Raw genomic sequence first — 57,671 nt, forward strand, 5'->3', positions numbered from 1 at the left:
GATTTCTTTCAGGAAGAAGATAACCCTAACAATGACAAGCAATACAAAACGGTTGATGGTTACAAGAATTACACGTATCAACAAAAAATTATCAAAGTAAAAGATAGTGTTGACGTAAAGGTAAACGTAAAAACTTCCCAACACGGACCAGTTGTAAACGGTTTATTAGACGGATTGAAATCGGAAAAATCAGTAGCCATGTCATGGATATACACGCAGCAAAAAAATCAAATACTCGATGCGGTTTATCAATTATCTCATGCAATAAATTTAGAAAGTTTCCATAAAAACATTGAACTTATCAAAGCGCCGGGATTAAACATCATGTATGGTGATTACAGAGGAAACATTGCCTGGATAACTTCGGGGAAATTGTACAAAGTTGATAAATCGGTGAACACTAATTTAATTCTAAACGGTGCGAACGGTATTGATGACAAAAAAGAATTCCTTCCTTTTGCCAAAAATCCGGCAGCTATAAATCCGTCATGGAATTATGTTTATTCCGCAAACAATCAACCAGAGCCAATTGACGGTTATTTGTACCCGGGCTATTATCTTCCAAAAGACAGAGCGATGCGAATCGACGGATTATTGGCGCCAAAAAATAATTGGACAAAAGAAGATGTGAGTAAAATGATTACCGATAATACATCGGCAACAGCCGAAACCATTGTGTTGAATATGATAAAACCATTGAACGTTTCTCAATTTTCTGAAAATGAAAAGAAAGCATTGTCAGTTTTAAAAGAATGGAAAGCAACGCACAATCTGGAAGACATCGCGCCAAGCATCTACAACAAATGGCTTTATTTTTATCTGAAAGCTACTTTTGAAGACGAATTTGGAGCAGATAATTTCAAATTGCTACTAAGCACGCACATCATCAAACAAGTTATCGAAAATCAAACTAAAAACGTGGCTTCGGTTTGGTGGGACAATAGCAATACAAAAAACAAAAAGGAAAACCAATCCGAAATCCTGACACAATCGTTCAAAGAAGCAATCGCTTCATTAGAAAATCAATTGGGTTCAGATGTCAATCAGTGGCAATGGGAGAAAGTGCACAAAGTCGAATTCCAGCATCCAATTGGGAAAGTGAAATTGTTCAGCAAGTTTTTCAACGTGGGAACTTTTGGCATAGCCGGAAGCAATGAAGTAATCAATAACCAATTATTCATCTATACCGATGACGCTCAAATTCCGGTAAAAGGTGGACCATCAACCAGACGAATCATTGATTTTTCTGATATTGAAAACAGCTGGAGTGTATTGCCAACAGGACAATCAGGCAATCCGATGAGCAAGCATTACAGCGATCAAACGGATTTATTCGTGAATGGGAAATTCAGAAAAATGAAACTGAATGAAAAAGAAATTGAGGCAACATCAACAAAACTCATTTTCAAACCCAAAAAGAATTAAATTTGCACTCGAGGCCGCAAGGCCGAACTGTATGGAATAAAAACCGTTTAGTAAAAATAAATGCAAACTCCTCAAAAAATTGCTGTTGTTGGTTCGGGCTTAGTCGGAACTTTATTGGCAATCTACCTCAAGAAACAAGGTCACACGGTTCATGTTTATGACAGAAGTCCGGATATTCGAACTGTTGAATTCTCTGGTCGTTCTATCAATTTAGTAATGTCTACCCGCGGCTGGAAAGCCATGGAAGATGTTGGTTTGGATGATGAAATCCGAAAAATCGGAATTCCGGTTGACAAACGCGCCATTCATTTGAAAGACGGAAAACTCAATTATCAATATTATGGCAAAGATGGCGAAGCAATTTTCTCATTGTCACGTGGCGTTTTAAACCGAAGAATGATTGATTTGGCAGAAGCCGAAGGCGTTGAATTCTTCTTTAACCACAAAATTTGGGATGTCACTTTATCCGATGCTACTTTGCATATTGGCGATAGTGAAAGAGGCGAGTGGACCGAACTGAAATACGACAAATGTTTTGGTGCCGATGGCGCTTTCTCCAGAATCCGCCACAGAATGCAGCGTCAGAGTATGTTCGATTATTCACAGGAGTTCATGAAAATGGGCTACAAAGAATTGCATATTCCTGCCAATGTTGACGGAACGCATAAGATTGATAAAAACTCACTCCACATTTGGCCAAGAGGGAATTTCATGTTGATGGCTTTGCCCAATTTGGACGGAACTTTTACCTGCACTTTGTTTATGCCTTTCGAAGGTGAGAATTCGTTTGAGCTTTTAAAAGACGAAGCAATTCTGGTAGATTTCTTCGCGAATTATTTTCCCGATACCAAGGAAGTAATTCCCGATTTAGTGGAAGATTTTTTCAAAAATCCAACCAGTTATTTGGTGATGATGAAATGTTTTCCGTGGACACACACGGATAAAGTTGCCTTGATTGGCGATTCGGCGCATGCGATTGTTCCGTTCTACGGACACGGAATGAATGCGGGTTTTGAAGATATTACTGTTTTGAGTGAAATGATTTCAAAATATGGCGATGACTGGGAAACCATTTTTAAGGAATACGAAACTTCAAGAAAACCCAATGCGGATGCGATTGCGGAATTATCATTTCGAAATTTTATGGAAATGAGTTCCAAAACAGCCGATGAGAAATTCTTACTCCAAAAGAAAATAGAAAAATGGTTCTCTGACAAACATCCCGATAAATGGATGCCGTTATACAGCAGAGTAACCTTTAGTTTGCAACCTTATTCCGAAGCCTTGGCGATTGGCGATTTGCAAAATAAAATCATGGAAGAAGTGATGCAACTGCCCAACATTGAAGAAAAATGGAATAGTGAAGAAGTCGAAAACAAAATCATAGCATTATTGAAATAAAAAGTCCCGAGGAATCGGGACTTTTTGTTTACTCTTCTCTGTGTACCTTGTTAAAATCAAAAGCAGGTTTGCAAATCGCAATGTATTCACAAGGCTCGTCAAACGGATTGGAATATTGAACCCGCGTATTCTTCTCAATTTTTATGGATTGCCCTGTTTCTAAAACTACAGTTTCCCCATCAATAATAAATTGCTTTTTCCCCGAAATGATATACGTGTATTCGTCAAATTCGGGAGTTTGAAAAGGTTCGCTCCATTTTGGTGGCGCAATCATGTGTGCAATCGAGATTTCTGAATTTCCTGTAGTTGGAATTCCGTGATGTTCTTCAATTACTTTTCCATCGGTTGTGGGAACAACAAATGGTTCTTTCTGTATAAAATACTTTTTCATTGGTTAAGTATTATTAATCCCAAACATATTTCCAGCTTCCATCTTTTTGTCTTTTCCAAACGGTATGAAAGCGGCCTTTAAAATCTTTTTTGTTTCCTACTGAATCGGTTGTTGTCCAAACGAATTTTCCGTAAGTATAGCCCAAAGTTCCATCAGCAGAAACATCCACGAAATCGGGTTTCCAGGTTACCGTAGCTTTTAGAAATTTCGGATTTGAATAGTACTTCTTGATGTTTTCCTTTCCTTGAATTAAGGTATCGTTTTCACGTTTAATAACTGCATTGCTATCTGCGTAAGCGTAAAAAGCTTCGGCAATTCCTTTAGATTGTGAAAGATTTTTGAAATCGTCTTCGGCTTTAGCTACTTCAGCTTTCAGAGCATCAGGACTAACAGTTTCTGTTTTTTTGGAACAACCAATGACCAACATCGTTAATGAGAGTAGAATTAATTTCTTCATAATATTATTTTTTAAATATAAAATAAACTGCCAAAACTAAAAAGCAAAACCCAATGGCATGATTCCATCGGAAGCTTTCGTTTTTAAAGAAAATCATCGAGAAAATGACAAATACGATTAGCGTAATTACTTCCTGAATGACTTTGAGCTGCATTAATGAAAATGGTCCGCCATTTCCTTCGTAACCCATTTTGTTGGCCGGAACCTGAAAGCAATATTCAAACAAAGCCAATCCCCAACTTATTAAAACTATCGTAATCAATCCAGCGTTTTCAAACCATTTGAGTTCCTTAAATTTTAGGTGACCATACCAAGCCAATGTCATAAAAACATTTGAAAGAATTAGCAAGCCAATAGTTAAAAAACTTTTCATATTGTCATTGCGAGGCACGAAGCAATCTCATAATCAACTTCAATGTTTCTCTTTAAATTGTAATTATATCTTTTATTTCTTCAAATAAATCAATCCAGTTTGGATTAATGCTTCTAATCAACTCTATCTTTTTTTCTCTTGAACCTCCTTTTAATTGCTTCTCTCTTGCTATTGCATCTCCTATCATTTGATACTGTTCGTAATAAACCAATTTATTAAGATTATATCTTGCAGAAAATGAATTTTCATAACGCTTTTCTATATGTTCTAATATTCTTTGAGGCAAATTTGAAGTAACTCCAATATAAAATGTATTGTTGTACTTGTTTGTTACTATATAGATAAAACCGGGTTTCATATTGCTCAAGTTTATGAGATTGCTTCGTGCCTCGCAATGACTAACGTTTGAATATTTTACTTAACACTCCAAAAACGCCACGAATAAATGTTGCACTAGTCACTACTTTCACCACCGATTTTCCGATAACAGAAGCGGTGCTTGGCTCGTTGCTTTCCTGCTTGGTTTCTTCCTGAGCTTGCGCTTGTGCTTCTGCCTGTTGAATAGCTCCTTCAATCTTTTTGGACAGAATTTCATAAGCGCTATCACGGTCAATTTCTTCGGCGTATTTTCTAACCAATTTCGATTTGCCATTGATTTCTGTAATTTCAGCTTCAGTCAAAACATCCATTCTGCTCATCGGTGCACGCATCATGGTTGCTGCTAATGGTGTTGGAATTCCCTTTTCGTTCAAGGCTGTTACAAAAGCTTCGCCAATTCCTAGACTGGTCAACACTTCATCGGTTTTATAGTAAATGGAACTCGGATAATTGTCGGCTGTTTGTTTGATGGCTTGTCTGTCATTTGCAGTGAAAGCGCGTAAGGCATGTTGGATTTTCAATCCCAATTGCGCCAAAACACTAGCCGGAACGTCCATCGGATTTTGAGTTACAAAATAAACGCCAATGCCTTTGGAACGAATTAATTTTATAATGGTTTCTATTTGGTCTAACAATGCATCGCTCGCTTCATTAAAAATCAAATGCGCTTCATCAATAAAAATAACCAATTCGGGCTGTTCAGCATCTCCTTTTTCTGGCATTTGCTGATAGATTTCGGCTAATAAACTCAACATAAACGTAGAGAATAATTTTGGTTTATCCTGTATATCCGTCAAGCGGATGATGTTCACGTAACCTTTTCCGTTTTCGTCAATGCGCATCAAATCGTCAATCTCAAATGACTTTTCACCAAAGAAAATATCGCCGCCTTGTTGTTCTAATTCAATAATCTTACGCAGAATGATTCCTGTGGTTGCCGTAGAAATCTTTCCGTAGTTTTCTTCAATTTCCTCTTTTCCTTCTTCTGTTATATAATTCAGTACTTTTTTGATGTCTTTCAAATCCAGAAGCGGCATTTTTTGATCATCACAATATTTGAAAATTACTGAAACAACACCTGTTTGTGTATCATTCAAATCGAGAATTCTGGAAAATAAAACCGGACCAAACTCAGAAACGGTTGCTCTAAGTCGGACGCCATTTTGCTGCGAAAGCGACATCAATTCTACAGGAAAAGAAGCGGTAGCATAAGGAATGCTTATTTTGGCGTGACGTTCAGTGATAAAAGGTTTTTCTTCGCCTTCTTGGGCAATTCCCGAAAAATCACCTTTGATATCCATCATCAAAACCGGAATTCCGAAAGAAGACAACTGTTCCGACAATACCTGAATCGTTTTTGTTTTCCCTGTCCCTGTGGCGCCGGCAATTAATCCATGACGGTTTAATGTTTTTAAAGGTACTTTAACAAGAGTGTCGGCAACCGCTTCTCCATTTAAAATGGCGCCGCCAAGCGTAATACTCTCTCCTTTTGAAGTGTAACCTTCGTTAATATGTTTACTGAAATCGGATGCTGTTGCCATTTGCTTTTTTTTAGATTATAAAGATATTACAAAGTAATGTATTTTTTCAAAAGCAAGGAAATGTTAATTGTTTTCAAATTGGAATAAAAAAGACTTAATTTTAAATGTTGAAAAAAAGTTTGGTTAAAAAATACATTTTCAAAGCTTTTGACGTTATACATAATAAATAAGCAGTAAAACTCTGAAAATCATAACTATTTTTATGTAATATTTAATGATTGTTTGGAATGACGGAATCGGTCATTAATTGCGAATTAAATCGATGTAGTATTAATGTTAAAAAAAGTTTTTTTATTACAAGTAAAAAATTAAATTTGCTCCTAATCAAGTTTATTAACAACTAAAACTTATAAAATTATTTAAAAATTAAAAATTTAAAAAAATGGCAAACGTTAAAAAAGAAGGCGGTTCAAAAGGTGTAGGAATGGTTTCAGGAATCATTATCTTATTATGTATTTTCGTGGGTTGGATTATCTGGCAATTTATTATGGGTAATGGTGCAAACTTTGAAGGTGGAGTAAACACAGGTCACCCACTACCAGGAAATTATTTAGCAATGGTATACAAAGGTGGACCAATTGTACCAGTTTTGATGGGATTATTATTAATGGTGGTTGTGTTTTCATTTGAGCGTTTTTCAGTTATCTCTAAAGCAGCCGGAAAAGGGAATTTGGATGCCTTTATGAAAACGATCCAAGGAGATATTAAACAAGGGAAAATTGATGAAGCTATCAGTGCATGCGACAAACAACAAGGTTCAGTTGCAAATGCAGTAAAATCAGCTTTAGTAAAATATCAAGAAGTTAAAAAAGAAGGATTTACAAGTGAAGAAGCTTCTGAAACTATCCACAAAGAAATCGAAGAAGCAACAGCTCTTGAAATGCCAATGTTAGAGAAAAACTTGACTATCATTTCAACATTGGTTTCTCTTGGAACTCTTGCAGGATTATTAGGAACTGTAACAGGGATGATTAAAGCGTTTGGAGCTTTAGCTTCTACAGGAACTCCAGATCAGGCAGCATTAGCAAATGGTATTTCTGAAGCACTTATCAATACAGCAACTGGTATCTCTACTTCTGCTTTAGCAATTGTAACTTACAACTTCTTTACTTCTAAAATCGATACATTAACTTACTCTATTGATGAGGCAGGTTCTACTATCGTGAACACATACAGAAAATTCAGAGGAAGTTTAAAATCATAATACAATTATAGAGTTTCTATTAATTGTTATAAAACAAATAAATAATGGGTAAAATAAAAATGCATAAAAAGTCAACATCCATCGACATGACTGCGATGTGTGACGTAGCGTTTCTTTTGCTTACATTCTTTATCTTAACGGCAACGGCTAAAGTACCTGAGCCACTACCAGTAGATACGCCTTCCTCAACTGTGCAGACAAAATTGCCGGAAACAGGTTTGGTAACGATTACGGTAGGGAAAAGCGAAGGAAAAGAGCAAGTGTTTTTTGGAATGAAGGATAGAGCAATACGTTCTGGAGCCCTTGAATATATGTCCAGTAAATATAAAGTTGACTTCACAGACAAGGAAAAGACTGAATTCGAACTTATGGATGAGTTTGGTGTTCCTGTTGAGGGACTGAAGCAATTGCTGGCAATGAAAGGTTCAGACAGAGCTAAAAAAGGAGTGCAGCCGGGAATGCCTTGCGACTCTATAAACAATCAATTGCAAGATTGGATACAAGGCGCCAGAAAAGCAAACATTGAAAATGGAGGAACGAAAGAACTTCAATTTGCAATCAAAGGCGATGCTAAAGAAGAATATCCACAGATTAAAAGAGTTATGGATATTTTGCAGGATCAAAAAATCAATAGCTTTAATTTAGTTACTGGTTTAAGAGGAAAAGACTATTAATATATTTAATAATATTATAAAATGGCTGAATTAAATACCGGCGAAGGCGGCGGCAAAAAAGGCAGTGGCAAGGTAAGAAGTAAGAAATCCAACGCAAAGGTAGATTTAACTGCCATGGTGGATTTAGCTTTCTTGCTGATTACTTTCTTTATGCTGACAACATCTTTATCAAAACCACAATCTATGGATTTGGGTTTGCCTGATAAAGAAGATAAAAAAACGCCACCAAAAGACATAAAAGTTGATCAAAAAAGAACCATGACTATCATCATGGGTAAAGACAACAAAATAAAATGGTTTCACGGTCTTATTGAAAATCCTGAACCAGGAGGAAAACCAACAGATGCTGTTTACGGTAAAAATGGTCTTCGTAAAGAAATCTTGAAAAGAGTAGTTTCGGTTGGCGAGTATGCCAAGACGAGACCAAGTTATAAAAAAGGGGATGGTTTGATTGTAATTATCAAGCCAAGTAAAAAATCAACTTATAGAAATTTGGTTGATGTTTTAGATGAAATGGCAATTTGTAAAGTGCCAACGTATGCCATTGTAAATGACATTACTCCGGAAGAACAAAAACTAGTAGACGAAATGAACAATTAATGTTCCAGTGCTAATCAAAAATATACTAAAAAATGAAATTAGACTTATTTAATAGACAGTGGATCGACATCGTTTTTGAAGGACGTAACAAAGCGTATGGTGCGTATGAGTTGCGTAAAGAAAATCCAAAAACGACACTTCGCGCCCTTATTATTGGAGCATTAGTTTTTGGGTTGGCAGTAAGCGCACCGCTTATTATCAGCTTAATCCCGGATATGTCAAATGAAGACGCATCTTTGGATCAAAAAATCGTAACGATTAAGATGCCTCCAAAAGAAGAGAAAAAGGATCTTCCACCGCCACCACCACCACCTCCAAAAGTGGATCAGGTGAAATTTGTTAAGCCTGTTGTGGCTAAAACAGAAGAAGTTGTAGAAGAACCACCAAAAGTGGAAGAAATAAAAGATAAAAAACTGGGAGCAGAAACAATTAAAGGTGATGAAAATGCACCATTAACAGTTGAGCCAGTTGGAACGGGACCAAGTGTGGTTGAAGAAGATAACAACATCTATAACACTGCAGGTATAGAAGTAAAACCGGATTTCCCAGGAGGATTGGATAAATTCTACAAATTCGTTGGTAAGAATTTTCAAGTTCCGGAAGAAGAAGGGTTAAAAGGAAAAGTATTTGTAACGTTTGTTGTTGAAAAAGACGGATCGCTTACAGATATTAAAGTACTTAGAGATATCGGTTACGGAACAGGAAAAGAAGCTATCAGAGTTTTAAAATCTTGTCCAAAATGGAATCCCGGAGAACAAAATGGTAAAAAGGTAAGGGTATTATATTCTTTGCCTATATCAATCCAATCAGCAGAATAGATGATTTCAAAATTCATCGAAAATTTTCAGAAGAAATCGCTTAAAGAGCGGTTTCTTCTCGTTATAGGCATTTTGTTTTTTTTGATTTATTTAACATTAGGCTTACTAATCATATTTTGGAAGTCACTACCTTTAACATTAGAATATAAATACAGAATTGTTTTTGGAATTTTACTGATAGTATATTCTTTTTTACGATTTTTGCGTTTCTTTAATAAAGAAGAATAAATTTAGAAATGAATAAATTAACCAAGACACTCGTTGGCTTTGCTTTATTAACCCTGCTTTTCGTTTTTTCCTGTCAGAAGAAAAATGATAAAGGTGAGGATACAATACTGGAAGGGAAAGCTACGGTATATGTTGATGAGTCAATATTGCCAATCGTGGAAGATGAAGCTGCCGTATTTGAAACAGAATATAATGCCAAATTACAATTGATTTCAAAATCAGAAAATGAAGTAATCAATGATTTGTTTAATGACAAAGCAAAAATTGTAATCTTAACAAGAACACTTACTGCGAAAGAATTAAAAGCTTATAAAAGCAAAAAAATCACACCAAGAATTACACCTTTTGCAACCGATGCTGTTGCTTTTATTAAAAGCAAAACAACCAACGACACTTTAATGGCATTACAGGATGTTGTTGATTTTGTTCACGGGAAAACTGTTCCAAACATTAAAGGATTGGTTTTCGATAATGCGAACTCGAGTACAGCGAGATATATTTCTGAAATTTCAGGAGTTTCAGTTAACAATCAAAAAAACATTTTTTCATTCAAAACCAATGAAGAAGTTTTAAAATATGTTGCCAAAAATAAAGGCATGGTTGGAGTCATAGGAATGAATTGGATTTTTCAACCGCCATTAGATTTACAAGAAACTGTTGATAATGTAAATGTGTTAGGTGTTAAAGGCATAAACGAATCGGAATATTTCTTCCCAACACAAGATAATCTGGCACAAGGGAAATATCCTTTGGCACGCCATTTGTATATCGTCAATTGTCAAGGATATTCTGGACTCGGAATGGGATTTGGTTCCTTCCTAACAGGAGAAAGAGGACAACGCATCATTTTAAAATCAGGGCTAGTTCCTGAGCGAATTCCAACTAGAAAGATCAGAATTAGAAACACAATTTCAAAAGATAAAAATTAAATAGAAGAAGATGAACAAGTTTAAAATTTTCAGCTTAGCGTTAGTAGCAACAACCATTGCGAAAGCACAAGATTTAGAGCCAGCGAAGAAAGCTATTGATGCTGAACAATTTGAAAAAGCAAAATCGTTGTTAAAATCAGTTATACAAGCAAAACCTTCAAATGGTAAAGCGGCATTTCTTTTAGGAACCATTTACCTAAAACAAAATATTTCCGATTCTGCCTCAATCTATTTTCAAAAAGGATTAGCAGCAAGCGAAGGTGCAAGATTGAATAATATTGGTTTAGGTCAATTAGATTTGGATGCAAATAACAAAGCAGCTGCACAAGCTAAATTTGATTTGGTCATCAAAGAATTGAAAAAGAAAGACACCGAAGAATATGTATATATTGCTCGTGCTTTCATGAATGCTGATAAACCGGATTATAAAAGTGCTATTGCCGTTTTGACAAAAGCAGCAACAGCCAATCCAAATGATGCTCAAGTACAATTAGCATTAGGTGATGCCTATTACGGAGATAAAAATCAAAATGATTCTTATGTCGCTTACAGAAATGCGTATCAATTTGATAATAGTTTAATCAGAGCAAAAATGCAGTTGGGTGTTTTGTTAAAAGGAGCCAAAGCGTATACAGAAGCTGTAAAAGCATACAACGAAGTAATTGCAATCAATCCAAATTATGGTCCGGTTTATCGTGAATTAGCGGAAACTTACTATTTATGGGGGAACAATATTCCAAAAACCTATGATGAAAACATTAAAAAAGCCTTAGGGTTTTATGAAAAATACATGAGTTTGACTGACTATTCAATCACTTCACGTATGCGTCATGCTGACTTTTTAATCTTGGCAAAAGATTACAAAGCACTGGAATTGGAAGCTAACAAGATGAAAGAATTAGATGGAGTTAACCCAAGAATTTTGCGTTACTTAGGTTATTCAGCTTATGAAAACGGAAATGTTGATGTAGCTTTAACGTCATTGCAAAATTATACTGCAAATCCAACTAACAAAATTATCCCTCGTGATTATTTGTATTTAGGTCAAGCCAAAATTAAAAAAGGAGCTAGTGCTGATGGGAAATTGATTGATCCAACACAGTTAGCATCCGGAATTGCAGATTTAAAAAAGGCAGTTGAAATGGAGCCATTAGCGGCTAATGAGTTGAATGAAATTGGAAAAAAATTGTACGACCAAAAAGCATTCGGTGCAGCGGCGGCAGTGTTTGAATTGGCGGTTACCAATCCAAATTCTAAAAATTATTTGATTGACAATTTCTATCTTGGAAACTCACTTTACTATGACAACACCAGAAAAGATATTGTAAAGCCAGATCCAATTGCGTTGCAAAAAGCAGATGTTGCTTTTGGAAATGTAATTACAGCATCACCAACAACACAGGATGCTTACCTTTTCAGAGCAAGAACTAACAGACTATTGGAAAATGACAATATGATGGCTACTTACTACCAACAATATATTGATGTAGTAACGGCAAAAGGTGAAGAGGAAGTTACTAAAAACAAAGCTAAGTTTATTGAATCATACAACAATATAGCATCAGCTTTAGCGAATACTGATAAAACAAAAGCAAAGGAAATGCTAAACAAAACCTTAGCACTTGATCCGGCTAATGCGTATGCGCTTGAAGCAATGAAATTATTAAAGTAAAAAAGAATAGCATTTTTAAAAACCGTCTCGATTCAAAATCGGGGCGGTTTTTTGTTTAAAAGGACTTATCTTTGCCGACTAGATTAAACAAAATGTTATCAAAAGAAACACAATTGGCCGTTGAAAAAGGAGAAATGCTTCCGCTTATGGAAGAGTTTTATACGATTCAGGGCGAAGGATTTCATACAGGAACGGCTGCTTATTTTATTCGGATTGGAGGTTGTGATGTAGGCTGTCATTGGTGTGATGTAAAAGAAAGTTGGAATGCCGAATTGCATCCACCAACAGCAACGGATATTATTGTTACCAATGCAAAGAAATATGCCGATACAGTCGTTGTGACTGGTGGTGAGCCTTTGACATGGGACATGACTTTGCTTACCCAAAAATTGAAAGACAAGAATCTAAAAGTGCATATCGAAACTTCCGGAGCTTATCCGGTAACAGGAACCTGGGACTGGTTTTGTCTTTCGCCAAAGAAAAATAAATTGCCGGTTGCCGATGCTTATGCGATTGCCAATGAGTTAAAAGTGATAGTTTACAACAAACACGATTTCATTTTTGCTGAAGAACAAGCTGCCAAAGTAAATAGTAATGCTATTCTTTTCCTGCAACCTGAATGGAGTAAAAAAGAAGAAATGACGCCGCTTATTGTCGATTATGTAATGAACAATCCAAAATGGAGAGTGTCTTTGCAAACCCATAAATATTTGAATATTCCTTAAAATCATTATATGAAACTAATTAAGTTGTTTCTGTTTGTCCTATTGCCAATTTCCGGATTTTCACAAATTGGAGGAGAAGATGAAGTTTATCTAAATGGTGACAGGATTGAAGCTAAATTCAGAGGCGGCGGAATTGACAACTTTACAGCATTTATAAATAGAAATTTCGATTATTCAAAAGTTACCAAAGCCGGAAAGCTCGAAGGAGCATTTACCATTGATGAACAAGGAAACGTAACCAAAATAAGAATCACTCAGGTTTTAGACCTAGAATCGGCAACAGAATTTATTAGGGTTTTGAAGATGTGCCCAAAATGGGAACCAGCAAAACGTGGTGGAAAACCAATCAGCATTGAAATAAAATATCCAATGGTTTTTAATGTTAAACCAAAGCCTTCAGAAAATGATTCTGAAGTAAAAGAAATTAATGAAAACTCAAATAGAAATGAAGGTAAAAGGCCTGGCGGATTGTCTAAGTTTTATGAATATATAAATAAAAATTACAAGCTTCCTGATGCTCCAGGACTGAAAGGGCAAGTTATAGTTAGTTTTGTTATTAATGAAGATGGAAGTATTGGTGATTATAAAGTCGTCAAGGATTTAGGATACGGAACAGCGGAAGAATTAATAAGAGTTTTAAAGACAACAGGCAATAAATGGACACCAGCAAAAAAGAATGGTAAGCCAGTAAAGACACCTTTTACTTTGCCTTTAACTATTGATATTCCAGAATAGTTGCATATGAAATCACAATTCCTATTGGACCAAAATATTACTTTCTTAAATCACGGGTCTTTTGGTTCTTGCCCAAAGCCTGTTTTTGAAGAATTCCAACGCTTTCAACGAGAATTGGAATTGGATCCTGTTGAGTTTATTGTCAAGAAGCAACCAAACTATTTAAAAACAGCTAGGGAAAGTTTGGCCAAGTTTGTGGGTTGCCAAGCCGGAGATTTGTTTTTTACTTCCAATCCAACCTATGCGATTAATGTTATTATGCGAAGCATAAAGCTAAATCCGGGAGATGAAATTTTGGCTACCAATCATGAGTATGGTGCCATGGACAGAACGTGGAATTTCTATTGCAAAAAATCCGGAGCCAAATACATTCGTCAAAATATAAGTTTACCTATTGTCTCTAAAGAACAAGTCATTGAAGAATTCTGGAAAGGCTATAACAAAAACACCAAAGTAATTTTCCTGAACCAAATGTCGAGTGCCACAGCTTTGATTTTTCCGGTAAAGGAAATTTGTGACAGAGCAAAAGAACTGGGCTTAATAACAATCGTTGACGGCGCACATGTTCCCGGTCATATTGATTTAAATATTTCAGAACTAAATCCGGATTACTATACAGGAACTTTGCATAAATGGATGCTGGCTCCAAAAGGCAGTTCATTCTTATATGTAAAACCAGAACTGCAAAATGATTTAGAGCCTTTGGTTGTTAGTTGGGGTTACGAAAGCGTAGCGCCGGGCGAAAGCCAGTTTTTGGATTATCACGAATTGCAAGGAACACGTGATGTTTCCGCTTTTTTGTGTACGCCAAAAGTGATTGAATTTTTAGAGAAAAACAATTGGTCTGCAGTTTCGAAAGAATGCAAGCAAATAGTTTTTAATAACTACCAACGCTTTTGTGATTTGCTAAATACAAAACCACTTAGTCCAATTACAGAGGAATTTTTAGGGCAGATGGCGAGTGTTCCTGTTAATACTAACAAGCCATCGCAACTAAAGGATGTATTGTATTCAAAATATAAAATCCAGGTTCCGGTGATGCCGTTGAACGATAAAATTTATATCCGGTTTTCAATCAATGCTTATAATTCTCAGGAAGATTTAGACATTTTGTACCGTGCTTTGGAAGAGATTATTAAAACAACGGATTTGATTCAAGTGTAGATTTCTAGCCCAGATGGAAGCGGCATCCTTTTTACGTCAGTTCGAGTTGGCGAAGCCAGTATCGAGAACTAGTAAAAAGATAGAGCGAACAGCCGGAAATAGCTCCTAAACTACTTCCAGTTTTCTCTTTTCTTGAGTTCGGTAATATGAGCCAAATGGTGGTTGCAATGCCATTCATAAAGACAAATCATTTCGCGAAGCTGGAACTCCTTATTGTGTTCAGGATGAATGTAAGCCATTTCTAAATCGAATTCAGATAGACTTTTCATTACAAACGCTAGTCGAAAATGCAGTCCTTCCAGAAATTGAAGCGTAGGTTCAATCGGCATGGTTTTGTTGTCAATGCCTTCTGCCCAAAGATTTTCATAATAGAATTTTATCGTCGGATTATTTTCTGTCATCGTCCATTTCAGTCGGATAAAACAATTCATATGACTGTCGGCGCAATGATGTACAACCTGACGAATCGTCCAGCCTTGAGGACGATACTGGGTTTCGAGTTGTAGATTTGATAAATGCTGAACTTCGGCTTTTAATTTTTGAGGAAAAGTTTCAATCGTTTGTATGGCTTTCGCCAAAATTTCAGAAGTATAAACTTGAGGTGCTTCAAATAATCCAATCGGATAACGCAGTTTTTCTAATTCAGGATTTTCCATAATCAAAGTGTGAGTTTTGCTAAATAATCAAAATGTTTGCCTTCAAGAACCAATTCGCATTGCAAGCCATTGGCATGTGCCGCATTTTGCAACGTATTATAATCCAAATAAAGCCAAGGAAAGGCTTCTTCGGTTTCGCCTTTGTAGTTAATGGAAAAAGTCAGTTCGCCATAATAACTGTCAGCCGGAACCAAATAACTTCCGTCGTCATCGGCATCAAACATATAAATGATGTCAGAACTGTCAAGTAAGATTTGCCCATTCGGATTCAAAAGCGATTTTAGTTTTTGTAGATATTTCGAAGTTTCAGCTAATGTTCCAAAAATGCCCGTTCCGTTCATTAACAACAGAATCGTATCGAAGCTTTCTCCTTTCAAATCTATAATATTTTGAACCTTGGCATTTTTTAAATCGCGAAGCTGACAGGCTTTGATAGCATTTGCCGAAATATCAATGGCTGTCACATCAAATCCTTTTTCCTGAAGATACAAAGCATGACTTCCGGCGCCACAACCTACATCGAGAACTTTTCCTTTGCAAAGCTGTAATGCTTTTTTTTCGAGTTTTGGCATTTCATTAAAACTTCTGAAAAGATATTCCACACTCATGTCATCTGCTTCCGAAATGTTGGTTTCGGTAACCAAATCTTCTGGCGAATTGTCAGTTTGAAAATCGAGTATGGCTTTTCCGAAAAGATCTTTCATATGAGTTTATTCGGTTATTTGGTTATTCGGTTATTCGTTTTATGTAATTTTGCACCATGAGTTTGAAACCTTCCTTAAACGAGATTCAAAAGTTAGCCAAAGATAAGCATATCGAAAACAAAAAGTATTTTGATAAGCTCAAAAAGAAAGCGCCCAAAAACCTTGATTATGTGATGCAGGAATTACACGATGCCGAATTCAAACGAACAGATTGTTTGAAATGCGCGAATTGTTGCAAAACCACTGGGCCGTTATTTACTTCAGCTGATATTGAACGGATTTCAAAACATCTGAAACAAAAACCACAACAATTTATCGACCAATATCTTCGCATTGATGAAGACAAGGATTATGTACTGCAAAGTGTTCCGTGTACGTTTTTGGATGCTGAAAATTACTGCATGATTTATGATGTGCGTCCAAAAGCCTGTCGTGAATTTCCACACACCGATAGAAAGAAGTTTCAACAGATTTCCGATTTGACTTTGAAGAATGTTGCTATTTGCCCTGCGGCTTATAATATTGTGGAAGAAATGAAGAAAAAATTACCGTTATAATTATGAAATCGCCACTATTTAATTGTTTGTATAGCAAACAATCACAAAAGCGATTCCATGTGACCCATAAAAAACAATGACAAATACACATGAAAATATATAAATCAAAAATAGATTGGTGGCTGGGATTGCCATTACTATATCCTATTTTTTTGAGTGTTACAAGTATGATTGAAGGAGAATGGATTGGTTATCCTGTATTTATCTTTTTCCTACTGTTTATTGTTTTTATTTCAAAATCTACCAGATATATTATTGCAGAAAATCAACTAATTGTTAAATCCATGTTTGTTGTAAACGATAGGATAGACATTTCAAAAATTAGGAAAATAGAAAAAACGAATAGCATTTTGAGTTCACCGGCATTATCATTAGATCGAATAGCGATTAAGTTCAACAAGTTTGATGAAGTTTATATTTCCCCAAAAGAAAAGCAAAACTTCCTTACAGATTTGCTTCAAATCAACCCAAATATAGAAGTCAAGGTATAATAAAGGGTTGCGTTTTGCGTTATTGATAAAAGAAGATTATGAAAAAGCTGTATATTTTAATTGTAATTTATCTTGTGGCTTTAACCATAGCAATCTATGGCTATATCATAGACACTGATCCAATCATCGGCAGTTTTACCAATCAGGTTTTTGAGGTAATTATGTTGTCGGCATTTATATTTGCAATTCTTATGTTGCCTGTTTATTTATTTTACTTTGTGTACAGCGTTTTCAAAAGAATACAGAAACCTAAATAATTAATAGATTAAGTATTTCTTTTGCATTTCCTTAAAATCATTCAGTCCTTTTTCCCAGGATTTTCGAATTTCAGCTTCCGATGTTCCGGCTTCAATTTGCTGTTGCAGTTTTTTGGTTCCGGCTAATTTGGTAAAAAACGGAATGAAGAATTTCGACTTATCTGCAGTTTCGTTATAGGCTTTGAGTAGCCATTTTAATTCGAGTTTTTTCACTTTTGGTGCCTGAGTCAAATCTTCACCATTACACAATTGGTTTTTATATGGTGGTTCTTTGGAGCCGAAATTTGGAACTGGCGTAAAACTAAAATTGCCTTTCGGAAGAAATGGCGAACCGTATATCTGGAATTGCTTTTCGGTGCCACGACCAACACTTACATTCGTTCCTTCAAACAAACATAAACTTGCATACAAGTTGATGGCTTGGTCATTGGGTAAGTTTGGCGAAGGTTTTACAGGCAAGCTATAAAACATTTCACGTTTGTAGTTCAGACATGGAATTACAGTTAAGTTACATTGAACCCCATTTTTCAACCATTTTTCACCATTAATCATTTTGGCGTATTCACCAATCGTCATGCCGTGTAACAACGGAATTTGATGCATTCCCACAAAACTTGTGAATTCTTTTTCCAAAATTGGTCCGTCAACAATTCCGCCATTCGGATTCGGTCGGTCTAAAACAATAAGTTGTATATTGTTTTCAGCACAAGCTTCCATTATATAATGAAGCGATGAAATATAAGTGTAGAATCGCGCGCCAACATCCTGCAAATCAAAAACCAAAATGTCAAGTCCGGCTAATTGTTCCGGTTTAGGTTTTTTGTTATCACCATAAAGCGAAACAATTGGCAAACCTGTTTTGCTGTCTTTGCCGTCAACCACATGTTCACCAGCATCTGCTGTTCCTCGGAAGCCGTGTTCGGGAGCGAAGATTTTGGTAAGGCTGATTTTTTGTTCTAATAAAAAATCGACAACATGTCTCTTGTCGGTCAGGATTCCGGTTTGATTCGTAACAATGCCAACTTTCTTATCTTTCAATAAAGGCAAATATGCAGCATAGTTGTCAGCACCGGTTTTTATTTCCAAAGTTATATTTTCCGGAAGAGTATAGTTTGTCTTATCACTTATCCCTTTTCCCTTTTGACTTCCGCAGGCAATCATTAGCAAAACCGATAATAAAACTGTATTTTTGAACACCAAATTTGAAATCATACCATTGAAATTAGAATATTTTATAGCGAAACGACTCATTACTGCTAAAGACCATAAAAGTAGTATTTCTGCGCCAATAATAAAAATTGCCATCACCGCGATTGCACTCGGAATGATTATGATGATTGTTTCCATCGCAACCGGAATTGGGTTGCAACAAAAAATACGCCAGAAAGTTTCGGCTTTTAACGGGCATATAATTGTCTCTGGTTACAATGACAACAATTCGGATGTAAGCACAACGCCGATTTCCATTCATCAAAACTTTTATCCAAATTTCAAAAACGTTGACGGCATAACTCATGTGCAGGCCGTTGCCAGCAAAGCCGGAATCATCAGAACTGAATCAGCTTTTGAAGGTATTATTTTTAAAGGCGTTGGGAAAGATTATCAAACAGACAATTTAAAAGAGTATTTAACAGAAGGAAGGTTGCCCAATTTCAAAGCCAATCTCAACGAGGAAGTTTTGATTTCTCAGTATTTGTGTAACCGATTAGGGCTAAAACTCGGTGACAAGTTTGTGACTTACTTTATGAAAGAAAACAGTGAAGGCTACAACCTGCGCAATTTCAAAATAGTCGGAATTTACAATTCAGGGTTTCAGGAATTCGATGCCAGTTATGTGATTGGCGATATTCGTCACGTACAAAGAATCAACAAATGGCGTCCTGAACAAATCGGCTCTTTCGAAGTTTTTGTTGACGATTTCACCCAAATAGAAAGCAAAGGGCAAGAGGTTTACGAGGAAACGTCATCAACACTCGACTCCCAAACAATCGTTGAGAAATTCTATTATATCTTCGAATGGCTCAAACTTTTTGATTTTAATATTATTGTTATTCTGATTGTCATGATAGCCGTTTCTACTATTAATATGGTAGTCGCGCTCTTGGTGTTAATTCTCGAACGAACTCAAATGATCGGAATCCTAAAATCACTTGGAGCCAACAATTGGTCAATCCGAAAAGTGTTTCTCTACAATGCCGCCTACTTAATTGGCCGCGGATTGCTTTGGGGGAATTTAATTGGAATCGGATTGCTTCTTCTTCAAAAATACTTTGGCATCATAAAACTAAATCCCGAAAGTTACTATGTCAACGTAGCTCCTGTCGACATTAACCTGTTCTACATTTTGTTACTAAATATCGGAACTATCGCAATCTGCCTGGTAGTTTTACTTATTCCATCTTATATCATTACCAAAATTACACCTTCCAAATCCATTCGCTTCGAGTAGGGCCGAGCGTTAGGAAACAAGCCGGCGGCTTGTTTTAGCGAAGGAGCCAGGTGGCGCGTTGGGCTATGGTTGATATCTTCATTTATTTTGAGCTACTTCCCGCTGTCCGTTATATCTTTTTATAAATTGCCACGGGTTTAAACCCATGGCAATTTATAAAAAGGATGCCACTTCCATCGGGGCTAAAAAGTTAGCGTATTGTTAAAGTTCATCTCCAAAAGCCGACAAATCAACGTCTTAAAAAAAAGAATAAGAAAAGCGTAAAAAACATTTGGAATAAGGGAGATTTAGTTTTTATATTTGCACCCCGCAAGAGAGGGATGTTCATATAAAAACTGGAAAAACGAGGAATTTAAAATAAATTCAAAAATATTTTTAAAATTGCTTGTTGGTTAAAAAAGAATAGTTACTTTTGCACCCGCTAAACGAGAGAATAGCGATTTAATCTGAACTAGTTTCAGATTCTAAATACAAGAATACGTTCATAGACATATTGAATTGACAGCCGTTTTAGACAGTGATGTTTAAAACAACAAAAAGAGAGTAAGAGAATCGGAAGATTTGAAAAAAGACTAGCCTTTGTCTACATTACGAATGCAGAACGCGAGTTCAGCATAACAATATACGATGAAGAGTTTGATCCTGGCTCAGGATGAACGCTAGCGGCAGGCTTAACACATGCAAGTCGAGGGGTAGGGTAGCAATACCTGAGACCGGCGCACGGGTGCGTAACGCGTATGCAATCTACCTTTTACAGAGGGATAGCCCAGAGAAATTTGGATTAATACCTCATAGCATTGCGAAATGGCATCATTTTGCAATTAAAGTTCCAACGGTAAAAGATGAGCATGCGTCCCATTAGCTAGATGGTAAGGTAACGGCTTACCATGGCTACGATGGGTAGGGGTCCTGAGAGGGAGATCCCCCACACTGGTACTGAGACACGGACCAGACTCCTACGGGAGGCAGCAGTGAGGAATATTGGACAATGGGCGCAAGCCTGATCCAGCCATGCCGCGTGCAGGAAGACGGTCCTATGGATTGTAAACTGCTTTTGTACGGGAAGAAACACTCCCTCGTGAGGGAGCTTGACGGTACCGTAAGAATAAGGATCGGCTAACTCCGTGCCAGCAGCCGCGGTAATACGGAGGATCCAAGCGTTATCCGGAATCATTGGGTTTAAAGGGTCCGTAGGCGGTTTGGTAAGTCAGTGGTGAAAGCCCTTCGCTCAACGGAGGAACGGCCATTGATACTGCCAGACTTGAATTACTGGGAAGTAACTAGAATATGTAGTGTAGCGGTGAAATGCTTAGATATTACATGGAATACCAATTGCGAAGGCAGGTTACTACCAGTGGATTGACGCTGATGGACGAAAGCGTGGGGAGCGAACAGGATTAGATACCCTGGTAGTCCACGCCGTAAACGATGGATACTAGCTGTTGGGATTTATCTCAGTGGCTAAGCGAAAGTGATAAGTATCCCACCTGGGGAGTACGTTCGCAAGAATGAAACTCAAAGGAATTGACGGGGGCCCGCACAAGCGGTGGAGCATGTGGTTTAATTCGATGATACGCGAGGAACCTTACCAAGGCTTAAATGTAGATTGACAGGTTTGGAAACAGATCTTTCTTCGGACAATTTACAAGGTGCTGCATGGTTGTCGTCAGCTCGTGCCGTGAGGTGTCAGGTTAAGTCCTATAACGAGCGCAACCCCTGTTGTTAGTTGCCAGCGAGTCAAGTCGGGAACTCTAACAAGACTGCCAGTGTAAACTGTGAGGAAGGTGGGGATGACGTCAAATCATCACGGCCCTTACGCCTTGGGCTACACACGTGCTACAATGGACGGTACAGAGAGCAGCCACTACGCGAGTAGGAGCGAATCTATAAAACCGTTCTCAGTTCGGATCGGAGTCTGCAACTCGACTCCGTGAAGCTGGAATCGCTAGTAATCGGATATCAGCCATGATCCGGTGAATACGTTCCCGGGCCTTGTACACACCGCCCGTCAAGCCATGGAAGCTGGGGGTACCTGAAGTCGGTGACCGTAAGGAGCTGCCTAGGGTAAAACTGGTAACTAGGGCTAAGTCGTAACAAGGTAGCCGTACCGGAAGGTGCGGCTGGAACACCTCCTTTCTAGAGACGATAAAAAGGACTAGACCTTAAATCATTTAATTCAATTACTCTCGCTGTTAGTTCAAATATTATAATAAGCAAAAAACAGAGTCTCGTAGCTCAGCTGGTTAGAGTACTACACTGATAATGTAGGGGTCCCCAGTTCGAGTCTGGGCGGGACTACTTTGTTTGTTTATTTAAAGGAAATTCTGGAAGTTGAGCAATTATGAGCACAATTACTGCGTCAGTTCGCTGTCGCTCGGGTCATAACTCATAACTGATAACTCATAACTAAGAAAATGGGGGATTAGCTCAGCTGGCTAGAGCGCCTGCCTTGCACGCAGGAGGTCATCGGTTCGACTCCGATATTCTCCACGAATCTGTTGATTCGGTTATGCGGTAATTTGTTGATTTGGGAAACCAGATAACCGGATAACCAAATAACCAAATCCACACAGATAAAGTTCATTGACATATTGAGATAAGAAAAAATTTAAAAAGTAGAAAGCGTTTGTTGCTATTTATAGTAATGAACAAAAAAAAACGGTCTCGTTGTTTACAACGAGATTGGGTACAATAAGCAAAATAAGGGCGTATGGGGGATGCCTAGGCTCTCAGAGGCGAAGAAGGACGTGATAAGCTGCGAAAAGCTACGGGGATTGGCACACACGAATTGATCCGTAGATATCCGAATGGGGCAACCCGGCATGTTGAAGACATGTCACACCGATAGGTGGGCAAACCCGCTGAACTGAAACATCTAAGTAGGCGGAGGAGAAGAAAACAAAAGTGATTCCGTAAGTAGTGGCGAGCGAACGCGGATTAGCCCAAACCAGTGTTGTTACGGCAATGCTGGGGTTGTAGGACCACGACATTCTATGCGGATTGAACTGGAATTACCTGGAAAGGTAAGCGATACAGGGTGATAGCCCCGTACAGGTAAGAGAAGATATAGATAGTGGTATCCTGAGTAGGGCGGGGCACGTGAAACCCTGTCTGAATTTGGCGGGACCATCCGCTAAGGCTAAATACTCCTGAGAGACCGATAGTGAACCAGTACCGTGAGGGAAAGGTGAAAAGAACCGTGAATAACGGAGTGAAATAGATCCTGAAACCATACGCTTACAAGCGGTCGGAGCCCTTTCGTGGGGTGACGGCGTGCCTTTTGCATAATGAGCCTACGAGTTAACGTTGCTGGCGAGGTTAAGTATTTAAGATACGGATCCGTAGCGAAAGCGAGTCTGAATAGGGCGCTTTAGTCAGTAGTGTTAGACGCGAAACCGTGTGATCTACCCATGGGCAGGATGAAGCTGTGGTAACACATAGTGGAGGTCCGAACCGGTTGACGTTGAAAAGTCTTCGGATGACCTGTGGGTAGGGGTGAAAGGCCAATCAAACTCGGAAATAGCTCGTACTCCCCGAAATGCATTTAGGTGCAGCGTTAGTTATAAAGTTATATAGAGGTAGAGCTACTGATTGGATGCGGGGGCTTCACCGCCTACCAATTCCTGACAAACTCCGAATGCTATATAATGTTCACTAACAGTGAGGGCTTGGGTGCTAAGGTCCAAGTCCGAGAGGGAAAGAACCCAGACCATCAGCTAAGGTCCCAAAATCTATACTAAGTTGAAATAACGAGGTTTGTCTGCCCAGACAGCTAGGATGTTGGCTTGGAAGCAGCCATTCATTTAAAGAGTGCGTAACAGCTCACTAGTCGAGCGGACGAGCATGGATAATAATCGGGCATAAGTATAGTACCGAAGCTATGGATTTACAGTAATGTAAGTGGTAGGGGAGCATTCTGACATCAGCGAAGGTGTATCGTAAGGTATGCTGGAGAGGTCAGAAAAGAAAATGTAGGCATAAGTAACGATAATGCGGGCGAGAAACCCGCACACCGAAAGACTAAGGTTTCCTCAGCTATGCTAATCAGCTGAGGGTTAGTCGGGTCCTAAGGCGAACCCGAAAGGGACAGTCGATGGCCAACGGGTTAATATTCCCGTACTACTGTTAATTGTGATGGAGTGACGGAGTGATGAAAGTACCGCGAACTGACGGAATAGTTCGTTAAAGCACCTACCTATAGGTCTTGTAGTTAAATGCGCAGGAACTGGGGAAATGCGATAGTACTCGGAGTCTTCGGACAAAGAGATAGTGTACCTAAGGGCTTCCAAGAAAAACTTCTAAACTTAGATTAACAGTACCCGTACCGTAAACCGACACAGGTAGTCGAGGAGAGAATCCTAAGGTGCTCGAGAGATTCATGGCTAAGGAATTAGGCAAAATAGACCTGTAACTTCGGGAGAAAGGTCGCCCCCAGCAATGGGGGCCGCAGTGAAGAGGTCCAGGCGACTGTTTATCAAAAACACAGGGCTCTGCAAAATCGTAAGATGAAGTATAGGGCCTGACACCTGCCCGGTGCTGGAAGGTTAAGAGGAGATGTTATGAGTAATCAGAAGCATTGAATTGAAGCCCCAGTAAACGGCGGCCGTAACTATAACGGTCCTAAGGTAGCGAAATTCCTTGTCGGGTAAGTTCCGACCTGCACGAATGGTGTAACGATCTGGACACTGTCTCAGCCATGAGCTCGGTGAAATTGTAGTAGCGGTGAAGATGCCGCTTACCCGCAGTGGGACGAAAAGACCCTGTGCACCTTTACTATAGCTTAGTATTGGTCTTGGATAAGTGATGTGTAGGATAGGTGGGAGACTATGAAGTGGCGTCGCCAGGCGTTGTGGAGTCATTGTTGAAATACCACCCTTTGCTTATCTGAGGTCTAACCCCGTATTTCGGGGGACATTGCTTGGTGGGTAGTTTGACTGGGGTGGTCGCCTCCAAAAGAGTAACGGAGGCTTCTAAAGGTTCCCTCAGCACGCTTGGTAACCGTGCGTAGAGTGCAATGGCATAAGGGAGCTTGACTGAGAGACATACAGGTCGATCAGGTACGAAAGTAGAGCATAGTGATCCGGTGGTTCCGCATGGAAGGGCCATCGCTCAAAGGATAAAAGGTACGCCGGGGATAACAGGCTGATCTCCCCCAAGAGCTCATATCGACGGGGGGGTTTGGCACCTCGATGTCGGCTCGTCACATCCTGGGGCTGGAGAAGGTCCCAAGGGTTGGGCTGTTCGCCCATTAAAGTGGCACGCGAGCTGGGTTCAGAACGTCGTGAGACAGTTCGGTCTCTATCTACTGTGGGCGCAAGAAATTTGAGTGGATCTGATTCTAGTACGAGAGGACCGAATTGGACAAACCTCTGGTGTATCTGTTGTTCCGCCAGGAGCACCGCAGAGTAGCTACGTTTGGAAGGGATAAGCGCTGAAAGCATATAAGCGCGAAACCCACCACAAGATGAGATTTCTTTTAAGGGTCGTGGAAGATGACCACGTTGATAGGCTATAGATGTAAAGGCAGTAATGTCATAGTCGAGTAGTACTAATAACCCGTAAGCTTATGTACACCTTTTCCTCCGCCGCAAGGCGGAGGAAGAAACTTTCTTTAATTTTTCTTTATCTCAGTATGTTAAGATATTATGTATTGATCTCGTTTTCAGAACGAGACCCTTGCAAAACCTCTTAAGGTGGTTATTGCGTCGGGGCTCACCTCTTCCCATTCCGAACAGAGAAGTTAAGCCCGACTGCGCAGATGGTACTGCAGTTATGTGGGAGAGTATGTCGCTGCCTTTTTTTTAGTAACCCTGACCAAACGGTCAGGGTTATTTTTTTTATAGGAGCAGCGTGTCGCCCTTTGGGCTCGATCCGCTGCCTTTTTTTTAGAAAGTCCTCATCATTTATTTGATGGGGATTTTTTGTTTTACACACTTTGGTGAATTTATGGTCCAACGCACCGCCTGGCTCCTTCGCTAAAAATGTCCACAGGACATTTTTATTAACGCTCGGCTCTGTGAGGGATGGAAGCAAGCTGCCGTGCAGCGCGAACAGCCCGGACCCGAAGGGACACGCCAAAAAAAACTCCTCAATTGAGGAGCTTCTATTTTATTTTAGTAATGATTCAATTTCATGAACTGTTGTTGCATGATAACCCGATTTTGCCTTCGCATAAATTTGTTTTGCCCAAACTTTCCCTTCAGGAGTTTTGATCATTTCCTTATATAACGGCGTTAGCGAATAGGTTCTGCTATAAGAAGTCAGGAATTGTTCGATGGCAGGATAGGCAAATTTATACTGATGCTGAATCGCTATGATAAACCATTGGCGTTTTACCACAAAATTTCCTCCATTAGTGAAGTTGAATTCTTTGTCGATATCAGTCATTTCCTGAACAGTCAAATCTTTTGGCAGGTAATCTATGAAATGTTGTTTTTCGTTGGTTGATTTTATCTTTTGGCTCAATCCTTTAGTTCCAGTTGTTCTCCATGTTTTTTGGATAATGTCAATAGCGTTGAAATCTTCTGAAACCGGAGTTATTATATTTGATGGAATTCCCGGTTTATAAATCCAGTCTTCTAGCTTTATTTTGTCTGCTAACCTTTTGTCACCTTTGATTAGATTTTTATTAAAATAAGAAACAAATTCTTCGGTAGTTATAGATTGGAATGCATGGTCATTGAAATAATTTGTTATAAAAGCATCAAATTTTTTACGACCGACAGCCGCTTCAATAGTTTGTAAAAGCGCATAGCCCTTTTCATAAGGAATGTCACTCAATCCGTCATCGGGATTTTTACCCGAAGTGTCTATTTTTAAACGAGTGTCAGGGCTGTCGTTTCCGAGTTCTTCCAAATTGTTTTGCAACACTTTTCGGCTTAATACATCCTGCATTTTGGCTTCGTCAACTCCAAATACTTCTTCTCCGATTCGGTGTTCAACATAAGTTGTAAAACCTTCGTTGAGCCAAGTTTCATCCCAAGACGCATTAGTTACTAAGTTTCCACTCCAACTATGTCCTAATTCATGCGCTAACAAACTTGTCAACGAACGATCGCCAGCTAAAACAGTAGGTGTAAGGAACGTTAAGTTCGGATTTTCCATTCCGCCAAAAGGGAAACTTGGAGGGAGCACAATCACATCATATCTGCCCCAACGATAGGATCCAAATAACTTTTCGGCTGCGTTTACCATTTTTCCTAATTCAGCAAATTCCCATACGGATTTGTCGATTTGAGAATGTTCTGCATACACTCCGGTTCTGTTATCAATAGATTTGAATTCGACATCGCCAACGGCAATCGCCATCAGATAAGAAGGAATCGCTTTTTCCTGTTTAAAAGTATAGACTCCGGTATCGTTTTTCTGTTGTGGATTTACAGCACTCATCAGTGCTATTAAATCTTTTGGAACAGTAACTTTAGCATTATAAGTAAAGCGAACTCCGGGCGAATCCTGACACGGAATCCAGGTACGAGACCAAATGCTTTGCCCTTGCGAAAACACAAACGGGTTCTTTTTATCAGCCGTTTGTTCCGGCTTTAACCATTGCAGAGCCACACCATCTTTGGTAGTGTTGTAATAGATATTGACTTTGGTCGTATTTGGTTCTATAGTTATATGAAGTGGCTTTCCGTGGAGTTCAATTTCCTTTCCCAGTTCGAATTTGGTTTCTTTTTCGTCATCGCCCAGAGTAACTTTGGTAATGTTTAGCGTGTTTTCATCGAATATGATTTCGTTTCCTTTGGAGATATTATCAATCTGCCACGAAGCTTTTCCTGAAATTGTTTGGGTATCAAAATCGACTTTGATATCTAAATCTAAATGTTTGACAACCGCTTCAGCTGGATTTGAAAACGAATGGGCATCTTTTAGGATTTGATTTTGTGGAGTTGATTCTTTTTTTTGACAGGCAGTAAAAGTGATAAGAACTATCAGTAAACTTAATTTTCTCATTGCGAATTTTATTTATTGTAAATTAAATAAAAAAATCCCGTTCTGAAATTTCAAAGCGGGATTTATATTATTAAAACGAATTGGCTTATGCCAGCATCGTAACCGGGTTTTCTATATACTGTTTCAAGGTTTGCAGGAATTGCGCTCCTGTTGCTCCGTCAATAGTTCTGTGGTCACAAGCTAATGATAACATCATAGTGTTTCCAACTACAATTTGGCCATTTTTTACAACCGGTTTTTCTACAATTGCTCCTACTGACAGGATAGCAGAATTTGGTTGGTTGATGATTGAGTTGAATTCAGTAATACCGAACATACCAAGATTAGAAATAGTAAAAGTACTTCCTTCCATTTCTGAAGGTAATAACTTTTTGCTTTTTGCTCTTCCTGCAAGATCTCTAACGCTTGCGCCAATTTGAGATAAACTCATACCATCAGTAAATGGCAATACCGGAACTACTAATCCGTCTTCAACTGCTACAGCAACACCAATATTTACGTGATAGTTGATGGTAATAGCTTCTGCTGACCATTGTGAATTGATCTTTGGATGTTTTTTCAACGCCAGTGCACTAGCTTTAATCACCATGTCGTTGAAAGATACTTTGGTATCCGGAACGCTATTAATGACTGCTCTTGATTTCATTGCTTCGTCCATTGTTACTTCAATTACTAAGTTGTAATGTGGTGCAGTAAACAATGATTCTGCTAAACGTTTCGCAATGATTTTACGCATTTGCGAATTTTTGATTTCTTCTGTTGCTATCTCTCCCGCTGGGACAAATGGTTTTACCACAGTTGCAGCAGCTTGTGCGTTGTCAGTTGTCGGTTGTGCAACCGGACTTGCAGCAGCAGTTCCAGGTGTAAAGTTTTCGACATCACTTTTAGTAATACGACCGTTTTCACCAGAACCTTTTATTTGAGAAAGATTAATTCCTTTATCCTTAGCAATTTGTTTTGCTAATGGCGAAGCAAAAATTCTTCCTCCATCAGTTGTTGTTTGGGTAGCTTCTATTGTTGGAGCAGCTGTTACTGATTGTTCAGTTGTTGCCGGAGCAGCAACTGGTGCAGCACCATCTTTTTTATAGTTTTCGGCTATGCCTGAAATATCTGTTCCTGCAGGACCGATGATAGCTAAAACACTGTCAACTGGTGCCGATTGTCCTTCGTTAATTCCGATAAACAATAAAGTACCAGCGTTGAAAGATTCAAACTCCATCGTAGCTTTATCGGTTTCGATTTCAGCAAGGATATCACCTTCTTTAACTTCGTCACCTACTTTTTTCAACCATGTTGCCACAGTTCCTTCAGTCATCGTATCACTAAGACGAGGCATAGTTACTACGATTACTCCTTTTGGTAATGAAGCCGGAACCGATGCAGCAGCTGGAGCTTCAGAAGCAGTTTGAGCCGGAGCTTCAGCCTTAACTTCCGGAGCAGCTTCTGCAACACCTGAAATTAATCCCGAAATATCTTCACCTTCATTTCCGATGATTGCTAATAATGAATCTACAACTGCAGTTTCACCTTCTTTAATTCCTATATATAATAAAGTCCCGGAATTGAAAGATTCAAATTCCATTGTAGCTTTATCAGTTTCGATTTCCGCAAGGATATCACCTTCTTTTATTGTGTCACCTACTTTTTTCAACCAAGTAGCAACAGTTCCTTCTGTCATCGTATCGCTCAAACGCGGCATTGTGATTTTTGTTGCCATAATTATAGTCTGTGAGGGATGAAAGGATAATTTTCTTGTTCGTAAACCACATCATACAATTGTTGTACTTCAGGGAAAGGAGATTCTTCAGCGAATGTTGCACACTCTTCTACTAAATCTTTTACTCTTTCGTCAATGATTTCAATCTCTGCATCTGTTGCATAGTTTTTTTCCTTGATGATATCAAGCACTTGAGTGATTGGGTCAATTTTTCTGTATTCTTCTACTTCGTCTTTCGAACGGTATAATTGTGCATCCGACATGGAGTGACCTCTGTATCGGTATGTTTTCATTTCTAAGAAAGTTGGTCCGTCACCACGACGTGCTCTTTCCATAGCTTCGTGCATAGCTTCGGCAACTTTTACAGGATTCATTCCGTCTACTGGTCCGCATGGCATTTCGTAGCCCAAACCAAGTTTCCAAATATCTGTATGATTAGCGGTTCTTTCAACAGATGTTCCCATTGCATAACCATTGTTTTCACAAATGAAAACTACGGGTAATTTCCATAACATTGCCATGTTGAACGCTTCGTGTAATGAACCTTGACGCGCTGCACCATCACCAAAATAGGTAAGCGTTACACCACCAGTTTCAAAATATTTATCGGCGAAAGCCATACCGGCACCAACCGGAATCTGTGCTCCAACGATACCATGACCACCATAAAATCCGTGTTCTTTTGAGAAGATGTGCATTGAACCACCCATTCCTTTTGAGGTTCCGGTTACTTTTCCAAGTAGTTCGGCCATTACTTTTCTTGGGTCAACACCCATTCCAATTGGCTGCACGTGATTACGATAGGCCGTAATCATTTTGTCTTTTCCGCCTAAGTTCATAGCGTGCAAAGCACCAGCTAAAACGGCTTCCTGACCATTGTATAAGTGTAGAAATCCTCTAACTTTTTGTTGAATATAAAGTGCTGCAAGTTTGTCTTCAAACTTTCTCCAAAGCAGCATGTCTTCGTACCACTTTAAATAAACTTCTTTTGTTACTTCTTTCATTTTTTACTTTTTGCTAAAGCGTTATTAAGTTGTAAATTATATTTCAACGCAAAATAGTTCACTCACATACAAATTTGCGAAAGGCAAAAGTAAAACATTCCGAGTAAGAAGTAAAATTTAAAAGAGTAATTTTTTACAGTTAAAGGAAGTTTTTGTCGAAGGTTAGCGGTAATAAATTTTTAATCGAATCTGATTTATAAATTTCACCACTTTCACCCATAAAATAGATTTCTATTGGTGTGTTTTGTTTGAATTCATATTCAGAAATTGATTGTCTGCAACCACCACAAGGTGGAATTGGAGTAAGAGTTGGATTTGTATCAGATGCTGCCGATATTGCCATTTTTACAATTCGGGCATCAGGATAGATTGCATTTGAATGGAAAATAGCAACTCTTTCAGCACAAAGTCCCGATGGATATGCAGCGTTTTCCTGGTTTGAACCTAAAACAATTTTTCCGTTATCTAAAAGTAGCGCCGCACCAACTCTGAATTTTGAATAAGGAGCATAAGCATTTTTTCTGACTTCGACAGCTTGCTTCATTAAAGACTGAACATCCTGAGGAAGTTCTTCAACATATTGAAATGCGGTAAACGAGGTGTTGATTTCTATTTTTTTCATTTAATTATCGAGGAAAAAAAATCCAAATCTCTTTTTTGAAATTTGGATGTTATTTTTATAATTTACTATCTACTAATAATCGTCGTATTTATCACCAAAGTTAAAGGATAATGAGAAACGAAGTGTGTTTTCTAATGGGTTTTTCACTTTAGATGCAGAGAATAAATACGATACATCTACTTTAACTACGTTGTATTTGAATCCGGCTCCAAGTGAGAAAAATTTTCTGGCTCCTTTTACCGGACTTTCATGAAAATATCCCAAACGGAAAGCGAATGAATCCTGGTATAAATATTCGGTACCAATAGAATAGGTAAACTCTTTAAGCTCTTCGCTAAATCCACCTGGCGCATCACCAAAAGAGGAGAAGATACCGGAAACCCAGTTTATTTTGTTGTAGTCAGCTCTGGTAGATGCATTTTCCTCATTAGCAGCTGTTACATTGGAATTATACTGTTCAAGTGCTGCAGCTGTTTCGTCAGGATCTGTATTATCTCCATCTCCATTTAAATCAACTGGCTCAACTGAAACAGGGTCTACTCTATATTGAGGAGTTGGTACTAAAAGTTTCGCCAACTCAACGCTTAAAGTTACTTTGTTGAAATCGTCAAGAATAAAGTCGTAACCAGCACCAATTCTCAAGTTAGCCGGAAGGAAGTTAGCGCTGTTATCATCAGAAGCACCCGCGTCATAGTTGATTTTTGGTCCCATATTTTGGAAATTAAAACCAAGACGTAAACGACCATTAAAATCGGAAAAAGCGGCTTCTTCACCTACATAATAACCTGCGATATCGACTGCAAATGAACTTGCCGGTTTGGAATCAGTAGACTCTCCGGATGGAATTCTTAAAGCAGAACGAATATATCGTCCGGCAACCGACATAGAGAAACGTTCGCTTAATTTCAAAGCATAAGAACCATCAAGCGCTAATTCATTCGGCTTAACAATTTGAGGTTCGTCGTCAGCATTTTGTCTTAATTCTATTTCACCTAAACCAAAATAACGTAAGCTTACAGCAAATGCACTTCTCTCATTGAATCGGTTATAGTAAGTAGCTTGTCCCAATGAAATATCATTAACTAAATCAGTTAAATAAGGAGTATAACTTGCTGTGAAACCTTGTTTGTCGGTAGCAAATGCATATTTTGCAGGGTTCCATTGTTGTGAAAAAGCATCCGGAGAAGTAGCAACTCCTTGGTCGGCCAATCCAGCAGCGCGGGCATCGGCTGCTACTAAAAGAAACGGAACACCAGTAGTAATTACTCTGCTATCTTGAGTACTTATTTGTGTTTGCTGTGCATTAATATTTTGTAATGAGGCTAATAAAAATAGTATTGCAATTTTTTTCATTTTCAATTTTATAAAAGTTAACAAATATAGTATTTTCCTAAAGGATAACAAGTTTTTCTATTTTTTCTGCCTTTTTATTCGATAAAGTGGATTTTACGGTCAATTTATAGACATAAACACCTTTACCAATTCGGTCGCCAAAATCATCTTTGCCATCCCAGGTTATTTCTCTGGAAAGAAAACCATCTGTTGTTACGGTTTGATTTTTTGTCCAAACAATTTTTCCAGTGATGGTCATTACCTGCACTTGCACATCCAAAGGTTCAAATGGTCTGTTGTGAGAAAACCAAAATTCGGTGTAACTCACAAAAGGATTTGGATAATTCAGCACATGTTCAAGCGCAATTCTTTCATCACCAACCACCACAAATTGAATTTCAGCAGTGATAGGGTTATTATATACATCCCAAGCTTTAAATGTAATGGTATGTAAACCCGGAGCTAAATTCCGGAAAGGAAAATAAACCCTGCCTTTTGTATAATCATCTAATTCGGTTTGATAATAATCATTCATGATGTAAGGTCTCGTTTCGTCTCCATCAAGAATACCAACTATATCATGACCAATTCCGCTCGCCGTGTTTATTCCATGTTCGTCTTCGAGTATGGCTAAGAAAAACGGTGACTCGTTTGTAATACCACCATTTACGAATGTTTCATCATTCATATATAGTTTTACAGTTGGTCCGGTATTATCAGCCACAGCGCTAGTGTTGATTCCGCCAATTTTGATATCCGTATTTTGCCCGTATTTGTCTAAAAGAATCTGATTTCTTTTGGAATAAAAACTAATTCTTCCGTTGCCAACAGGAATTCTAATATCTCTTGGAACCACAAAGCCAAACTCAAAAAGGCCATTTGTGACCGAAGCATTTCCTCTAAAAATAGTTTCTCCCAGATTTACGAAATTCATTGCCGGACTATTGTTGTCGTTGTTAAGCGTAGTGCGGGTTACATTTTTATCAAAAATATTGACCATTAATTCGCCATTATAAGAAGGCAGCGGATTATTGTTTTCATCCAAAACTTCTCCGGCTAACTTGACAAATGCCAGCGATTGAAAATCATCAATTGGTCCGGTAACAGGCATGTCGTTAACTTTAGTCAAAACTACTCTTGGTTTTGGAATAGCCAACATTAAAGCCGGATCACCTAAATAAAACACAACGTTACTGGCAGTGGTTGAGTTAAAATTTTTAGCAAGACGAAGCGCTTCCGCAATGGATGTATATTCATCACTATCATAGGAGAATAAATATTCGGATAGTTTATCATTAAACACCTCTGCGTTTCCTTGATCTATGGAGCGAACGGTTGTTATCATTGATATTGCACCACCTCTTGGATTCCAATAAGTATATTCACCGGCAGTTGGACGATATGGATTGTCAAATCTTGAAAAATCACAAGTAATGGTTATAAACAATGGATACTTGTATCGGTTACTCAAATTTTGACCATCTGATTTTTCCCAAATACGTTCACCAGATAAACCATCTTCACCACCATGTCCTAAGTAGTTGAAAACAAGTGCGCCTTTTTCGAAAGCAGCAAAAATTTCTTCTCTTGCTTTTGGATAACGTTTTCCACCGGCTGAAGTTTCCTGCTCATAAGAATCGAGCAATATTTTTTTGAAATTGATAAATGGTTTTTCGTCAACTATTATATCGGTAAGGCTATTTTGTTTAAGTTGTAAAGTTGCGTCAGAAGGTTTGTCCGAATCGTCGGCTATGGCAACATAATTGGTTCTCCAGCTACCATAAGATTTCAAATCATGGTATTCAATTACTTTGTTTACCATTTCATCTGCCTGTTGTGTAGTGCTGACAATCATTCGGCCTACAGCTATATCGATTCCACCTAAATCAAAACTAATACTGGTGCCGCCATTGAATGAAGAATTACCATAATCTAATCGGCCTTCGTCTTCAGTCATCATTCCAAAAAAATCATCAGAAGCAAATGAAAACTGAGATTCCGAGTAACTATTCAGTGCCTGATATATGGGGACAATATTGGTGTTATTAGCAATTCGATCTTTAAAATCATAGGATGCGTCACCAAAAAGGTTTACATATTTTACCCGTTCACCAATAGGAGCATTCAAATAAACATATTTTATAAAATTTCTAATCGCTCCGATATCCTGTTTTCCGGATGAAAATTCAGGATAAATAGTTTCCAAATTCACCACTTTTACATTCAGATTGGAATAACTTCTGTGAAAAGCAGCTAATTTTTCGGCTTGTGCATTTAAGAATTTTGGTGTAATAATTAAATAATCAATTTTTTGCCATACACCTTGGGCATTGTTAAAAATGGTTCCTTTTAAATTTTGGATATCTACTTTTGATTTCGAATCTTTTAGTGGCGAATAGTAATCGGAATTGTCAATGGCAATATATTTTCGAACTTCACCTAAATTTGCTTTAAAAGTGAACAAACTTGATGTTGCATTTTCCGTTTTGGTTACATTAAACCTATCGGTGATATCCCAAACTTGTGAGATGGATGCCGCGTTAGAAAGTTGGTATTCACCAATATCGCCCAGCATAGAAGCAGCCTGATCATATTGAAATCGGAATTGTTTTCCAAAGGTCTGAAGATTTCTTTTGGCTTTGATGTTGATGTAATCTAAATAGCCTTTTGAACTTGGTACAGCCCCATTATCATAAGTCACTTTGATGGTCACATCTTCGCCTGATACTGTAGTAGGTGAAATAAAATTTCTTTCTATAACTAAAGCATCAGCACTACTTCCGGGATCGAGAACAATAGTTCCAACCAACTGGGTGTTGGCTTCTATTTTAAAATTGTTGATAACTGAAGTTACGCCAGCAACGTGCGCTTTAATTTCAATAGGAGTTGAACTTACAATATTTGGAAACTTAAATTTAAATTCCTGCTCGTTGTCCACACTAAAGCTCTCTCCAAACCAAACTCTGCCTAATTTTTCAATATTAACTTCATCAACTTCGTGAAACTGATAATCATCAAAAGTGGTAATCGGTGCTGTTGTCGTTCCTGTTGGCTGTGTCATGTCAACAATTCGCTTACCAAAATCGCCTTGTGTGGTTACATAATAATAGGACTTGTCAGCATAAATATTTAAGCTGCTTTTGTAGTCGTCATTCCAGTTGTCCATGCCTTCAGCATAAAAAAGGATAAAGTCCTGATTGTCAAAAATACCATCACTCTCCCCAATGAACTGAATAGCATTTTCGGTTAAATCCATAGGATAGTCAACAGAATTCAGGAGCGGTAACATTCTTCCGCCATTGCCATAAATTTTTATTTTTCTTGGATCTACATTGGTGTTAAGTCCTAAACTTTGAAGAAAACTTTTAGTGATTTTGTATACGCCCGATTTTTGAACATAAAACCGATACCAATTTCCGGTACTTAAAACAGAGTTTTCAATGACAGTAACATTGTTAACGGTATTTTGTGTCCTTGAGGCAGTTTGTGGAATAGCATAGCTGAAAGAGATTAATTTTTTAAATGAGTTTCCTTCTTTAACTATAGGTGTAAGCGTAATTTTTCCATAATATTTTTCCCTCGCATTATAGCTTTTAAAAGATGATTTAAAAACGGAAGGAATATTTTTTATGGCAATATCGCCAAGCTGGCTTTCCGGAATAGGTTCAAAAACAAGATTAGTTATTTGAACTGCATTTTCATTAACCTTATTATTAAGAGGTATTGTTAAAGAATAGGATACGGTTTTGGAATAAACATTAAACTCATAATTTTGAGTGTCAAACTGAGGAACCATATAGGAAAATTGACCAAACGACAATTCTTTTTTGGCTGTCCAATTTAATGAAACGTTCCCTTGTTCTTGAGCCATGGCTAAGAAGGTGCTCAAAAACAGCAGGCAAATAGTAATATTCCTTTTCATAGTATACAGTAAACGTGTTTTTTTGAAAATTAGTATAAAAAATCAAAAAATTATTTTTTTTGAGACAAAATACAATAAAACTACTAATTTTGCGTTATATATAAAATCGCTTACAGGGAGCGAATTTAGTATTAATTAAAAAAAGTTGTTGCAATTTAATGGTAAATACTTATATTGCGCCTCGAAATTTATACCTACTATGAATATGAAAGTAAACAAAATTATAGCAGTAAAAATATTACTATCATTAGTGATAATGGTTGGTTCTACTAGTTGTAGTAAAAAAAGCAGTACTCCTAAAGGCGGGTCAAGGGCTACAGGTTGGAAGATCAACGATAAAAAAGGAGGTTTCCAATACGCTTCTAAATTTAAAAAGCAAGCAACTGGACCAGGTTTGGTTTTGGTTGAAGGTGGAACATTTACTATGGGTAAAGTTCAGGATGACGTAATGCATGATTGGAATAATACGCCGAATCAACAACACGTTATGTCTTTTTATATGGACGAAACTGAGGTAACCAACATGATGTATATGGAATACCTGAATTGGTTGAAAACAGTTTTCCCGCCAGATCAGGAAAATTACAAAAACATCTATGAAGGTGCTTCTCCGGATACATTAGTATGGAGAAACAGATTAGGATATAACGAAACCATGACAGAAAACTATTTGAGACATCCGGCTTATGCTGAATATCCTGTAGTTGGTGTTAACTGGATTCAGGCGACTGAATTTGCTAAATGGAGAACGGATCGTGTGAACGAAAATATCCTTGAACAACAAAAGTATTTGAAGAAAGACGCTAAAGTTACTGAGATGACTGCTGATAAAGTTTTCAGTACTGAGGCATATCTTGCTTCGCCATCTACTGCAAAAGGCGGAGACGAAAAGCTTGTTTTGAAAAAAGGTCAAGGTAGAGGAACTGCTCCAAAAGCTAGTGCTGCCCCTGCAGCTGGCGCTAACAATACTGCCGGAAACAGCAAAAAGAATGTTTATGCACAAAGAACTTCGGGTTTGATTTTACCTGAATATAGACTACCAACAGAAGCTGAGTGGGAATATGCTGCTGCGGCTGATGTAGGACAAAGAGAATACAATGCTTATAAAGGGCAAAAGAAATATCCTTGGTCTGGAAGTTACACACGTTCAGGAAAAAGACAAGTTAGAGGTGATCAATTGGCTAACTTTAAACAAGGAAAAGGAGATTACGGTGGAATCGCAGGATGGTCTGATGACGGTGCCGATATCACGAACAAAGTTAAATCATATCCTCCAAATGACTTTGGATTGTATGATATGGCAGGAAACGTAGCCGAATGGGTTGCTGATGTTTACAGACCTATAGTTGATGATGAAGCAAACGACTTCAACTACTACAGAGGAAACGTTTACATGAAGAATAAAATTGGTGATGACGGAAAAGTTGAATTAGTAACTCCGGAAACTCAAAAATTCGATACGTTGTCAAATGGTAAGATTATATCAAGAAACTTCCCAGGTCAAATTGCTCAAGTACCAGTTGATGATAAAGAAACTTATTTGAGACAAAATTTTGATAAATCAAATAACATAAACTATCGTGATGGTGATAAACAATCTACGAGATATTTCAAATTTGGTGGTTCAGAAGAAGGTGATGAAAAAGGGAAATTGAGAGACGATCAAAGAATGTATGATTCTCCAAAACATAATGTGTCTACAGATAGTTTAGGAAATATGGTTAAAAAATATGACCGTTCTAATAAACGTACTACTTTAGTTAATGATGATGTTAGAGTTTACAAAGGTGGTTCTTGGAGAGACAGAGCTTATTGGTTAGATCCGGCACAAAGAAGATATTATCCACAGGATATCGCTACAGACTACATCGGATTCAGATGTGCTATGTCTAGAGTTGGTGCTAAAGCTGACAAAAAGAAAAGAGCAAGAAACTAGTTTTTAGTTTTATGAATAATAACAAAAAAGCCCTAATTTTAAGGGCTTTTTTATTTTAACTATTTTGCCCAATGACCATTCAGAATATCCATGATTTATTTTTAAAGTGCAGCAAAGTCTCAATTGATACTAGGAAGATTGAGCCAAACTCTTTTTTTGTTGCTATTAAAGGCGAACGCTTTGATGCCAATACTTTTGCCAAAGAAGCATTAGAAAAAGGAGCAAGTTATGTAGTCATTGATAACGTCGACTATTATATTGATGACAGAACTATTTTGGTAAATGATAGTTTGGAAACACTTCAGGCCTTAGCCAAATTTCACAGACAATTTCTAAATATTCCCATTATTGGATTAACAGGAAGTAACGGAAAAACAACCACTAAAGAATTAATTAATGTGGTGCTTTCCAAAAAATTCAACACAAAAGCAACCGTTGGGAATTTAAACAATCACATTGGTGTTCCGCTAACGTTATTGTCATTCACTGCTGAAACAAAAATCGGAATTGTAGAAATGGGTGCCAATCACCAAAAAGAAATCGAATTTCTATGTGAAATTGCCCAGCCGAATTATGGTTATATTACCAATTTTGGGAAAGCACATCTTGAAGGTTTTGGTGGAGTAGAAGGCGTAATAAAAGGAAAAAGCGAAATGTATGCTTATCTCAAAGCAAACGACAAATCGGTATTTGTAAATCTTGATGACGAAATCCAAAATCAAAAGACCGTAGATTTTAACAGAATTACGTTTAGTCAAAAAGATAAAAGCGCTACTGTTTTTATAGAAAGCGTTACCGCCAATCCATTTGTTAAAATCAATACAGCAGGAATTGAAATAAGTTCTCATTTAATTGGGCTTTACAATGCTAATAATATCAATGCTGCGATTACTATAGGAAATCATTTCGGCGTTCCGGAAAGCGATATAAAGGATGCGATTGAAAGTTATATTCCTGAAAACAATCGTTCCCAACTTTTGACAAAAGGAACTAACGAAATCATATTAGATGCTTACAATGCGAATCCGAGTAGCATGATGGTGGCGTTGGAGAATTTTATTCAATTGGACAAGACGAATAAGTGTATCATCATTGGAGATATGTATGAGCTTGGAGAAGAAAGTCTGGCAGAGCATAAAGCTATAGTCAATTTTTTGAATCAAAATGGTTCTTTTGAATGTCACTTTGTTGGTAAAGACTTTTTTGCAAATAGTATTCAAAAAGCGAACTTCCATTTTTATAATGCATTCGAAGACTTTACTCAATATCTTTCAACAGTAAAATTGGAAAACAAAACACTTCTTATAAAAGGTTCCAGAGGAATGGCTTTAGAGCGTACGTTGGACTATTTATAAACTTAAAACTCCATAAAAAATGGAGTAATTATCGTTTCATAATAGCAAGTTGATTTATTTCAGACTTATTAATTATTAAAATTTATGTCAAATAAATGAGGATAATTGATTAAAAAGCGGATTAACTGTCATACATGCATTTTTTACAAAATTTTAGAATTTAATTTGGTTAATCAAAAAATAATTCAGATGTTTGACAAATCAAAATAGAAGAAAAATGAATTTAATGGTTTGCAATACATGTATGATGGTGTGTAGTTTTACACAGAGGTCTGCTATTGCATAATTTTAAATTTTAAAATATATACAATCAAACCTCTGCAAACCGCAGAGGTTTTTTTTTAATAAAAAAATAATAAAATGAATTCTCAAATTAATAAAATTATGATCTGTTGTTGTATGATGTGCTTGTGCGCACCTCCATGCTATTATCAAAAGCGAACGACCTTATCATAGTATAATTAATCCTATTGTAAAAGTCCTTTTGATATAAAATTCAAAGGGACTTTTTTGTTTTCAGTAAGTTATAAATTAAAATAAAAACAATGCAAAATCAATTTTTAGAAAGTTTGGATGGTCAGATTAATATTGAAGAAAGCTTGAAGAATCTTTCCACGCAAGTAAGCGGAAAGATTGTTTTTTCTACAAGCTTTGGAATAGAAGATCAGGTATTGTCACATATTATATTTCAAAATAAAATTGAAAATATTGAAGTATTTACTTTGGACACAGGTAGACTTTTCCCGCAAACTTATGCTGTTTGGGACAAAACGCTTTTACAATACAAAGCAACTATTAAAGCTTACTATCCAAACAACGAAAAAGTAGAAAATTATGTTAATGGAAACGGAATAAATGCATTTTATAATTCGGTTGAATTGCGAAAAGAATGTTGTTTTATCCGAAAAGTTGAACCATTGACCAGAGCTTTAAAAGATGTTTCTATCTGGATTACCGGTTTGAGAGCAGAACAATCAGACAACCGAAGTGACTTAAAAAAAATAGAATGGGACGAAGAACGGCAACTCTACAAATACAATCCATTATTAGATTGGACAACAGAAGAAGTCGTCAATTATCTTAAAAAACACGGAGTTCCTTATAATACACTCCACGATGAAAACTTTGTCAGTATTGGTTGTGCACCTTGCACCAGAGCTACACAACCGGGAGAAGATTTTAGAGCAGGACGATGGTGGTGGGAAGATAAATCAAAAAAAGAATGTGGATTACATCGATAATTAATTAAATAAAATGCAATGTCAAATACAAATCATTATTTAGAACAGTTAGAAAACGAAGCAATCTATATTCTTCGGGAAACCGCAGCTCAATTTGAAAAACCTGCTCTTTTGTTTTCCGGAGGAAAAGATTCAATTGTCTTAGTTCATTTAGCATTAAAAGCGTTTAGACCTGGCAAATTTCCATTCCCATTGGTACATATTGACACGGGTCATAATTTTCCTGAAGCTATTGCCTTTAGAGATTATTTGGTAAATCAAATCGGAGAAGAATTGATTGTGGCATCAGTTGAAGACAGTATTAAAAGGCACAATTTAAAAGAAACAACCGGTCGATTTCCATCAAGAAATTCACTTCAGACCTATGCTTTGTTAGAGATTATTCAGGAAAATGAGTTTGATGCCTGCATTGGTGGTGCTCGTAGAGATGAAGAAAAAGCAAGAGCAAAAGAACGAATATTTTCGGTTAGAGATGATTTTGGACAATGGAATCCAAAGCTGCAACGCCCTGAATTGTGGGATATTTTGAATGGAAAGATACAAAAGGGAAATAATGTTCGTGTTTTTCCAATAAGCAATTGGACTGAATTAGACGTTTGGAATTACATTCAAAAGAACAATATCGAGCTGCCAAACTTGTATTTCGCTCACGAAAGAGAATGCATAGTACATCATGATAAGTTAGTAGCAACCTCAAAGTTTATCCAACCATTAGAAGGAGATACTGTTGTTGTTGAAAAAGTTCGCTACCGAACCGTTGGCGATATGACTTGTACTGCTGCGGTTTTATCAAATGCCACCACCATTCAGGATATTATTGATGACATTATAATTACAAAAATTAGCGAAAGAGGACAAACCCGTTTAGACGATCAGCTTTCGGAAGCGGCAATGGAAGATAGAAAGAAACAAGGATATTTTTAAAAATGCAAAACATGAACACACTAAGATTTATAACCGCAGGAAATGTTGATGATGGCAAAAGTACTCTGATTGGTCGACTACTATACGATTCTGATAGTATTCACACTGACCAATTGGGTATTTTACAAAAACAGACCAAACTAAAGAACGTTGATATTGATTTATCATTGATTACCGATGGTCTTCGTGCGGAAAGAGAACAAGGAATTACGATAGATGTTGCCTATAAATATTTTGCTACCAAAAATAGAAAATTCATTATAGCTGACGCGCCGGGACATGAGCAGTATACACGGAATATGATTACCGGAGCTTCCAATTCTGATGTGATTATTGTTTTGATAGATGCAAGAAAAGGTATTACAGAACAAACGAAACGTCACGCCAGCATTGGTTCGTTGATGGGAATCAAAAAGATTATCGTCGCAGTAAATAAAATTGATTTGGTGAATTATTCGCAATCCATATTTAAGCAAATTAAAGCCGACTTTGAAAAATTGAAATCGGAATTAAACTATAACGAAATCCACTATATTCCTCTAAGTGCGTTGGCTGGAGATAACGTAGTAACCGTTTCAGAAAACACAAACTGGTACAATGGGCAACCATTATTAGCCATTTTGGAAAATATAAATCCGGATACTACCAAAAATTTAGATTCTCGTTTTCAGGTGCAGTTAGTTATACGTCCAAGAGATGAAGAAAATCACGATTATCGAGGTTATGCCGGTTTGGTATTGAGCGGGACATATAAAACCGGTGACACTGTAACCATACTTCCGGCTAATTTGGAAACTAAAATTGATAAAATTGAAAAAAACCTGCAAGAAGTAACTATTGCCGCTGCTGGTGATAATGTAGTGCTTCATTTTGAAAACAATATCGACATCAGTCGTGGCGATACCGTTGTTTTATCAAATAAACTACCAACAGAATCAAATCAAATTAAAACATGGATTTCTTGGTTAGACAATACGCCACTCCATTTAAATAAAACTTATTTGTTGCAACATCGATTTAGAAATGTTAGAGTAAAAGTGCAACAAATAGAACAAAAATGGAATGTTAACGATTGGAAATTCACACAATCGGATGAAATAAAGTTAAATGACATTGCTCAAATAACCATCAAAACAAGTCAGCCTTTATTTTTTGATTCTTTTGATGAAAACCCAAAAACGGGCAATGCAATTTTAATTGACGAAACCACTTATAATACTGTTGGATCCTTAATGTTTATATAATATGTCATACACTATCTACATAAAAAATCAAGAACGGGCTAAAAGTCCCATTGATAAAAAACAAGTCGAGAATTGGGTTGATGAACTAATCAATTGGTTATTCGATATTAATCAGGAGTATAGTAATTATAGATTTTTTCAAAATAAAGAAAAACTAATTCATATACAATTGCAGGACATCCTGGCGAAAGTAGTTGAAGATACAGATGAAATTCTGGTGTGTTCTAATTACTTTTTTGATCAAATTGAACATTTGCATTATGTTCTCAATAACGATTTAGAAACAATTGTCAATTTTGATCCATCTGCAAAATCAAAAGAAGAAGTACTCATTGCCTATCCTGGTTTTTTTGCTATTACAGCGTATAGGATTGCAAATGTTTTTTGGAAGTTGAACATACCAATTCTTCCAAGAATCATTTCGGAATATGTGCATAGCCGTACAGGAATAGACATGCATCCGGGTGCTGAAATAGGTGAAAATTTCTTTATCGACCACGGAACAGGAATAGTAATAGGGGAAACGACTAAAATTGGCAATAATGTAAAGATTTATCAAGGTGTAACCTTGGGTGCATTATCGGTTTCAAAAGACAACGCTTCTGTAAAACGACACCCAACTCTTGAAGACAATGTAACCATTTATGCTAATGCTACGATTCTTGGCGGAAATACCATAATTGGAGCAAATTCAGTAATAGGAGGTAATGTGTGGATAACACAATCGATACCTCAAAATTCATTGGTGTATCATAAAAGTGAAATCGCAATAAAAAAGAAAAGTGATTTCCCTGAGCCTTTAAATTATGTAATATAAAATAAAGCCTGTTGTCAATAACCAAAAAATTAGGAAGTGAAACTTAAAAATAAAATAAAATGAAAGCAAACAACATTCTGGAAACCATTGGAAATACACCGGTAGTAAAAATTAACAGCCTTTACGGTGCCAATAAAAATGTATGGATTAAATTGGAAAGATCTAATCCGGGTAACAGCATCAAAGACAGAATTGCATTGTCAATGATTGAAGATGCGGAAGCAAAAGGGTTATTAAATCCGGATAGCGTAATTGTTGAACCTACTTCGGGAAATACAGGAATTGGTTTGGCATTGGTGGCAGCGGTAAAAGGCTATAAAGTGATTTTGGTAATGCCGGAATCCATGAGTGTGGAACGCCGAAAATTGATGGAAATCTACGGAGCAACATTCGATTTGACACCACGTGAAAAAGGAATGAAAGGCGCTATTGAAAGAGCTGCCGAATTAGTAGCCCAAACGCCAAATGCATGGTCGCCGTCTCAATTTAACAATCCAGCCAATGTTACGGTACACAAAGAAACTACAGCACAGGAAATTTTAGCCGATTTTCCTAACGGATTGGATTATATCATCACTGGTGTTGGGACTGGAGGGCATATTTCGGGTGTGGCTGAAGTAGTAAAAGCCAAATTTCCGAATGTAAAAGTGATTGCGGTTGAACCCGAATTATCTCCGGTATTAAGTGGAGGCGCACCTTCTCCACATCCTATTCAAGGAATTGGCGCTGGTTTTGTTCCGGAAAATTATCACGGAAAATTTATCGACGAGGTCATTCAGGTTTCAAAAGACGAAGCCTTTGAATACACCAGAAGAATTGCCAAACAAGAAGGAATATTAGTGGGGATTTCAACAGGTGCTTCTTTAGCTGCCGTAGCCAAAAAAGTAGCCTCTTTACCTGATGAGGCAGTTGTTTTAACCTTTAACTATGATACAGGCGAACGTTATCTTTCGATTGAAGGATTGTTCTAAAAAGCAATACTATTTTATAAGTGAAATAGCCCCAACTTAAAAATAATAATATGATACAGAAGATAAAAACAGGAAAAGTAATTTTGGCTGGTGCCGGTCCGGGTGATCCCGATTTAATTAGCGTCAAGGCATTAAAATGCCTGCAAACGGCAGATGTGATATTAACAGATCGTCTGGTTTCTCCAATTTTAATCGAGGAAAATGCCAAAAAGGATGCTGTTGTAATTTATGTTGGTAAACAATGTTCAAAAGGAATTCATACACCACAACAAGACATCAATGAGTTGATGGTGAAGTTTGCCCTTCAAAACAAATTGGTTTTACGATTAAAAGGTGGCGATTCCTGTTTGTTTTCTAACATTTTAGATGAATTAGAAGCATTAGTAGCCAACAACATTCGTTACGAAATCATTCCCGGAATTTCTGCAGCATTTGGTGCTGCGGCATACACTGGAATTCCATTAACAGCTAGAGGATTTTCCCGCGGTGTCCGATTTTTAACATTGTATGATTTAAAAAATGTTACTAAAAATCAGTGGACAGATTGGTCAGAAACCGAAGATACCTTGGTGTTTTACATGTCAGGACAAAAGCTTTCTACTTTAACTAACTATTTATTAGATAATCATATTAGTCATAATAAAGGTATAGCAGTTGTGCAACAAGCAACTACTCCAAATCAAAAAACGCAAATTTTCAGTTTTGCGGCACTTTCAAAAAAGAACCTGCCTGACTTTGAATTTGTGCCAACACTAATTATCATTGGAAATGTAGTGAATCTTCATCAACAATATAATTGGTTTAAAGAAAGTAATGCTAAAGATTCCTATTTCGATAATCATAAAACAATATACCAAGATGCTGTCTGAAACAAAATTAGCGTTGTTGCACCAAATTATCCAAAATGCAACAGCCGAAGAAATCATATGGACTAAAGGCTATTTAGCTGGTTGTTTAGATAGAAATTTAAACGGTTTATCTAATTCAAATCAACCATTGTTAACTGGTGTATCTGTTAAACCATTAATTATATATGGAACAGAAACCGGGAATTCCAAAAAAGTAGCCATTCAATTATTGTCAAATTTTAAGAAACATAAAATTCAGGCAAAAGCCATCGATGTATTTCAATTTGATGTGGCCAAATTAGATAAAGAAAATTTGATATTGTTTGTGATAAGTACACAAGGCGAGGGTGAATTTCCACAAAACGCTGTTGCTTTTTATGACTATTTGAAAACAACCAATATTAATTTAAACAATCTTTCCTATGCAGTTTTGGGATTAGGTGATACTTCCTATCCACTGTTTTGTAATGCAGGTGTTTTGTTGGATGAAGTTTTAGTTGAAAAAGGAGCGAAAAGATTACTGCCTTTAGTGAAAGCCGATTTGGATTTTGCCGATACTGTAACTGCATGGGAAAATGATTTGAAAAGCATATTTCAGAATCAAGTTCCTGTAAAAACAGAAATTAAGACTATAGTTCCAAAGTCGAATCACAAAAAGAATTATACCGGACAAATTAGTCACAAAATAGTTTTAAATGATAGAGAATCTAATAAAGAAACATATCATATCGAAATAACTTCAAATGATGAAATTGAATACGAACCAGGAGATGCTTTAGGAATTATTCCAAAAAACACAGCTGAGGATGTTGCATTTATTTTAAATTATTTTGAAACGGCTGCCGCCAAAAAAATAAAAATAAAAGAAGAAAAAGATAGTGCTGAGAATTGGTTATTAGGAAGAAATATACGTGGATTAAGCAAACGTATAGTAGATCAAATCGCACTATTACTGGAAACGAATACTATTGAAGAAAAAGCAGATTTAATTACCGTTTTGAAACAAAATAAAAAGCCGGAAAAGGCTAAAATAGAAGCGTTACTTGAGATTTTATTGCCCGTTGCACCACGTTTATACTCTATATCATCCTCTTCAGAGGCACACGACGGACAAGCTCATTTAACGGTAAATCTAAATAAGTTTTACAAAGATGATGTAGAAAAAACAGGTTTTGCATCACAGTATTTGGCCGATTATCCTTTGCATACAGAGCTGGAATTTTACATCCACAAAAACAATAATTTCCGATTGCCTTCAGACGAAACTGATATTATTATGATTGGTCCTGGAACCGGAATTGCACCATTCAGAAGTTTCATTTCTCAAAGAGATGTCACTGGTGCTGAAGGAAGAAATTGGTTGTTTTTTGGAGAACAACATTTTGTTTCCGATTTCTATTATCAAACCGAAATTCAGGAATGGATTGGAACCGGAACTCTAACAAAATTAGATACAGCATTTTCTCGTGATCAAAAAGAGAAAGTATATGTACAGGATAGAATTCGTGAAAAAGCGAATGAATTTAACAATTGGCTGCAAAATGGCGCCAGTCTTTACATCTGCGGACAAAAAGCCCCAATGAGTATTGATGTAGAAGCAGCAATTATAGAAGTTATTGCTAACGAAAGAAATATCTCTAACGATGCCGCAAAACAAGTTTTAGAAGATTTAGAAGCTGCAGGGAAATATCAAAAAGACGTATATTAAATTATAGAAAAAATGAGCGAAAAATTATCTGCTAATGAAGCAATAAAGACCCAAAGTGATGGTCTTAGAGGAACATTAAAAGAAAGTATTGATTTAGATAATCACACCGGAAGTGTGCGTCCAGATGATGAATTTTTAGTCAAATTTCATGGTATGTATGTGCAGGACGACCGTGATCGCAGAGCTGAAAGAGCAGCGAAGAAATTAGATAATTTATATTCCTTTATGATTCGTTTGCGAATTCCAGGCGGTGTAATTTCTGCTGAACAATGGATTGCAACTCATGAAATTTCAGAACAATACGGAACGGGAACTTTAAAAATAACAACACGACAAACGGTTCAATTGCATGGATTGTTAAAACATCAAATACGTCCAACTATTCAGGCGTTTAATACGGCCAAATTAGATTCGATTGCGGCTTGTGGCGATGTAAATAGAAATGTAATAGCAACTTCACATCCACAAATTTCGCCACTTCATAAACAAATACATGATTATGCGGATAAAATATCGACTCTATTACTGCCAAAAACACAATCGTATTATGAAGTTTTTATTGATGGAGAAAAGATATATGAACGTTCTTCTGAAGCCGATCCATTATATGAAGACCGATACCTGCCACGGAAATTTAAAATTGCCATTGCAATTCCGCCAAGTAACGATGTAGATGTATTTACGAACGATATCGGATTGATAGCCATTATTGAAAACAACCAATTAAAAGGATTTAACATTGCTATCGGCGGTGGTTTAGCAACAACTCACGGAAACCCAAACACCTATTCTCGTTTGGGAAGTATTATTGGTTTTACTGATACCGAAGAAAAAACGTTAAAAGTAGTTTATGAAATTTTAACCGTACAACGCGATTTTGGTAATCGTGTGGACAGAAAATTATCGCGATTAAAATATACCGTTGATAAATTAACTGTAGAAGGTTTTAAAAAAGAACTGGAAAGTCGTATCGGATTTAAATTAGAAGCTGAGAAACCTTTTAGTTTTAGTGAAAGAAGTGACCGTTTTGGTTGGGAGAAAAATCATGAAAACACCTGGTTTTATACATTATTTGTAGAACACGGAGTTGTAAAACCGTATCAAAAGCAGTTTTTAAAAGAATTAGCAGAACTAAAAATATCAAACTTCATTTTTACAGGAAATCAAAATTTAATCCTGGGAGAAATCGCTGATTCCGATAAACCAAAAGTGGAAGCATTATTAAAAACGCATGATATTGAAAAGCAGGTAAGTGCTTTGAGAAAAAACTCTATGGCATGTGTGGCATTGCCTACTTGCCCATTGGCATTGGCTGAAGGACAAAGATATTTGCCGGAACTGGTAACCAAAATTGAACCAATTCTACAGAAATACAACCTTACGAATGATGAAATAACAATCAGAATGACAGGTTGTCCCAATGGTTGTGGGCGTCCTTATGTGTCCGAATTGGGTTTTGTTGGAACCGGTCCGGAACAATACAATTTTATGTTAGGCGGCGACAGATATGGAGAGCGTTTAAACAAATTATATAAAGAAAAACTAACTGAAACTCAGATTTTAGAAGAAGTAGATTTTTTATTTAGTCAGTATGTAAATGATAAAAATGAAAATGAAACTTTTGGAGACTTTGCTTTTAGAAAATTTTAGAGATATGAGAATAGAAACTAACAAAAAACGAAGGACTTTTTTTTTGAATCAAAATTATGTGATAATGTATTCATGTTGTTGCTGTTGCTAAAACAGAGAACACCATAAAAACATATAAATCACATAAAATAAATAAAATGAAAAATAGTAAAAATTATATACACGTAATTGTTTTTTTTCTGATTGCATTCAAGCAAATCGCTAACGCTCAAGAGAATACTAATCAAATATCAGGAGTTATTTTGGATAAGACTAATTTGGCTCCTATTTCGGATGCGACTATCATTGTTAAAAACAGCAATGTTTCGGTAGTGGCAGATGCCGAAGGGAAGTTTGTCATAAACGCCGAAGTTCAATTCCCGGTTGTACTTCTAATATCAAACTTCGGTTATAACTCCAAAAAAATAGAATTATCCTCTTATCAAAACAATCTGGTTGTTGAATTAGAAGCCAAAGAGACGCAGTTGTTTGAAGTCTTGGTTACTTCCAGAAGAAGAACGGAAGTAGTACAGGATGTACCTGTACCCATTGCGGTGGTAACTGCCAAACAAGTTGAAGAATCGGGTTCGTTTAATGTGAACAGGGTCAAAGAACTGGTACCTTCGGTACAATTGTATTCGTCGAATCCCAGGAATACTACATTGAACATTAGAGGATTGGGTTCTACTTTTGGCTTGACCAATGATGGTATTGATCCTGGAGTTGGGTTTTATGTAGATGGAGTTTATTATGCTCGTCCTGCAGCTACTTCACTTGATTTTATTGATTTAGAAAGAATTGAAGTATTGCGTGGTCCGCAAGGAACACTTTTTGGAAAAAACACGACTGCAGGTGCTTTCAATATTACAACAAAGAAACCCAATTTTATTCCTTCCTCGACAGCTGAGCTAAGCTATGGTAATCATGGATATATCCAGGCGAAAAGTTCTATTAATGGGGAATTGTTTAAAAAATTTGCCGGAAGATTGTCTTTTTCAGGAACACAAAGAGATGGTGTAATTGAGAATGTTAGAACTGGGAACTCTGTAAACGACATCAATAATTTAGGCGTAAAAGGACAATTGTTGTTTGTTCCCAATGAAAAAACAGAAGTTATACTATCGGGTGATTTCTCCCAGCAAAGACCTGATGGATATGCACAGGTGCTTGCTGGTGTGGTAACTACACAACGTGCGGCCTACAGACAGTTCAATCAGATTATTGCCGATTTAGGTTACGAGTTGCCATCGTTGAATGCTTTCGATAGAAAAATTGACCACGATACACCATGGAGATCAAACAATGATTTAGGCGGTGTTTCGTTAAATATTGAAAGAGACATTGCAGGAGGAACGTTAACGTCAACTACAGCGTGGCGCTACTGGAACTGGGATCCATCAAATGACAGGGATTTTACAGGCTTGTCGGTACTAAGAAAGTCAAAAGCACCATCGGTTCATAACCAGGTTTCTCAGGAAGTTCGTTATGCCGGAGATTTATCTAAAAAAGTTTCGGTTGTTTTCGGAGTGTATGCTATTGGACAGGATTTAAAATCGTCTCCTTACCACACGGAAGAATCGGGTGATGCACAATGGCGATTTTCGCAAAGTACGACCAGTTCTAACTGGCAAACTCCGGGTTTGTTTGAAGGTTACGGAATTAAAACAAGATCTTCATTGAAATCGCTGAGCGGTGCTGTATTTGGGCAATTGGATTGGGCTTTGACATCAGATTTACACATATTACCGGGCTTGCGATACAATTATGATGAGAAAGAAGTTGATTACGATAGAAAAACATACGGAGGTTTAGAAACAACCGATCCTGCATTGATAGCACTTAAGAAGTTGGTCTATTCGGATCAGGCATTTAAAGCCGATGTTTCAGATAACAATTACTCAGGTCAATTAACCGTTGCCTATAAAATTTCGGATAATTTTAATTCATTTGGAACGTATGCGAGAAGTTTCAAACCTGTTGGTGTAAATTTAGGAGGATTGCCAACTGCGAATGGCGAAGTGCTTACTGATTTGGCAGTCGTTAAACCAGAGGCGGTAGAGCATTTTGAAATCGGTGTAAAAACAAACCCAACACCAAATTCAAGAGTTAATGTCACTATTTACAGTACCAATATCAAAGACTATCAAACCCAGGTGCAAACAGCTGAATTGGGCGTAAACAGAGGTTATCTAGCCAATGCGGAAAAAGTTAGAGTGAATGGTGTGGAACTGGAAGGGAATGTCAGATTATTAAAAGACTTAAGTCTAAATGCGAGTTTGTCTTATACCGATGGTAAATATGTTTCCTTTAAAAATGCCCCTGTGCCTTTGGAAGAAACGGGTGCAGCACAAGCTTTTAAAGATGTTTCGGGCGGAAGATTGCCTGGCGTTTCGAAATGGTCAGGCTCGGTAGGCTCTGAATATACTGCTGATGCCAAATTTCTTAAAAGAGAAGGTCGCTTTTTTGTGGCTTTGGATTCCTATTTCAGATCTGAATTTTCTTCAAGTGCCTCGCCTTCAAAATATTTAAATGTTGAAGGTTATGCGCTATTCAATGGTCGATTTGGATTTAGAGTTCAAAGCGGTTTGTCTGTCTCGATTTGGGCACGCAATCTTTTGAATAAAGATTATTATGAGCAATTATTACCCGGAGCCGGGAATGCCGGACATTATGCCGGTGTTTTAGGAGATCCGCGAACCTACGGAATTACGTTAAAGTATGTATTATAAAAAATCGAGATATGACTAAAAACAAATTATTCGTATTGGGTGTTTTTGCTTTTTGTAATACCGTGTTTTCTCAAGAGAATGCTGTAGTCAACTATCCACAGGTAAAAGGATACTTTGCTGTACTGCATCCTATCGTAACAGTAAACAGAGATGAAACTTTATATAATTTTTCAGACTCTTATACGGTGGGTTTTCCAACCGGGATAAATGTTCTGAAAAATGATCGTTTTGGTTATAGTTTTGAGGTTGTCCCTTTTATAAAGACAGTCGATGGTAAAGATAAAGTGGCTAATGTGCTTTTCCATCCCGGGCTTTTGTTTCGGTACAAGCATGGCTTTACATTTGTTTCAAGACTGGCTTTTGAGACAGGTGGCAGATATGGTTTTACCGCTGTTTTTAATAAGGTTATTGTCAAAAGTAAAGACGTTAGTTATTTTGTTGCGACACCATTACCGGTTCGTTTTGGAAATGAACATCCACCTTCCATTGGAGTTGGTATCCAATTTGGAGCGACTTTTTAATACACATAGTAGATACAAAATTTAAAATGACAGGTATTGTCAAACAATAATTTAAAATGGCAAACACACTTTTCCCTATATTCTTAAAAACAGAAACTGCTCACTTCTTAATTGTGGGCGGTGGAAATGTTGGCTTGGAAAAAACCGAAACCTTATTGAGGCAAAATCCCAATATCAGGATTACTGTTGTGGCGACTTATTTTCATGCCAATTTAAAAGAAATTGTTCAACAAAATAGTAATGTAATAGCAATCGAAAGAGCTTTTGATGAGAATGATTTAATTGATAAAGATTATGTAATTATTGCCACAGATAAACCTAAAGTTAATTTAGAAGTTAGAGAATTAGCTCGTTCTAAAGGAATTAAAGTTAATGCAGCAGACCAACCCGATTTGTGTGATTTTTATTTGGGTTCAATTGTAAACAAAGGAAGTTTAAAGATTGCTATTTCTACAAATGGAAAATCTCCCGTTTTAGCCAAACGGATGCGTGAATATTTTACGGATGTAATTCCGGATAATATTGAAGATAATTTGACTGTTTTAAATGATTTTAGAAATAAGCACAAAGGAAATTTTGCAGAAAAATTAGCTGACTTAAATAAAATCACAGAAAATTTTGCAACAAAACCACAAAATAAAGAAAACAGAAAATTAAAGCAATTAACTTTTGTTTTAGCGCTTTCTTTTTTAATGTTATTTACAGGCTATGGTCTGTCAACTATTGTAACTGTTTCTGATTTAAAGTATGGATTGAGTGCTATTCCAAATGAGTTTTATGGCATGTTACTCATTGGTTTTTTAGCGCAATTAGTTGATGGTGCTGTAGGTTTGGGTTATGGAGTTACTTGTGCTACGAGTATGATGCTTTTGGGAATTAACCTTCCGGCAATAAGCGGTAGTATTCACACGGCAGAAATGTTTTCAAGTGGCATAAGCGGTTATTCTCATTACAAATTTGGAAACGTAAATAAAAAATTGTTTTATTGGCTCGCAATTCCGGGAGTTTTTGGTGCGATAGCTGGTGCCTTGTTATTAATTTACTTGGGAAATAAATACCAAACCATTGCTTATATTATACTATCTATTTACACAATGATTATTGGTGTTCGATTAATCATTTTAGCCTTTAGAAAATTAAATAGGAAAAAGAAAATTAACTATACAGGTTTTCTTGGGTTTTCCGGAGGTTTTCTAGATGCTTTCGGAGGTGGTGGTTGGGGGCCAATAGTAGCCTCAACATTATTGGCTAAAGGTAGAAGATCGAGCTATGTAGTAGGCACAGTAAGTTTAGCCGAATTTTTTGTAACACTAGCTGCAGCCATCACTTTTTTTAGCTCAATTGGGATAAGTCATTGGTATATTATTCTCGGATTGATTCTCGGAGGAAGTATTGCGGCACCATTTGCTGCAAAATTAGCCGGTAAAATGCCGCAAAAAATGGCTTTGCTTTTGGTGGCTTTTTTGGTTATTGTTTTCAGTTTAAGAGTGCTAGTTAAAATGATATAACATGAAAATAAAATTAAAGCGATTAAATGAAGATTTTCATTTTCAGGCAACAAATGAACGCGGACATCAAATAGAAATTGACAGTCGTAAAGAATTTGGAGGCAACGATTTAGCGCCAAGTCCAATGGAATTATTACTAATGGCTGTAGCTGGCTGTTCGGCAATTGATATAGTTTCTATTTTAAAAAAACAAAAGCAGCAAATCGAACTTTTTCAAGCAGAAGTGGATGGCGCCAGAGTAAAAGAAGGAGAGGCAACTCCTTTCAAGGAAATCAACCTCACTATTTTTTTAGAGGGAAAAATTGAACCTAAGAAAGCAGTTAAAGCAGCCCAACTATCTTTTGAAAAATACTGTTCGGTTGCCAAAACAATTGAACCAACTGCGACCATTAAGTATAAAGTTATTTTAAACAACAACGAGCTATGATATTTGACGAACATTTCGAAACCAGAGCCATAAGAACGCAAACCGAAAGAACACAGTATCTTGAGCATTCCGTTCCTTTATACCTAACTTCAAGTTTTATTTTTGAAGATGCCGAAGATATGCGCGCCTCTTTTGCAGAGGAAAAAGATAGAAATATTTACAGCCGGTTTAGCAATCCGAACACTTCAGAATTTGTAGAAAAAATGTGCGTCATGGAAGGTGCTGAAGATGGTTTTGCCTTTGCAACAGGAATGGCAGCAGTTTATAGCACTTTTGCCACATTGCTAAATTCTAATGACCATATCCTTTCAGCAAGTAGTGTCTTTGGATCTACTCACACCTTGTTTACCAAATATTTTCCAAAATGGAATATATCAACTTCCTATTTCGATATCAATAAACCTGAAACAATTGAAAGCTTTATTCAGCCAAACACCAAAATTATTTATGCCGAATCGCCTACAAATCCTGCGGTTGATATTATCGATTTGGAAGTCTTGAGTGCCATTGCCAAAAAGCATAATCTCATTCTGATAATAGACAATTGTTTTGCAACACCATATCTTCAAAACCCTATACAATTTGGAGCCGATTTAGTAATACATTCTGCTACAAAATTAATAGACGGACAAGGAAGAGTTATGGGCGGTGTTGTTGTTGGGAAACAGGAATTAATAAGAGAAATTTACTTATTCTCAAGAAATACTGGTCCGGCATTATCTCCTTTCAATGCTTGGGTGCTTTCAAAAAGTTTAGAAACACTAGCTGTTCGACTAGAGAAGCATTGTGAAAATGCGTTAAAAGTTGCTGAATTTTTAGAATCAAATGCAAATGTAAAATTGGTTAAATATCCATTTCTAAAATCGCATCCCCAATACCAAATTGCAAAAAAGCAAATGAGATTAGGCGGAAATATTGTCGCTTTTGAAGTAAAAGGCGGAATAGAAGCGGGAAGGACTTTTTTAGATAAAATAAAATTGTGTTCACTTTCTGCTAACCTTGGAGATACAAGAACCATCGTTACTCATCCTGCCTCAACAACACATAGCAAATTAACAGTAGAAGAACGATTGGCGGCTAGTATTACCGATGGATTGGTAAGGGTATCTGTTGGTTTAGAAACCGTTTCTGATATTATAGCCGATTTGCAACAGGCTTTAGAAAAGTCATAAACAAACGATTTTATTTATGCTTGTGTGATGAAGGATTAACTTCGTTGATCCCATTTTGGGGAACCATGAGCAAGAAAAACCAAAACATGGCTATTCAGTCATGTTCTTTTTTTATTTTCTATCTACTTACAAAAGTGAGCTTTTGACGTAGCCATAAAATAAAAAAACCGAAACTTACGTTTCGGTTTTTCTTGTGGGCGATGAGGGATTCGAACCCCCGACCCTCTCGGTGTAAACGAGATGCTCTGAACCAACTGAGCTAATCGCCCTGAATGCGAGTGCAAATATAGACTACTTTTTTGATATTGCAAACATATTTGAAAAAAATTATAAAATTTCTGCAACTACAAATGTGCTTCCGCCAATATAAATAAAGTCATTTTTATTGGCATTTTTCTTCGCGGCCTGATAAGCATTTGATACTGAAATATATGTTTGGCCTATGAGATTAAATTGAGCCGCTTTTTCCTTTAAAACCGCCTCATCTAAACCTCTAAAATTATTTGGCTTGCAGAAATAATAAATAGCATTTTTCGGAAATAATGGTAAAATTTCATCTAAGTTTTTGTCATTGACTAATCCCAAAACGATATGCAATTGGTCGTATTTTTCCTTTTTTAACTGATTGATGATTATTTTCAATCCGTGAGCATTATGGGCAGTATCACAAATAATGGTAGGATTTTCTCCCAATTGCTGCCATCTTCCTTGCAATCCGGTATTTTTAATTACATTTAAAAAGCCATTTTTAATATCTGTTTCGGATACAGCAAGCAAGTTTTTATCCTGCAATACTTTTATCGTTTGCAAAACCGTTTTCTTATTCTGTGTCTGGTAATCGCCAAGTAAAGCAGAAGGATAAGTTTCTCCAATCAAATCGGAAGCAAAATAAATTTCGGATTGCATTTCACTGGCTTTCGCCAAAAAAACAGGCTTAGTTTCTGGAACATATTCGCCAATAACAACAGGAATATTAGATTTGATAATACCTGCTTTTTCAAAAGCAATGGCTTCGAGTGTATTGCCTAAAAATTGGGTGTGGTCTAATCCAATATTGGTAATAACCGAAACCAATGGCGTAATTATATTAGTTGAATCCAATCGTCCGCCCATTCCGACTTCAATAATATTGATATCGGTTTGTTCCTTGACAAAATATTCAAAAGCTAATCCAACACTCATCTCAAAAAAACTCAACTCATTGGCTTCAAAAAACGCTTTGTTTTTATTTATAAAATCACAAACATAGTCTTCCGAAATTGGTGTTCCGTTGATTGCAATTCGTTCTCGGAAATCTTTTAAATGCGGTGAAGTATATAATCCGACTTTATATCCTGCTTCTTGTAAAACGGAAGCTAATAAATGGGAAGTTGAACCTTTTCCATTGGTTCCGGCAACGTGAATGCATTTTAAATGGCGCTCCGGATTTCCTAAATGTTTGGCTAACAAAACAGTATTGGTAATGTCCTTTCTATACGCCGTGGCACCTTGTGTTTGATACATTGGCAATTTGTTAAACATCCAATCAAGTGTTTCTTTATAGTTCATAATTTTCGGAAAAAAATTGGCGGGCAATATACTTTTATACGTTTTTTTTCGTTTATATTGTGATGCGAATTCGAAAACACAAAATTGAAATTATTTTCAGAATTAATCGCCATAAATTACATAAATATGATAAGCACGTTTTTACAATTACAAGCTGACACTTTAGCTCAAGCAATTCCAACTGTAGACAAAGCAAATGCTGCTTTAACCAATGAAGTTTCGGTTTTGGAATTCATTTTCAAAGGTGGTTTATTTCTAATTCCAATTGCAATTTTGTTGTTTTATACCATTTACCTCGTTTTTGAGCGCTATTTGTATATAAATAAAGCAGCCAAAATCGACAATCATCTGATGAAGGATATACGTACTCATTTGAATAATGCAAATATAGAAATGGCAGTTTCTTCAGCTGAAAGAGCCGGTAATGCGCAAGGTTACATTATCAAAGAAGGTGTGTTGACCATTGGAAGGCATATTGGAGAAATCGAAGGGAATATGGAACGTGCAGCCAATATTGAAATTGGTTATATGGAAAAGAAATTAGGACAATTAGGTCTGATTGCGGGTATTGCTCCAACACTAGGATTTATCGGAACGATTTCGGGAGTTATTAAAATTTTCTACAGTATTTCGGTAACTGAAGATATTAGTATCGGAAACATTTCCGGTGGATTGTATGAGAAAATGATTAGTAGTGGTGCCGGTTTGATC

General features: G+C 37.0%; 46 protein-coding genes, 3 tRNA genes and 3 rRNA genes (2 of these 52 cut by a window edge). 36 read left to right on the top strand and 16 right to left on the bottom strand.

Annotation, left to right across the window (positions count from 1 at the left end; all coding sequences use genetic code 11):
- Both GS03_RS05330 and GS03_RS05335 read left to right on the top strand, forming a co-directional pair.
- Positions 1–1,425, top strand: partial view of a penicillin acylase family protein gene (locus tag GS03_RS05330; protein ID WP_136151532.1) — the 3' portion only. The gene continues 966 nt to the left of window position 1, outside the view; the window shows 1,425 of its 2,391 coding nt (coding positions 967–2,391); its start codon lies off the left edge, out of view; it ends in the stop codon at positions 1,423–1,425.
- A 60-nt stretch (positions 1,426–1,485) separates the two neighbouring features.
- The gene (locus GS03_RS05335) at positions 1,486–2,826 is read left to right on the top strand and encodes an FAD-dependent oxidoreductase (protein WP_136151533.1); all 1,341 of its coding nucleotides are present in this window, start codon (positions 1,486–1,488) and stop codon (positions 2,824–2,826) included.
- A gap of 28 nt (positions 2,827–2,854) precedes the next feature.
- Here GS03_RS05335 and GS03_RS05340 read toward each other — a convergent pair whose 3' ends face one another.
- Genes GS03_RS05340 through GS03_RS05360 form a run of 5 tightly spaced genes read right to left on the bottom strand, consistent with a single transcriptional unit; the run spans position 2,855 to position 5,966 of the window.
- Positions 2,855–3,217: a cupin domain-containing protein gene (locus GS03_RS05340; protein ID WP_136151534.1), complete on the bottom strand. Its 363-nt coding sequence runs from the start codon at positions 3,215–3,217 to the stop codon at positions 2,855–2,857.
- Positions 3,218–3,230: 13 nt separating this feature from the next.
- Positions 3,231–3,674 carry a YybH family protein gene (locus GS03_RS05345; protein WP_136151535.1) on the bottom strand — a complete coding sequence of 148 codons (444 nt, stop codon included), beginning with the start codon at positions 3,672–3,674 and terminating at the stop codon, positions 3,231–3,233.
- A 4-nt stretch (positions 3,675–3,678) separates the two neighbouring features.
- Positions 3,679–4,047, bottom strand: coding sequence for a DMT family protein (locus tag GS03_RS05350; protein ID WP_136151536.1), 369 nt, complete (start codon positions 4,045–4,047; stop codon positions 3,679–3,681).
- A 52-nt stretch (positions 4,048–4,099) separates the two neighbouring features.
- Complete coding sequence (locus GS03_RS05355; RefSeq protein WP_136151537.1) at positions 4,100–4,405, bottom strand: GIY-YIG nuclease family protein; 306 nt, start codon at positions 4,403–4,405, stop codon at positions 4,100–4,102.
- 40 nt (positions 4,406–4,445) lie between these two features.
- The gene (locus tag GS03_RS05360) at positions 4,446–5,966 is read right to left on the bottom strand and encodes a helicase HerA-like domain-containing protein (RefSeq protein ID WP_136151538.1); all 1,521 of its coding nucleotides are present in this window, start codon (positions 5,964–5,966) and stop codon (positions 4,446–4,448) included.
- Between the two features lie 382 nt (positions 5,967–6,348).
- On the opposite strand from GS03_RS05360, the gene GS03_RS05365 reads away from it, so the two are divergent.
- The 9 genes from GS03_RS05365 (at position 6,349) to GS03_RS05410 (ending at position 14,715) form a co-directional block, all read left to right on the top strand.
- On the top strand, positions 6,349–7,170 hold the full coding sequence (locus tag GS03_RS05365; RefSeq protein WP_136151539.1) for a MotA/TolQ/ExbB proton channel family protein: 822 nt from the start codon (positions 6,349–6,351) through the stop codon (positions 7,168–7,170).
- Positions 7,171–7,214: 44 nt separating this feature from the next.
- Positions 7,215–7,844: an ExbD/TolR family protein gene (locus GS03_RS05370; RefSeq protein ID WP_136151540.1), complete on the top strand. Its 630-nt coding sequence runs from the start codon at positions 7,215–7,217 to the stop codon at positions 7,842–7,844.
- 21 nt (positions 7,845–7,865) lie between these two features.
- A complete protein-coding gene (locus tag GS03_RS05375) occupies positions 7,866–8,444 on the top strand; it encodes an ExbD/TolR family protein (RefSeq protein WP_136151541.1) in 579 nt (192 codons plus the stop codon).
- Between the two features lie 32 nt (positions 8,445–8,476).
- On the top strand, positions 8,477–9,262 hold the full coding sequence (locus tag GS03_RS05380) for an energy transducer TonB (protein WP_136151542.1): 786 nt from the start codon (positions 8,477–8,479) through the stop codon (positions 9,260–9,262).
- A 236-nt stretch (positions 9,263–9,498) separates the two neighbouring features.
- A complete protein-coding gene (locus GS03_RS05390; RefSeq protein ID WP_136151544.1) occupies positions 9,499–10,419 on the top strand; it encodes a PstS family phosphate ABC transporter substrate-binding protein in 921 nt (306 codons plus the stop codon).
- 10 nt (positions 10,420–10,429) lie between these two features.
- A complete protein-coding gene (locus GS03_RS05395) occupies positions 10,430–12,091 on the top strand; it encodes a tetratricopeptide repeat protein (RefSeq protein ID WP_136151545.1) in 1,662 nt (553 codons plus the stop codon).
- Positions 12,092–12,183: 92 nt separating this feature from the next.
- Positions 12,184–12,816, top strand: coding sequence for a 7-carboxy-7-deazaguanine synthase QueE (locus GS03_RS05400; RefSeq protein ID WP_136151546.1), 633 nt, complete (start codon positions 12,184–12,186; stop codon positions 12,814–12,816).
- Positions 12,817–12,825: 9 nt separating this feature from the next.
- Positions 12,826–13,551: an energy transducer TonB gene (locus GS03_RS05405; RefSeq protein ID WP_136151547.1), complete on the top strand. Its 726-nt coding sequence runs from the start codon at positions 12,826–12,828 to the stop codon at positions 13,549–13,551.
- Positions 13,552–13,557: 6 nt separating this feature from the next.
- Positions 13,558–14,715, top strand: a complete 1,158-nt coding sequence (locus GS03_RS05410; protein WP_136151548.1) for an aminotransferase class V-fold PLP-dependent enzyme — start codon at positions 13,558–13,560, stop codon at positions 14,713–14,715.
- Between the two features lie 110 nt (positions 14,716–14,825).
- Here GS03_RS05410 and GS03_RS05415 read toward each other — a convergent pair whose 3' ends face one another.
- Together GS03_RS05415 and GS03_RS05420 are read right to left on the bottom strand one after the other, a co-directional pair.
- A complete protein-coding gene (locus tag GS03_RS05415) occupies positions 14,826–15,371 on the bottom strand; it encodes a YfiT family bacillithiol transferase (RefSeq protein ID WP_136151549.1) in 546 nt (181 codons plus the stop codon).
- Between the two features lie 2 nt (positions 15,372–15,373).
- Positions 15,374–16,075: a class I SAM-dependent methyltransferase gene (locus GS03_RS05420; protein ID WP_136151550.1), complete on the bottom strand. Its 702-nt coding sequence runs from the start codon at positions 16,073–16,075 to the stop codon at positions 15,374–15,376.
- 56 nt (positions 16,076–16,131) lie between these two features.
- On the opposite strand from GS03_RS05420, the gene GS03_RS05425 reads away from it, so the two are divergent.
- The 3 genes from GS03_RS05425 to GS03_RS05435 all read left to right on the top strand — a co-directional run bounded on the left by GS03_RS05425 (position 16,132) and on the right by GS03_RS05435 (position 17,380).
- Positions 16,132–16,632 carry a YkgJ family cysteine cluster protein gene (locus tag GS03_RS05425; protein ID WP_394346370.1) on the top strand — a complete coding sequence of 167 codons (501 nt, stop codon included), beginning with the start codon at positions 16,132–16,134 and terminating at the stop codon, positions 16,630–16,632.
- A gap of 89 nt (positions 16,633–16,721) precedes the next feature.
- A complete protein-coding gene (locus tag GS03_RS05430; protein ID WP_136151551.1) occupies positions 16,722–17,123 on the top strand; it encodes a PH domain-containing protein in 402 nt (133 codons plus the stop codon).
- A gap of 38 nt (positions 17,124–17,161) precedes the next feature.
- Positions 17,162–17,380 (top strand): hypothetical protein, encoded by a 219-nt coding sequence (locus GS03_RS05435; protein ID WP_136151552.1) that lies wholly within the window; start codon positions 17,162–17,164, stop codon positions 17,378–17,380.
- On the opposite strand, the gene GS03_RS05440 is transcribed toward GS03_RS05435, so the two are convergent.
- Positions 17,381–18,592: an exo-beta-N-acetylmuramidase NamZ family protein gene (locus GS03_RS05440; protein WP_168710270.1), complete on the bottom strand. Its 1,212-nt coding sequence runs from the start codon at positions 18,590–18,592 to the stop codon at positions 17,381–17,383. It abuts the gene before it with no gap.
- A 4-nt stretch (positions 18,593–18,596) separates the two neighbouring features.
- Here GS03_RS05440 and GS03_RS05445 point away from each other — a divergent pair, with 4 nt between their 5' ends.
- The 6 genes from GS03_RS05445 (at position 18,597) to rrf (ending at position 25,628) form a co-directional block, all read left to right on the top strand.
- A complete protein-coding gene (locus tag GS03_RS05445; protein ID WP_136153067.1) occupies positions 18,597–19,829 on the top strand; it encodes an ABC transporter permease in 1,233 nt (410 codons plus the stop codon).
- Between the two features lie 624 nt (positions 19,830–20,453).
- Positions 20,454–21,965 (top strand): 16S ribosomal RNA (locus GS03_RS05450).
- 88 nt (positions 21,966–22,053) lie between these two features.
- Positions 22,054–22,127, top strand: a tRNA-Ile gene (locus GS03_RS05455).
- Between the two features lie 118 nt (positions 22,128–22,245).
- Positions 22,246–22,319, top strand: a tRNA-Ala gene (locus tag GS03_RS05460).
- A 199-nt stretch (positions 22,320–22,518) separates the two neighbouring features.
- Positions 22,519–25,401: ribosomal RNA gene (locus GS03_RS05465) — 23S ribosomal RNA — on the top strand.
- A gap of 117 nt (positions 25,402–25,518) precedes the next feature.
- Positions 25,519–25,628: ribosomal RNA gene (gene rrf, locus GS03_RS05470) — 5S ribosomal RNA — on the top strand.
- Together the 16S, 23S and 5S rRNA genes with 2 tRNA genes alongside form the textbook arrangement of a ribosomal RNA operon.
- 309 nt (positions 25,629–25,937) lie before the next feature.
- Here rrf and GS03_RS05475 read toward each other — a convergent pair.
- From GS03_RS05475 to porU, 6 genes are all read right to left on the bottom strand, one after another.
- Positions 25,938–27,785, bottom strand: coding sequence for a hydrolase/aminopeptidase (locus GS03_RS05475; protein WP_136151553.1), 1,848 nt, complete (start codon positions 27,783–27,785; stop codon positions 25,938–25,940).
- 85 nt (positions 27,786–27,870) lie between these two features.
- On the bottom strand, positions 27,871–29,502 hold the full coding sequence (locus GS03_RS05480; protein WP_136151554.1) for a pyruvate dehydrogenase complex dihydrolipoamide acetyltransferase: 1,632 nt from the start codon (positions 29,500–29,502) through the stop codon (positions 27,871–27,873).
- Positions 29,503–29,504: 2 nt separating this feature from the next.
- Entirely contained in the window at positions 29,505–30,506 is a 1,002-nt protein-coding gene (gene pdhA, locus GS03_RS05485) for a pyruvate dehydrogenase (acetyl-transferring) E1 component subunit alpha (RefSeq protein WP_136151555.1), read from the bottom strand.
- A gap of 139 nt (positions 30,507–30,645) precedes the next feature.
- Positions 30,646–31,128, bottom strand: coding sequence for a cytidine deaminase (gene cdd, locus GS03_RS05490; RefSeq protein ID WP_136151556.1), 483 nt, complete (start codon positions 31,126–31,128; stop codon positions 30,646–30,648).
- Positions 31,129–31,200: 72 nt separating this feature from the next.
- Positions 31,201–32,481, bottom strand: a complete 1,281-nt coding sequence (gene porV / locus GS03_RS05495; protein WP_136151557.1) for a type IX secretion system outer membrane channel protein PorV — start codon at positions 32,479–32,481, stop codon at positions 31,201–31,203.
- Between the two features lie 37 nt (positions 32,482–32,518).
- Positions 32,519–36,382, bottom strand: coding sequence for a type IX secretion system sortase PorU (gene porU, locus GS03_RS05500; protein ID WP_136151558.1), 3,864 nt, complete (start codon positions 36,380–36,382; stop codon positions 32,519–32,521).
- Positions 36,383–36,587: 205 nt separating this feature from the next.
- On the opposite strand from porU, the gene gldJ reads away from it, so the two are divergent.
- The 15 genes from gldJ (at position 36,588) to GS03_RS05575 (ending at position 55,412) form a co-directional block, all read left to right on the top strand.
- On the top strand, positions 36,588–38,318 hold the full coding sequence (gene gldJ / locus GS03_RS05505) for a gliding motility lipoprotein GldJ (protein WP_136151559.1): 1,731 nt from the start codon (positions 36,588–36,590) through the stop codon (positions 38,316–38,318).
- 71 nt (positions 38,319–38,389) lie between these two features.
- Entirely contained in the window at positions 38,390–39,673 is a 1,284-nt protein-coding gene (locus GS03_RS05510) for a UDP-N-acetylmuramoyl-tripeptide--D-alanyl-D-alanine ligase (RefSeq protein ID WP_136151560.1), read from the top strand.
- A gap of 545 nt (positions 39,674–40,218) precedes the next feature.
- Positions 40,219–40,914: a phosphoadenylyl-sulfate reductase gene (locus tag GS03_RS05515; RefSeq protein WP_136151561.1), complete on the top strand. Its 696-nt coding sequence runs from the start codon at positions 40,219–40,221 to the stop codon at positions 40,912–40,914.
- Positions 40,915–40,932: 18 nt separating this feature from the next.
- Positions 40,933–41,838, top strand: a complete 906-nt coding sequence (gene cysD, locus GS03_RS05520) for a sulfate adenylyltransferase subunit CysD (RefSeq protein ID WP_136151562.1) — start codon at positions 40,933–40,935, stop codon at positions 41,836–41,838.
- An 11-nt stretch (positions 41,839–41,849) separates the two neighbouring features.
- On the top strand, positions 41,850–43,082 hold the full coding sequence (locus tag GS03_RS05525; RefSeq protein WP_136151563.1) for a sulfate adenylyltransferase subunit 1: 1,233 nt from the start codon (positions 41,850–41,852) through the stop codon (positions 43,080–43,082).
- A gap of 1 nt (position 43,083) precedes the next feature.
- Positions 43,084–43,899, top strand: a complete 816-nt coding sequence (gene epsC, locus GS03_RS05530) for a serine O-acetyltransferase EpsC (protein ID WP_136151564.1) — start codon at positions 43,084–43,086, stop codon at positions 43,897–43,899.
- Between the two features lie 59 nt (positions 43,900–43,958).
- Positions 43,959–44,870, top strand: coding sequence for a cysteine synthase A (cysK, locus tag GS03_RS05535; RefSeq protein ID WP_136151565.1), 912 nt, complete (start codon positions 43,959–43,961; stop codon positions 44,868–44,870).
- 50 nt (positions 44,871–44,920) lie between these two features.
- On the top strand, positions 44,921–45,739 hold the full coding sequence (gene cobA / locus GS03_RS05540) for a uroporphyrinogen-III C-methyltransferase (protein WP_246034182.1): 819 nt from the start codon (positions 44,921–44,923) through the stop codon (positions 45,737–45,739).
- Complete coding sequence (locus GS03_RS05545; protein WP_136151566.1) at positions 45,684–47,426, top strand: diflavin oxidoreductase; 1,743 nt, start codon at positions 45,684–45,686, stop codon at positions 47,424–47,426. Before cobA ends, GS03_RS05545 begins: the two co-directional genes overlap by 56 nt.
- A 12-nt stretch (positions 47,427–47,438) precedes the next feature.
- Entirely contained in the window at positions 47,439–49,076 is a 1,638-nt protein-coding gene (locus GS03_RS05550; RefSeq protein WP_136151567.1) for an NADPH-dependent assimilatory sulfite reductase hemoprotein subunit, read from the top strand.
- A gap of 137 nt (positions 49,077–49,213) precedes the next feature.
- Positions 49,214–51,784: a TonB-dependent receptor gene (locus tag GS03_RS05555; RefSeq protein ID WP_136151568.1), complete on the top strand. Its 2,571-nt coding sequence runs from the start codon at positions 49,214–49,216 to the stop codon at positions 51,782–51,784.
- 11 nt (positions 51,785–51,795) lie between these two features.
- The gene (locus GS03_RS05560; RefSeq protein ID WP_136151569.1) at positions 51,796–52,305 is read left to right on the top strand and encodes a hypothetical protein; all 510 of its coding nucleotides are present in this window, start codon (positions 51,796–51,798) and stop codon (positions 52,303–52,305) included.
- A gap of 56 nt (positions 52,306–52,361) precedes the next feature.
- Positions 52,362–53,813, top strand: a complete 1,452-nt coding sequence (locus GS03_RS05565; RefSeq protein WP_136151570.1) for a TSUP family transporter — start codon at positions 52,362–52,364, stop codon at positions 53,811–53,813.
- 1 nt (position 53,814) lies between these two features.
- On the top strand, positions 53,815–54,240 hold the full coding sequence (locus tag GS03_RS05570) for an OsmC family protein (RefSeq protein WP_136151571.1): 426 nt from the start codon (positions 53,815–53,817) through the stop codon (positions 54,238–54,240).
- Positions 54,237–55,412 carry a trans-sulfuration enzyme family protein gene (locus GS03_RS05575; RefSeq protein ID WP_136151572.1) on the top strand — a complete coding sequence of 392 codons (1,176 nt, stop codon included), beginning with the start codon at positions 54,237–54,239 and terminating at the stop codon, positions 55,410–55,412. The genes GS03_RS05570 and GS03_RS05575 overlap by 4 nt, the downstream gene beginning before the upstream one ends.
- A 194-nt stretch (positions 55,413–55,606) precedes the next feature.
- Here GS03_RS05575 and GS03_RS05580 read toward each other — a convergent pair.
- Together GS03_RS05580 and GS03_RS05585 are read right to left on the bottom strand one after the other, a co-directional pair.
- Positions 55,607–55,681, bottom strand: a tRNA-Val gene (locus GS03_RS05580).
- 58 nt (positions 55,682–55,739) lie between these two features.
- Positions 55,740–56,960, bottom strand: a complete 1,221-nt coding sequence (locus GS03_RS05585) for a bifunctional folylpolyglutamate synthase/dihydrofolate synthase (RefSeq protein ID WP_136151573.1) — start codon at positions 56,958–56,960, stop codon at positions 55,740–55,742.
- Between the two features lie 129 nt (positions 56,961–57,089).
- Here GS03_RS05585 and GS03_RS05590 point away from each other — a divergent pair, with 129 nt between their 5' ends.
- Positions 57,090–57,671 carry the 5' portion of a MotA/TolQ/ExbB proton channel family protein gene (locus GS03_RS05590; protein ID WP_168710318.1) on the top strand. 132 nt of this gene lie beyond the right edge of the window, so the window shows 582 of its 714 coding nt (coding positions 1–582); its start codon is at positions 57,090–57,092; the stop codon falls past the right edge of the window.

The organism is Flavobacterium sangjuense (genome assembly GCF_004797125.1).
Taxonomy (GTDB): domain Bacteria; phylum Bacteroidota; class Bacteroidia; order Flavobacteriales; family Flavobacteriaceae; genus Flavobacterium; species Flavobacterium sangjuense.

What these genes read in the sequence shown, in the direction of transcription:
- GS03_RS05340 (WP_136151534.1), bottom strand. Translation starts at nt 3,217, where the DNA reads ATGAAAAAGTATTTTATACAGAAAGAACCATTTGTTGTTCCCACAACC.
- GS03_RS05525 (WP_136151563.1), top strand. Translation starts at nt 41,850, where the DNA reads ATGAACACACTAAGATTTATAACCGCAGGAAATGTTGATGATGGCAAA.
- GS03_RS05550 (WP_136151567.1), top strand. Translation starts at nt 47,439, where the DNA reads ATGAGCGAAAAATTATCTGCTAATGAAGCAATAAAGACCCAAAGTGAT.
- GS03_RS05350 (WP_136151536.1), bottom strand. Translation starts at nt 4,047, where the DNA reads ATGAAAAGTTTTTTAACTATTGGCTTGCTAATTCTTTCAAATGTTTTT.
- GS03_RS05585 (WP_136151573.1), bottom strand. Translation starts at nt 56,960, where the DNA reads ATGAACTATAAAGAAACACTTGATTGGATGTTTAACAAATTGCCAATG.
- GS03_RS05400 (WP_136151546.1), top strand. Translation starts at nt 12,184, where the DNA reads ATGTTATCAAAAGAAACACAATTGGCCGTTGAAAAAGGAGAAATGCTT.
- GS03_RS05555 (WP_136151568.1), top strand. Translation starts at nt 49,214, where the DNA reads ATGAAAAATAGTAAAAATTATATACACGTAATTGTTTTTTTTCTGATT.
- epsC (WP_136151564.1), top strand. Translation starts at nt 43,084, where the DNA reads ATGTCATACACTATCTACATAAAAAATCAAGAACGGGCTAAAAGTCCC.
- GS03_RS05360 (WP_136151538.1), bottom strand. Translation starts at nt 5,966, where the DNA reads ATGGCAACAGCATCCGATTTCAGTAAACATATTAACGAAGGTTACACT.
- GS03_RS05475 (WP_136151553.1), bottom strand. Translation starts at nt 27,785, where the DNA reads ATGAGAAAATTAAGTTTACTGATAGTTCTTATCACTTTTACTGCCTGT.
- cdd (WP_136151556.1), bottom strand. Translation starts at nt 31,128, where the DNA reads ATGAAAAAAATAGAAATCAACACCTCGTTTACCGCATTTCAATATGTT.
- GS03_RS05345 (WP_136151535.1), bottom strand. Translation starts at nt 3,674, where the DNA reads ATGAAGAAATTAATTCTACTCTCATTAACGATGTTGGTCATTGGTTGT.
- GS03_RS05425 (WP_394346370.1), top strand. Translation starts at nt 16,132, where the DNA reads ATGAGTTTGAAACCTTCCTTAAACGAGATTCAAAAGTTAGCCAAAGAT.
- GS03_RS05365 (WP_136151539.1), top strand. Translation starts at nt 6,349, where the DNA reads ATGGCAAACGTTAAAAAAGAAGGCGGTTCAAAAGGTGTAGGAATGGTT.
- GS03_RS05415 (WP_136151549.1), bottom strand. Translation starts at nt 15,371, where the DNA reads ATGGAAAATCCTGAATTAGAAAAACTGCGTTATCCGATTGGATTATTT.
- GS03_RS05335 (WP_136151533.1), top strand. Translation starts at nt 1,486, where the DNA reads ATGCAAACTCCTCAAAAAATTGCTGTTGTTGGTTCGGGCTTAGTCGGA.
- porV (WP_136151557.1), bottom strand. Translation starts at nt 32,481, where the DNA reads ATGAAAAAAATTGCAATACTATTTTTATTAGCCTCATTACAAAATATT.
- GS03_RS05560 (WP_136151569.1), top strand. Translation starts at nt 51,796, where the DNA reads ATGACTAAAAACAAATTATTCGTATTGGGTGTTTTTGCTTTTTGTAAT.
- GS03_RS05375 (WP_136151541.1), top strand. Translation starts at nt 7,866, where the DNA reads ATGGCTGAATTAAATACCGGCGAAGGCGGCGGCAAAAAAGGCAGTGGC.
- pdhA (WP_136151555.1), bottom strand. Translation starts at nt 30,506, where the DNA reads ATGAAAGAAGTAACAAAAGAAGTTTATTTAAAGTGGTACGAAGACATG.
- GS03_RS05410 (WP_136151548.1), top strand. Translation starts at nt 13,558, where the DNA reads ATGAAATCACAATTCCTATTGGACCAAAATATTACTTTCTTAAATCAC.
- GS03_RS05545 (WP_136151566.1), top strand. Translation starts at nt 45,684, where the DNA reads ATGCTAAAGATTCCTATTTCGATAATCATAAAACAATATACCAAGATG.
- GS03_RS05405 (WP_136151547.1), top strand. Translation starts at nt 12,826, where the DNA reads ATGAAACTAATTAAGTTGTTTCTGTTTGTCCTATTGCCAATTTCCGGA.
- GS03_RS05565 (WP_136151570.1), top strand. Translation starts at nt 52,362, where the DNA reads ATGGCAAACACACTTTTCCCTATATTCTTAAAAACAGAAACTGCTCAC.
- GS03_RS05575 (WP_136151572.1), top strand. Translation starts at nt 54,237, where the DNA reads ATGATATTTGACGAACATTTCGAAACCAGAGCCATAAGAACGCAAACC.
- GS03_RS05480 (WP_136151554.1), bottom strand. Translation starts at nt 29,502, where the DNA reads ATGGCAACAAAAATCACAATGCCGCGTTTGAGCGATACGATGACAGAA.
- GS03_RS05570 (WP_136151571.1), top strand. Translation starts at nt 53,815, where the DNA reads ATGAAAATAAAATTAAAGCGATTAAATGAAGATTTTCATTTTCAGGCA.
- GS03_RS05440 (WP_168710270.1), bottom strand. Translation starts at nt 18,592, where the DNA reads ATGATTTCAAATTTGGTGTTCAAAAATACAGTTTTATTATCGGTTTTG.
- GS03_RS05420 (WP_136151550.1), bottom strand. Translation starts at nt 16,075, where the DNA reads ATGAAAGATCTTTTCGGAAAAGCCATACTCGATTTTCAAACTGACAAT.
- cysD (WP_136151562.1), top strand. Translation starts at nt 40,933, where the DNA reads ATGTCAAATACAAATCATTATTTAGAACAGTTAGAAAACGAAGCAATC.
- GS03_RS05370 (WP_136151540.1), top strand. Translation starts at nt 7,215, where the DNA reads ATGGGTAAAATAAAAATGCATAAAAAGTCAACATCCATCGACATGACT.
- porU (WP_136151558.1), bottom strand. Translation starts at nt 36,382, where the DNA reads ATGAAAAGGAATATTACTATTTGCCTGCTGTTTTTGAGCACCTTCTTA.
- GS03_RS05380 (WP_136151542.1), top strand. Translation starts at nt 8,477, where the DNA reads ATGAAATTAGACTTATTTAATAGACAGTGGATCGACATCGTTTTTGAA.
- GS03_RS05515 (WP_136151561.1), top strand. Translation starts at nt 40,219, where the DNA reads ATGCAAAATCAATTTTTAGAAAGTTTGGATGGTCAGATTAATATTGAA.
- GS03_RS05355 (WP_136151537.1), bottom strand. Translation starts at nt 4,405, where the DNA reads ATGAAACCCGGTTTTATCTATATAGTAACAAACAAGTACAACAATACA.
- GS03_RS05390 (WP_136151544.1), top strand. Translation starts at nt 9,499, where the DNA reads ATGAATAAATTAACCAAGACACTCGTTGGCTTTGCTTTATTAACCCTG.
- GS03_RS05435 (WP_136151552.1), top strand. Translation starts at nt 17,162, where the DNA reads ATGAAAAAGCTGTATATTTTAATTGTAATTTATCTTGTGGCTTTAACC.
- cysK (WP_136151565.1), top strand. Translation starts at nt 43,959, where the DNA reads ATGAAAGCAAACAACATTCTGGAAACCATTGGAAATACACCGGTAGTA.
- GS03_RS05395 (WP_136151545.1), top strand. Translation starts at nt 10,430, where the DNA reads ATGAACAAGTTTAAAATTTTCAGCTTAGCGTTAGTAGCAACAACCATT.
- gldJ (WP_136151559.1), top strand. Translation starts at nt 36,588, where the DNA reads ATGAAAGTAAACAAAATTATAGCAGTAAAAATATTACTATCATTAGTG.
- GS03_RS05430 (WP_136151551.1), top strand. Translation starts at nt 16,722, where the DNA reads ATGAAAATATATAAATCAAAAATAGATTGGTGGCTGGGATTGCCATTA.
- cobA (WP_246034182.1), top strand. Translation starts at nt 44,921, where the DNA reads ATGATACAGAAGATAAAAACAGGAAAAGTAATTTTGGCTGGTGCCGGT.
- GS03_RS05510 (WP_136151560.1), top strand. Translation starts at nt 38,390, where the DNA reads ATGACCATTCAGAATATCCATGATTTATTTTTAAAGTGCAGCAAAGTC.